At 36.7% G+C, this 57,671-nt stretch carries 32 protein-coding genes and 1 pseudogene (1 of these 33 running past the window's edge); 24 read left to right on the top strand and 9 right to left on the bottom strand.

The window, feature by feature from the left end; all coding sequences use genetic code 11:
- The 7 genes from WNY98_RS17285 to WNY98_RS17255 form a co-directional block, all read left to right on the top strand.
- On the top strand, window positions 1-490 hold the 3' portion of the coding sequence (locus WNY98_RS17285; protein ID WP_342878511.1) for a sulfatase. Its footprint begins 1,130 nt before the window's first position; only the last 490 of its 1,620 coding nucleotides appear in the window; its start codon lies beyond the left edge, outside the window; its stop codon occupies window positions 488-490.
- 85 nt (window positions 491-575) lie between these two features.
- Window positions 576-2,381: a right-handed parallel beta-helix repeat-containing protein gene (locus tag WNY98_RS17280; protein ID WP_342878510.1), complete on the top strand. Its 1,806-nt coding sequence runs from the start codon at window positions 576-578 to the stop codon at window positions 2,379-2,381.
- Between the two features lie 32 nt (window positions 2,382-2,413).
- A complete protein-coding gene (locus WNY98_RS17275; RefSeq protein WP_342878509.1) occupies window positions 2,414-4,276 on the top strand; it encodes a right-handed parallel beta-helix repeat-containing protein in 1,863 nt (620 codons plus the stop codon).
- Window positions 4,277-4,527: 251 nt separating this feature from the next.
- A complete protein-coding gene (locus tag WNY98_RS17270; protein WP_342878508.1) occupies window positions 4,528-7,227 on the top strand; it encodes a hypothetical protein in 2,700 nt (899 codons plus the stop codon).
- Between the two features lie 59 nt (window positions 7,228-7,286).
- On the top strand, window positions 7,287-9,245 hold the full coding sequence (locus WNY98_RS17265; protein WP_342878507.1) for a sulfatase: 1,959 nt from the start codon (window positions 7,287-7,289) through the stop codon (window positions 9,243-9,245).
- Between the two features lie 381 nt (window positions 9,246-9,626).
- Window positions 9,627-10,565, top strand: coding sequence for a site-specific integrase (locus WNY98_RS17260; protein ID WP_055255542.1), 939 nt, complete (start codon window positions 9,627-9,629; stop codon window positions 10,563-10,565).
- A 132-nt stretch (window positions 10,566-10,697) separates the two neighbouring features.
- Entirely contained in the window at window positions 10,698-11,558 is an 861-nt protein-coding gene (locus WNY98_RS17255; RefSeq protein ID WP_342878506.1) for a DNA replication terminus site-binding protein, read from the top strand.
- A 107-nt stretch (window positions 11,559-11,665) separates the two neighbouring features.
- On the opposite strand, the gene WNY98_RS17250 is transcribed toward WNY98_RS17255, so the two are convergent.
- Both WNY98_RS17250 and WNY98_RS17245 read right to left on the bottom strand, forming a co-directional pair.
- Window positions 11,666-12,733, bottom strand: coding sequence for a PDDEXK nuclease domain-containing protein (locus tag WNY98_RS17250; protein WP_342878505.1), 1,068 nt, complete (start codon window positions 12,731-12,733; stop codon window positions 11,666-11,668).
- Between the two features lie 1,417 nt (window positions 12,734-14,150).
- Complete coding sequence (locus WNY98_RS17245; RefSeq protein ID WP_342878504.1) at window positions 14,151-14,351, bottom strand: hypothetical protein; 201 nt, start codon at window positions 14,349-14,351, stop codon at window positions 14,151-14,153.
- 813 nt (window positions 14,352-15,164) lie between these two features.
- Between WNY98_RS17245 and WNY98_RS17240 the strand changes: the two genes are divergently transcribed.
- On the top strand, window positions 15,165-16,043 hold the full coding sequence (locus tag WNY98_RS17240; RefSeq protein ID WP_342878503.1) for a hypothetical protein: 879 nt from the start codon (window positions 15,165-15,167) through the stop codon (window positions 16,041-16,043).
- A 24-nt stretch (window positions 16,044-16,067) separates the two neighbouring features.
- On the opposite strand, the gene WNY98_RS17235 is transcribed toward WNY98_RS17240, so the two are convergent.
- The 3 genes from WNY98_RS17235 to WNY98_RS17225 all read right to left on the bottom strand — a co-directional run bounded on the left by WNY98_RS17235 (window position 16,068) and on the right by WNY98_RS17225 (window position 18,545).
- Entirely contained in the window at window positions 16,068-17,030 is a 963-nt protein-coding gene (locus WNY98_RS17235) for a replication initiation protein (RefSeq protein ID WP_165743609.1), read from the bottom strand.
- 707 nt (window positions 17,031-17,737) lie between these two features.
- On the bottom strand, window positions 17,738-18,022 hold the full coding sequence (locus WNY98_RS17230) for a hypothetical protein (RefSeq protein ID WP_342878502.1): 285 nt from the start codon (window positions 18,020-18,022) through the stop codon (window positions 17,738-17,740).
- 130 nt (window positions 18,023-18,152) lie between these two features.
- Window positions 18,153-18,545 (bottom strand): hypothetical protein, encoded by a 393-nt coding sequence (locus tag WNY98_RS17225; RefSeq protein ID WP_342878501.1) that lies wholly within the window; start codon window positions 18,543-18,545, stop codon window positions 18,153-18,155.
- A 710-nt stretch (window positions 18,546-19,255) separates the two neighbouring features.
- Between WNY98_RS17225 and WNY98_RS17220 the strand changes: the two are divergent.
- A pseudogene (locus WNY98_RS17220) lies at window positions 19,256-20,414 on the top strand (IS30 family transposase).
- Window positions 20,415-20,463: 49 nt separating this feature from the next.
- Here the strand turns inward: WNY98_RS17220 and WNY98_RS17215 are convergent.
- The 3 genes from WNY98_RS17215 to WNY98_RS17205 all read right to left on the bottom strand — a co-directional run bounded on the left by WNY98_RS17215 (window position 20,464) and on the right by WNY98_RS17205 (window position 23,031).
- Window positions 20,464-20,823, bottom strand: a complete 360-nt coding sequence (locus tag WNY98_RS17215; RefSeq protein WP_342878500.1) for an aldehyde-activating protein — start codon at window positions 20,821-20,823, stop codon at window positions 20,464-20,466.
- Window positions 20,824-20,909: 86 nt separating this feature from the next.
- On the bottom strand, window positions 20,910-21,965 hold the full coding sequence (locus WNY98_RS17210) for a PIN domain-containing protein (RefSeq protein WP_342878499.1): 1,056 nt from the start codon (window positions 21,963-21,965) through the stop codon (window positions 20,910-20,912).
- Between the two features lie 289 nt (window positions 21,966-22,254).
- On the bottom strand, window positions 22,255-23,031 hold the full coding sequence (locus WNY98_RS17205) for a hypothetical protein (protein ID WP_342878498.1): 777 nt from the start codon (window positions 23,029-23,031) through the stop codon (window positions 22,255-22,257).
- A 1,165-nt stretch (window positions 23,032-24,196) separates the two neighbouring features.
- Between WNY98_RS17205 and WNY98_RS17200 the strand changes: the two genes are divergently transcribed.
- The 15 genes from WNY98_RS17200 (at window position 24,197) to WNY98_RS17130 (ending at window position 54,605) form a co-directional block, all read left to right on the top strand.
- Window positions 24,197-25,261 carry a replication initiation protein gene (locus WNY98_RS17200; RefSeq protein WP_342878497.1) on the top strand — a complete coding sequence of 355 codons (1,065 nt, stop codon included), beginning with the start codon at window positions 24,197-24,199 and terminating at the stop codon, window positions 25,259-25,261.
- Between the two features lie 359 nt (window positions 25,262-25,620).
- Entirely contained in the window at window positions 25,621-26,817 is a 1,197-nt protein-coding gene (locus tag WNY98_RS17195; RefSeq protein WP_342878496.1) for an AAA family ATPase, read from the top strand.
- A 6-nt stretch (window positions 26,818-26,823) separates the two neighbouring features.
- Entirely contained in the window at window positions 26,824-27,819 is a 996-nt protein-coding gene (locus tag WNY98_RS17190; protein WP_342878495.1) for a hypothetical protein, read from the top strand.
- A gap of 3,578 nt (window positions 27,820-31,397) precedes the next feature.
- Complete coding sequence (locus tag WNY98_RS17185; protein ID WP_342878494.1) at window positions 31,398-32,540, top strand: replication protein A; 1,143 nt, start codon at window positions 31,398-31,400, stop codon at window positions 32,538-32,540.
- Window positions 32,541-34,082: 1,542 nt separating this feature from the next.
- The gene (locus tag WNY98_RS17180; protein WP_342878493.1) at window positions 34,083-36,518 is read left to right on the top strand and encodes a glycoside hydrolase family 42; all 2,436 of its coding nucleotides are present in this window, start codon (window positions 34,083-34,085) and stop codon (window positions 36,516-36,518) included.
- 215 nt (window positions 36,519-36,733) lie between these two features.
- Window positions 36,734-37,288, top strand: coding sequence for a hypothetical protein (locus WNY98_RS17175; protein ID WP_342878492.1), 555 nt, complete (start codon window positions 36,734-36,736; stop codon window positions 37,286-37,288).
- A gap of 250 nt (window positions 37,289-37,538) precedes the next feature.
- On the top strand, window positions 37,539-39,062 hold the full coding sequence (locus WNY98_RS17170; protein ID WP_342878491.1) for a sulfatase-like hydrolase/transferase: 1,524 nt from the start codon (window positions 37,539-37,541) through the stop codon (window positions 39,060-39,062).
- Between the two features lie 68 nt (window positions 39,063-39,130).
- Window positions 39,131-40,573: a sulfatase-like hydrolase/transferase gene (locus WNY98_RS17165; RefSeq protein ID WP_055255588.1), complete on the top strand. Its 1,443-nt coding sequence runs from the start codon at window positions 39,131-39,133 to the stop codon at window positions 40,571-40,573.
- Window positions 40,574-40,598: 25 nt separating this feature from the next.
- Window positions 40,599-42,470, top strand: a complete 1,872-nt coding sequence (locus tag WNY98_RS17160; protein WP_342878490.1) for a CRTAC1 family protein — start codon at window positions 40,599-40,601, stop codon at window positions 42,468-42,470.
- 93 nt (window positions 42,471-42,563) lie between these two features.
- Window positions 42,564-43,703: an SMP-30/gluconolactonase/LRE family protein gene (locus WNY98_RS17155; protein ID WP_342878489.1), complete on the top strand. Its 1,140-nt coding sequence runs from the start codon at window positions 42,564-42,566 to the stop codon at window positions 43,701-43,703.
- A gap of 549 nt (window positions 43,704-44,252) precedes the next feature.
- Window positions 44,253-47,963, top strand: a complete 3,711-nt coding sequence (locus WNY98_RS17150; protein ID WP_342878488.1) for a TonB-dependent receptor — start codon at window positions 44,253-44,255, stop codon at window positions 47,961-47,963.
- A 62-nt stretch (window positions 47,964-48,025) separates the two neighbouring features.
- Complete coding sequence (locus WNY98_RS17145) at window positions 48,026-49,813, top strand: Ig-like domain-containing protein (protein WP_055255569.1); 1,788 nt, start codon at window positions 48,026-48,028, stop codon at window positions 49,811-49,813.
- Between the two features lie 102 nt (window positions 49,814-49,915).
- Window positions 49,916-51,553 carry a hypothetical protein gene (locus tag WNY98_RS17140; protein WP_342878487.1) on the top strand — a complete coding sequence of 546 codons (1,638 nt, stop codon included), beginning with the start codon at window positions 49,916-49,918 and terminating at the stop codon, window positions 51,551-51,553.
- A gap of 109 nt (window positions 51,554-51,662) precedes the next feature.
- Window positions 51,663-52,664: a family 16 glycosylhydrolase gene (locus WNY98_RS17135; protein WP_055255567.1), complete on the top strand. Its 1,002-nt coding sequence runs from the start codon at window positions 51,663-51,665 to the stop codon at window positions 52,662-52,664.
- A 12-nt stretch (window positions 52,665-52,676) separates the two neighbouring features.
- Entirely contained in the window at window positions 52,677-54,605 is a 1,929-nt protein-coding gene (locus WNY98_RS17130) for a CRTAC1 family protein (RefSeq protein ID WP_342878486.1), read from the top strand.
- A 68-nt stretch (window positions 54,606-54,673) separates the two neighbouring features.
- Here the strand turns inward: WNY98_RS17130 and WNY98_RS17125 are convergent, their stop codons facing one another.
- Window positions 54,674-57,214, bottom strand: coding sequence for a TonB-dependent receptor (locus WNY98_RS17125; protein ID WP_342878485.1), 2,541 nt, complete (start codon window positions 57,212-57,214; stop codon window positions 54,674-54,676).
- Between the last annotated feature and the right edge of the window lie 457 nt (window positions 57,215-57,671).

Genomic DNA, 57,671 nt, shown 5'->3' with positions numbered 1-57,671 from the left:
ATATCATCCAGAACTTTCGAGTGCTCAACCGCAATACCGCGATAAAAAACAATACTCTATAGAGGCTCGTGCTTTATATGAAGAAGGTAAGCTAACCCCAGTGCAAGCAGCATACTATTCTCCGACAAAGCCGGTAGAAGAGTTATATGATCTGCAATCAGACCCTGACCAAATTAAAAATTTAGCTGCATTGCCTAAGTATAAAAAAGAGCTCTTACGTCATCGCCAAATTTTACTCGATTGGATTGCCAAAACAGACGACAAGGGTGCATATCCAGAGTCTGAGCGAGCAGTTAAAGAGGTGCTTGATATATGGGGTAAAAATTGTGTAAGTACTCAATGTGAAAGCTATCGGTTACACCATCCTGATTCAGTAAATATACCGGGTGATAAAGTGTATTCACCAATCCAATGGCCAGCCTACATGCCAAAGCCAAAAACGCCATACTATAGCGAAATAGAGCATATATACCGAAAGAAATTTCAGTAACTTAGGAGCTGAATGCTCAGAGATATTAATTCTGAGCGTTCAATTAAGGTCATAAACACAACCCATAAAAATTGAGATTGTAATAATGAATTATAAAACTAAAGTAATCCCCTTAATTTTAAGTGCTTTACCGCTGCTTTCTATGCAGTTGTACGCTAAAGAGGTTTTAACTTTTGAACCGGTAGCGCAGGATATGACCCCGATTATTCGCAGCGCTCTGAAAAATGTAAAAGATAAAGATTTAAAAATTGTATTTAAGAAAGGGACTTATAAGTTTTTACCTGAATATGCATCAAGTGAGTACCGACGAATTACCAATCATGGTAATGGATTAAAAAAAATAGCTTTTTCTTTAGATGGTTTTGACTCAGTTGAAATTGAAGGTGCTGGCTCTGAATTTGTTTTTCATGGGCAAATAGCGCCATTTGAATTTTATAATAATAAAAGCGTTAAAGTGAGTAACATTACTATTGATTGGGATATACCGTTTACGTTTGTAGCTGAAGTAATGGCAGTAAATGAGAAACTAGGATATCGAGACGTAAGTCCTGTTAAAGGCGATCATCAGTGGGATCTCAAAGGGGGAAAAATTCGGTTCCCAAATGTTGATGGATTTAGTTATAACTATTTAGGCTCTACACTTGCTTGGGATAAAAATGAAAAGCGAGTTGTTCATGGTGGTATAGACAGTAAAAGCAAGTCAGATAACGTAGAAGACTTAGGAAATGGGGTTTTAAGAATTCACGAAAAACTTAAAAATTACCCTCCTGTTGGTTCGTTAACAAGCTCAAAAGGCGATAGAGAAACACATCGGTACGCACCTGCTTTTCAAGTGAAAAATTCTAAAAATATAGTGTTTGATAATGTAGTTATACATCACGCTTTAGGAATGGGGTTTTTATTTGAAAAAAGTGAGGACATACAGATTTTAAACTCAGGCGTTTATTTACGTGATGGTTCAGAGCGCTTAATTTCTACAACGGCTGATGCAACTCACTTTGCTAATTGTAAGGGCGATATTTTAATAGAAAATAGTCGTTTTGAAAATATGCTAGATGACGGCGCAAACGTACATGGCACTTACACCATAGTTGATAAAATAATCGATAGTCACACCGTAATGGTCAAATTTGGTCACTTTGAGCAAACAGGGTTTGAGTTTACCGGCCAAGATGATGAAATTTGGTTCATACACCAGCCAAATACCAAAAGAGAAAGTGTAAATACAGTTGAATCTATAAACGTGATCAATGAAGCTTATACGCAAATTAAGTTTAAAAACAGTTTGCCAAAACAGCTCGCCAAAGGTGACTTGCTAGAAAACAAAACGTGGAACCCTACTTTCACAATGCGTAAAACCATCATTAAAAACCACCGCGCGCGTAATGTAGTTTTAAAAACACCTTTAAAAACGGTTATTGAAAATAATTTCTTTTCATCAATGATGTCATCAATTTTGTTTCGTGGAGAAACTTTCTTTTGGTACGAATCAGGTGCAGTAGAGGACGTACTAATAAGAAACAATACTTTTGACTATGTAGCTTATGCAGGGAAACCTCATGCGGTTTTAAACATAACACCAAGACTTAGCAAAAGTTTTAATCAAGATGAGATATACGATCGCAACATTCGATTTGAAAATAACACAATAAATAGCTTTGGTAATCGTATTGTTTGGGCTGATAGAGTTGGCGGTTTAAAGGTGTCGGGTAATACGATTAATCGTAATATTAACCAGCCTGTATTGCATCCAGATAGCCCACTTTTTGAGTTTGTTAACAGTGAAAATATTGAACTTAAAAACAACACTTATAATGGCAAAGTACAACGAGTACTTATCGTTGATGATAGTTCTAAAGGCACTTTAATAGACGACGGCTCTATTAAGTAACTTCAATCAAATTATATGGCAAAGGATCTTTTATGTTTATTTCTGTCGTTAAATTCACTTTGAGTTTATCTCTATTTTTATTTAGCTTGTGCACTATTGCAAATGATAAAGTGATAGATATAAGCGACTTTGGCGCGATTAAAGATACAGGATCCGACAGTACTCATAGCTTATATCAAGCTTTGCAAGAAGCTAAAAAAATCGGTGCAACAAAAATCACTTTTCCTAAAGGTCGGTACGACTTTTATGAAGAGCGAGCCGCCGATAGATTAATGTACATAAGCAATAATGACCCAGGTATTAAACGTATTACATTTCCTTTATCATCATTTAATAATCTTGAAATAGATGGAAATAACTCTACTTTTATTTTTCATGGTGGTTTAGTGCCATTTATTTTAGATGAAAGTAGTCATATTGTACTTCGTAATTTTTCTATCGACTTTTCTCGGGCTTTTCACTCCGAAGCATTAATTGTTGGTGCTGGAAAAGGGTATTTAGATTTAAAATTTACAGACCAATTCCCTTATAAGATTAATGAGGCCGGTATTTTAAAATTTCAGTCTCAGCTATTTCAAGCCTCAGGAATAAAAAGTAAAGACAGACTTAAACGTAAAAAAATTTCGCAAGATGAATATAAATATGAATATAAGCGTGTATTAGAGTTTAACTTTGCACTGCGTGAGCCTGAGTATATGGCGCAAGATATATTTACTGGAAATGCTTTACGTGCTGAAAAGCTAGATGGAGGCGACGTTGTAAGAATTTTTCATCCAAATTTGGAAGCAAAAGTTGGAAATATATTAGTTTTTCAGGCAAAGCATCGTGATTACCCTGGTGTGGTTATTTCAGACAGTAACAATGTCGAACTTCATAATATTACCATTCATCATGCAGGGGGGATGGGAGTAATTGCTCAACGATCTCATAATATTACAATCAAAGACTCTAAAGTATCTCCTAGCAAAGGGCGTATTGTAAGCACGACAGCGGATGCAACGCATTTTGTTAATTGCACTGGGAAAATTAAGTTGATTGATAACTTATTCGAAAGTCAAAAGGATGATGCTACTAACATACATGGAATTTATGCTGCAATTGATAAAATTATAGATGATAAAACGGTAGAAATTAAGCTACAACACCCACAGCAATTTGGCTTTGACTTTATAACACCAGAAGATGAACTAGAACTAGTTCATGGGCCTAGTTTGATAACTTATGGGTCAGCTTTGGTCGCAAAGAGTACTCGAGTTAGTAATGAAATAACGCGAATTGAGTTTGTTAAGCCATTTGATAGCCGGTTACAAAAAGGTGATTCTGTAGCTGAGGTTCGAGATTATGCACACGTTATTATTAAAGGAAATACAATTCGTAAAAACCGAGCTAGAGGTATGTTGTTAAATAGCCGAGGTAAAACGTTAGTTGAAAATAACTATTTTCATACATCTGGATCGGCCATTTTATTTGAAGGCGACGCAAACTTTTGGTTTGAGCAAGGTGGCGTCCGAGATGTAACGATTAAAAATAATATTTTTGAAAATAGTTTTTATAGTCAGTGGGGGCAGGGGGTTATAGCCGTAGACGCTGGAATTGATGAGCAGTTTAAAGAAACATCACGATATAACAAAAATATTGTAATAAAAGGCAACACATTCAAAGTGTTTGATAAAGCGCCTATTCTAAACTTATTTTCTGTTTCAAATTTAGTTTTTGAAAATAACATCATTGAAAAAACGACTGAATATCCTGAACGTAAAAAATATAACTCATTGTTTGTGATAAACAACAGCGACAATATTACCATTTCTATAAATAATATTTTACAAGGATTCTCTGAAAGTAAGTCGCAGCTACTTAGTCCAACAACAACTTATAAAAGAGCTAAAAACTAAAATGAGTATTTTAATAATAAGTACTTTTAGTCAGTTTTATATTGCTTATATAAGCTTTTATAACGCCTACTTTAAATAAACAACGGGTAACTTAAATAAACACGACACTTTAAAATTTATCTTTTAGGGCCGCATCTCTACAATTTTTTAGGGCCTGTTTATAAATTAAGTAGGTAAATATTTAACTATCGCATTAAAACACACACATTATATTAAAGTTTCTCAATTCACCTGAAGGTGAGGGTCTATCAATGAAAAAAATTTTTAATAACTTAAGCGCGGCATCAATAACGTTACTTTTCTGTGTTAGCAGCTTTGCAAGTGAAGTTTCACAAGATTATTTTACGACACAGGGTAATGGTCTTCGTCAAATTACAAGTGGAACAGTCAATGGTCGACCCGTTGTTTATACATCTGAATTAGATGGTGCTGTAGCAAGTTATAATTCAAATGGTGAAGAGCTGTGGCGAAGCGCAACTCAAGAGAAAGCGGTACTTTTTGAGATAAATAGTACGGATTTAAATAATGATAAATCTGATGAGCTAATAGCAGCAAGTGCTGATGGAAGTATTTATGCATGGGATACCACATCTAGAAATAAGGTATCTCCTCTTTGGAAATTTACTCCACCTAAAAAAGTTCGCTTTAGTGAAGTTGCAGTAGCGGTCGTTGACGGCGAGAAACGGATCTACGCAGGGGGAAATAACTTTATTTTGTATGAATTAAATAGCAATGGACAACTACTCAGCGAAACAAAATTAGAGGGCGTGGTTCGCAAAATAGAATCAGGTCGTTTTTTATCCAGCGACAAAGACAGCTTATTTGTTTTTACTTTAGAGCGTGATAAGTATCGTTGGGATTTTATGGGATTTATTGACCCTAAATCGAAGAATGTAATAAGCGAAATTAGCCCTGCAGATCGAAATGTTAAAGACATTTCTAAAAATATGATGATAACGGATATCGACATCGCAGACTTAGATCAGGATGGTTTAGACGATTTATTATTTTTCGGTGATTATAAAAGTGGTCAAAAGTCTGCTGCATCATTTGTTGGTTACAATAGCAAATTTAAACGTATTGCAGACTTTAAAATAGCATCTGCACACAGACAGCGTTATGCGCATGTGTACGGCACATCACTATTACCTAAGTATAACGAAATAGTACTTCAATTTGGGGGACTTACTTATTTAATTGATGCAAAAGGAAAGTTAATAAAACAAGTTGGCGAAAAGCACACAGGCCTTATTTTTAATGATATAGAGTTATCAGCCACTAGCGAAAAACTTTTTGCGGCAGGCCAAATTGGTGGAGGTAATACTATTTATAGTTTTGATTTAAATAATAAAGATTGGTTAGACACTCCTCATCAATTAACTGGTCGGTTAGCGCAAGTTGAAAAAAATATTAATGATTTGTATAAACAAACGTTAGCTTTTGAAATGCCAAGTTACCAAAAAAAATCTAATAAACCTTGGGTAATGCTAACTAAAGCAGAGCTAAATAGTGATGTGGCAAAACTCAATGGTGCCGATTTCCTTAGCGTAGCCCAAGAGCGATGGACTGAAAAATGGGATCGCAGCCAATTAGTTAAAAAAATAGGCAAAATTGCGCTTAAGCAAGATCGCCGAGGTAAATACAAAGATACGCGAGAGCAATTAATTAAAAAAGCGAAGGCATTTGAGGCCAAAGGAAAAAGTTTTGTTGTTTGGTCTGGTCACGGTATAGACCCATTTGGAGTTAGTATTGACACAATGGAGGCTATATTAGAGGCCGCTCCTAATACCGCTCTTGGCTTTTTATATGCTGAAATGCACGACCCGAAAGATCCAAGAGTACTTTATTTTATCTCGGAGTACATGCCACGCTTAGCCAAAGCGATGCGTAAGCAAGGTAAAGCAAAATTATATTTTAGATATAAAGATGTTTTTTGGGCTACGACTTCTCAACAGCAACCTTGGAAAGATATGTTTTTTTCTGGGCAGTACGCTGATATTTTAGTTCCTTCTGCAGAGGATACGACATCACGTACGCAAGATATAAATTTTACCGGTAGAGTTGGCATGTTTTTAGGTGGCTATGTTAACGATTATGCAATGAGACTTGTTGATGATAACCCAACCAGTTGGCGTCCTCTTAGCCCTGGTGGACAGCGCAGTGTATCTCCCTACCTTAGAACTGCCGTGTTAAGAGCTGCGTATGGTTCAAGAATGGGTATTATTTTTAATAGCCGTTACACCGAGCAGCCAGGATTAAATGTTCTATTTGCACTAATGAAGTCGGGTGTTTTACCAATTGTTGAAAAAGATGCAATGCAATCAATCGGTTCATGGATGCTAATAAAAGATGTAGACATAGAGTTAGCTCATTCAATAACTAATCATCACGAAATGAATCACTATAGTGAAAATGACTCCAATGCTTTGATGAGTTTAGGGCAAATTCAATGGGCGGGTACAAACTTGCCAGAGTATGATTATTCTAGAGCGGCCTTAGGTGTGCAATATAGATGGTTGAATTTCATTCCGCCAATGCCAAATGGTATGATCCCAATCGCCCCTATAGAATCTGCAGCGCAATTAAAAAAACAAAATACCCCTTATTTTGTATCAAATGGAAGAGTCGGTTTTAGTAATGATAAAGAGATAGGTGTAGAAGAATTTTATCCAGTGATGCAACACTCAATTGAGCTCGGAGAACAAAATTTACCTATACGTGTTGAAGGCTCTGCTTGGTCTGTAATTAAATTAGACGAGAAACATAGCCGTATTATTTTAGTCGATCAAGGCTATATTGACCCTCAAGATAGAGATGTAACTATACATTTTCATAAAAAAACGAAATGGGTAAAAGATATTTTATCTAAAGAAGAGTTTCATATAACTGATAATAAAATGAAAGTTACTGTTCTTGCTGGATCAGTTCGATTTTTTGATGTTGGTTACTAGTAACTAAATGAGCGTACTGAGTGCCGCTATTTTTGTATCTTGATAAGTGATGGAATATTATGACAATAAAAAAATTAGGAATGAGACATATACTAACGATATGCCTTGCTTCAGCTCTGCTATCCGGTTGTGAGTCTTCTGCTATATCGAATGATGGTTCGCCTATTTCCAAAAAGACTATTGGAAAAAGGCCAAACTTTGTTTGGTTGGTATCTGAAGATAACTCGAAAAGATATTTAAAATTATATAACGCTAAAGGCGCTGAAATGCCAAATATAGAGTCTTTGGCAAAGCAAGGCTTAGTGTTTAATAATGCATTTTCTAATTCGCCTGTATGCTCAACAGCAAGAACAACGCTCGCCTTGGGTGCCTACCCTGCTAAATTAGCAATGGAATATCACCGCCCATTTGAGCGTATAAACTTACCTAGAGAATTAAGTACAATAAGTGATTACCTGACTAAAGCAGGTTATTACACGTCAAATGATGCCAAAGAAGATTATAACTTTGTCTCACCAGAAAGTAATTGGAGCTCTTCAAAAAAGGGAGCTAGCTGGCATAATCGTAAAGCAGGCCAACCTTTCTTTCATATGCAAACGTGGAAAACTACGCATGAAGGAAAGCTACACTTTCCTGAAAGTGATATAGAAAATTTACCAACGATACATAATCCCAATTCAGTAGAATTAGATCCTATCCACCCCAATACTGAACTATTCAGATATACATACGCTCGTTATCTCGACTTACATAAAAAAGTGGATAAAGAGATGGGAGTGGTAATAAATCAGCTTAAAGAGGAAGGATTATTAGAAGATACGTTCATATTTTATTTTGGTGATCATGGTGGTGTTTTACCAGGTAGCAAAGGGTTTGTTTCAGAAAGAGGGCTTAATGTTCCTTTAGTCGTTCGTGTACCAAAGAATTTTCGACATTTATTACATAAAGATTTACAAGCTAAGCTATCAACTCGAGTAGATGGCGTTATTAGTTTTATAGATTTTGCCCCTACCTTGCTTGAACTGGCAGGTTTGCCTAAATCTAAGTTGCAGGATGGCGAAAGTTTTTTGTCAAAAAATTTAAGTTTAGATGATTTAAATAAGCGTGATGCAAACTTTTCATTTGCCGATAGATTTGATGAAAAATACGATATGGTAAGGGGCTTTCGAAAAGGTAAATATAAATATATTCGTAACTATTTACCCTTTAACCCTGATGGATTGTTTTCAAGTTATCGTTATAAACAAGCGGCTTACCGAGAGTGGAAACATTTATTTAAGGCTAATAAGTTAAACTCTGTACAAAGTGCTTTTTTTAAACATAAGCCATTAGAGGCATTATACGACCTTGAACAAGACCCTTTTGAAACTAAAAATTTAGCACTATTGCCGCAATATACTGAAAAAGTTATTAAAATGCGTGCCGGATTACAAAAAAAGCTGCAATCAATGCCCGATTTAGCCTTTTATCCTGAATCTTATTTAGTCGATATTGCAAAAGATGAGCCCAATACTTTTGGTTTAAAGCACAAAAGTAATATTGCCCGCTTTATCAATATAATAGATATGAGCCTACAACCGTTTGAACAAGTAAAAAATAAATTAAAGGCAGTATTGTTATCAAATGAACAATGGGAACGGTATTGGGCGATGAATGCTGTATTAGCATTTGGCGATAAAGCAAATGAATTCCTGCCTATTATTGAGAAAATTAGACAGTCTGACATTAACCTAATTAACCGAAGTCGTGCTATTCAGTATTTAGCTTTGAATAATGGGGTTTCACCGCAGTTAGAACTAGAAGATTTAGTAAAACAGGCTAAAGATCCTTTAACTGCTCTGGCTATATTAAATATTGCTACTCAATTACATGACACATTAGGTATTGCTTTTAATATTGAATTAAATAAATTATGGAAAAATAGTACAGAAACACGTGGTACTTCAATGGAAAGTTTTCATAAACGAACTGTCGATGGTTGGTTTAAAGCTCGGATGGACTATCTGAAAAATATATAATATCGCTAGATGTAACGACTGATGATTTCGGTCGTTACATTCAGATTTTAAATATTCATTAGGCTTATAAAAGATAGCTGCCTAACAACCTTCTCTTTAGTTCAATTAGCTTAATCACTTTAATAAATCACTTCTATAGGTGAATCGCTAAAGATGTAGCAAATGGATTTGTTTTCACTAACTAGCAGCATAAAAATTAACGGCAGCCAATTTAACATAACAATAACTAACGTAAATAAACATTTACGTTAGTTATTTATTTAAAAATGAATTACACTTAACTTATTCCAGTATATGTAGGCGTAAATAAGGAGGCTATTTATCAAAACACGTTTTGATCATTTATTAAAATCTCAAGTATTAGCACCCTTTAAGCAAAAAATGCCCTTAGTAATTAAAAATAACGAATGCCCTGTATATGCATATATAAACTCTCTTAGGGCTGTTTCATCAAAAAGTACTGCACTACGTGTACTTCATTCAATTGCACAAAAGTTAGGCCAGAGTAATTACTACAGTATTAACTGGGCTCGCTTTGATAGGAATACACTAAATAGTCTAGTCGCCCTGTTAAAAGATAAAGGTTTATCTTATGAAACAATAGGCCTTTACCTATCTATTACAAAAAGTGTTTTGAGGGAAGCTTTTCTGCTGGGTCAAATAAATTCACTACATTGGGAGCGAGTTAAATCAGTTAAGCCACCTATGCTCGGGAAAAAAAAGCTACACGCCACCTTATCGCAAAGTGATTTTGCACATTTGCTAAATACAATAGAGGCGCTCGCACTTACTAATACAAAAAAAATAAGAGATCAGGCTATATTCCATTTACTCATCGGTTGCGGTTTACGCCGGTTTGAATTAGCTAAATTAAAGTTAAGCGCAATTGATTTAACCGGTAATAAAATAACCTTTGATGGAAAAGGCGGAAAAGAACGTACTGTTGCTATTCATCCCATAACTATGAAAGCGCTAAAAGAATGGATGGTTATACGTGGTTATAAAGAAGGTGCTGTATTTACACGAGTCTATAAATCTGGCGAACTTCATAAAAGTGTAAGCACAAACAATATAGACGAGATCCCGCACTTTTCTTCAGAATCTATATACCTACTATGCAAAACATATGGTTTGGTATCAGCTGGAATAACTCCTCACTCTCTTAGGCGTTCGTATGCAACTTGGTTAAGTCGTAATGGCGCTAATATTCAGCATATTTCAAAGCTAATGGGGCATTCCAGTATAAAAACAACTGAGATCTACATTAAAACGGAGCAGCGAGAAATAGATAAAACGGTATTGGATAAATTATTTGTATAAAGCACTTTTTTATACCATCATACTTATTTGAAAACCGTAACAATCTTTAGCATGATAAGCTTTAGTTCTATATAAGCCATCATAAGTAAAGATATAGTTGCGTTATATTGATAAAAGTATGATGGTATAAAAATGGATTTATTTACTCAAGTTGATTTAAACTTTACAGCTCTTACAAATTTAACTGATAACCTTTATCAGGAGTTGCATAGCATTGAACCCCTCAGTGCTAATTGTACTATTATCCCACAAGTATATTCATCGCCTTCAACCGTCGCAGATAATCAACCAATAGAGCTATCACACATTAGCGGCTTTACCGCACAAAGCAAAATAATCAGCTCTTATAAACAATTTAATCCAGTAGCAAAAAGTAATGCTAAGTACCCTTTTAGATTACCGGGAGTATTAATGGTAGAAAAAAAGTACTCAGCTAAACTCTCTTCACTTATAAAAAGCTGTAATATCCATAAAGATAATATAAAAAAGGCCATCTCTTCTTCAAAAATCACAGCGGAAAAAAAACGAGAAATTATTCAATCTGTAGCCCCTAATGCTATTACTTTACAGGTTTACAGACATATATTGCCTCCACTAGTAAACACAAGAAGAATTAGCTTTAGTTGGTGTAATAAATTTAGCGTTAAATGTTTTACCTATGAAAAAATGTGTGATTATCTAAATAATAGTATGAAACACCCGCCCAAAGGGGTAACAAAGAGTGAGTGGTGTTACTTTGTTGGACAAGAACTTCACCTGGTACAACAACGTAAGAGAGATGAACCAATTAAAATAAAAAGGCCCCTAACACCAGCGCCTATGGCGAACATTTCCTTCATAGATAACAGTCCCAGTATTTTACGCCACGCGCATTTACCTTTTATAGTCGCTAGTGATCATCTAGTAAAAATTAAGAAGTTAAAAAACTTTACCGTAAAAAATACTCAACTTAACAAACTAGAATATATGATCAATCGTCTATACGCGTTGTAACTTTAGTTTTTCCACAATGTGGAAATTATGATTTTACTTATCGGGCTGCTCTAATAAATTAGCCTGGACTCTAAAAACATTAATTATCAGAATTATTATATTTAGTTTTATTCTTGCTGCTTACGTAGCTGTGCCTGAACGCGCTCTCGCTCTTTTTGAAGCTCTATGCGAAGCTCTTCTTCGGTGGGAAGGTGAGCTAAATATTTTGCTGCAAAAAGTTGTTTACGATCACTCAGTACCGAGTATTTTACTACTGCTTCACTTTTTTCACTGCATAACACAAGGCCGATAGTAGGGTTATCACCTTCGCTGGTGTAACGCTCATCGTACAAACGAATGTATGTATCCATTTGCCCTACATCTTGATGTTTAAGCTTGCCAATTTTTAGATCGAGTAATAAAAAACACTTAAGCTTAAAATTGTAAAAAACGAGGTCTATATAAAAGTCTTCATCGTCAAAGCGCAGGCGCTTTTGCCGCTCAACAAACGCAAAGCCTTTACCTAGTTCCAATAGAAATTGTTGCAAGTTATTTATTATGCCCTGCTCTAGTTCATTTTCTTGATAGCTTTTATCTTGTAGATTTAAAAAGTCCAAAATGTAAGGATCGCGCAGGTAGTCTTTTGCTGACTCAACCAATACTTGTGTTTTTTCTTGTGCCTCTTGCTCTACAGGTTGTTTATTTTTACTCGAAAGTAATCGCTCGTAATAAAGCGTACCAATCTGACGTTCTAGTGCCCTGACACTCCAATGCTGCTGTGCTGACTCTTCCATATACCATAAGCGTGCAGCTGGATTTTCTATACGTGCAAGCACATTATAATGCGACCAACTTAATTCGAGAGACAGTGTCTCTTGTTTTTCAAACGCGAGATAAAAGCGCCTCATATTACGCAAGTTAGTTACATCAAACCCTTTACCAAGCTCTGCTGTTAATTGAGTGGAAAGGCTTTTAAGTATTTTTTTACCGTATTGAGCACGAGTATTACCTAGCTGCTCATCTTCTACAATTAAACGTCCAATTTGCCAATACGCATGTACCATTGTGTTATTGACTGTTTGCCTAACAAGGGCGCGCGCTTCTACGATTACCGACTTGATATCGCTTAGTAATGCACTATTGGAAGTGCTAGGGCTGTTTTTTTGAGTAGTGTGCTTTTTAGGTGCTGAGTCCAAGGAACCTCTCCCAGGCAAAAATATCAATATAAATTATTGGCTTATCATACCGCAAAGGTCGTGGATTTTTGAGTGTTAATTAGTAATATATGGTATGAATCAGGCTCTCCATTCTATCACTCCATACATGTTAAACACATAGATCGCGGTATCTCATGTTAAGCCTAGAATTAGAAATGTAGCTATCGTAAATTTGCTGGCTTTACTTGCTCTATTGTTTAATAAAGTGAAGTTACATGAATCGTATTACTGATATCTGGGAGCGAAATGCTCCCTTTATATAAAAACGTTCGTCTCAATATTTAAAGCAACCTTTAACAAACAACTTTTAATACTTAACAAGCATCCCTCGCTTATCTTTATCTAAAAACAACTAAAAAACACAGTGTGATTTTGCTTTTAGGTTAATAAAACGTTTTAACTCAAATCATCATCTTGCAACAAAAAACACCTATCTTCTTCGAAAAACCATTAAAAACCTACAAATATTGCCGTTCGAGTTATTTTTAAATTAAAAACAATAAAAGGCTTGCATTATAAAACAGGAGCATTTAAAGTTCGAAACATAAGAGGTTAGCTATGTTATTCCTCTGCAGTCTCCGTGGTAAATGGAGAATACTAAAAATATACAATTAGTTCATAAAAATTAGTCAGCCTGTTGTGCTACTAAGTTGGGTTCCCCGCTTTGGCGGGGGTGAACGGCAAATGCCGTAGTAAAAAATTTAGTTAGACAGTCGTGCTACTAAATTGGTTTCCCCGCTTTAGCGGGGGTGAGCGACAAAACACTGTAGTAAAAAGTTTAGTCAGACTGTCGTGCTGCTAAATTGGTTTCCCCGCTTTAGCGGGGGTGAGCGACAAAACACTGTAGTAAAGAAAATTTAGTTAGCAATTGTAACTACTAATTTTTACCCTTTGCGTAAGCAGAGGTATATGAAAACTAATTTGTATATTCCTTGTGGTTGGTAGGTATGTATTTTTGCATGTCTATCAACTCATTGAACCAACTCCCCTCTAAGTTACCCTCTCCTATTCAGTCGTATTTAATAGTTTTAAAAACTCATTTTTATATAAACCTTTATCTTTTTTATATGGTGACAGTCTAATTAATGCTTTCAACAAAAAAGCGCCCTGATTAACTCGGAGCGCTTTACTTTAAGGACAAATAAACAGGTTTATACAAATTTAAATAACAAATATTTTAGCATGACTCTCATGCTTGGATTATTTCTCTGACAATATTGCTCATAGTTAATTATGCCAATACCCATTTTAGTGCAAAACAAACTCAGGACGATAAACCAAGCGAAATTTTTAGTTGATTGGTACTGTAAAAACAGTAACCCTGAGCCACTAAATGCTATAACCGAATAGGCAACTTCTATTCGGTATTGGCTAAAAGCTTTTAAAATTTTGGGCATTAAAAGCCGTCATTAAATGCATCAAAACAATCATCTCCTATAGAATCCGCTATCGAATCTTCAATTTCATAAACAGTCATTACTCGATTAGATTGGCCCACCACATTGCCCCCAACGTCTAAGATGTTAGCGCTCGCATTTGTGATAGGTAATCCTGTTGTTGGGTTAATAGCGATATCAGTAACGTCATTGTTTTTCATTTTTCAAACCTTATTAATTGTTAATTTATGCTTTCAAATTTAATGATTTCGTGATAAAAAACAAACTTGTTTGACTGCGCAGCTCAGCAACAAACAGTTTGAATTAAGCAATTAGCCCTTCCCTTACTCCACCTAATTTTATTAGGTAAAAACCTTTTATTCTTTTCTAAAAAATTCATTAATAAGTTTAATTTGGAGGCGGCTTTTGTCTGCAAGACAGATTTTTTAAAACGCATTTTTCGGCACGACAAACTGCAAAAATAGCGTCTCAGAATGAGACCAATAGCTCGCGTAATACGTTGGAGGCGAAGCCGGAAATGTATGGAGTCGCGCGAATGTACAGCTGGTCTGTACCAACCGCGATAGTGTTTCGCATCAGCGAAATTCGATATCATTTTGGCACAAATTGATATCGAACCATCTATTTTCGCAGAAAATTACAGCAGATGAAAAATGCAAATTATGGGGCACCCATTGCATTGTCAGGCGCGGCAGTATGGCGGTTGGTACAGAGCGTAGCTCGGTGCATTCGCGCAGGGTCTAAAACGCTAGCGCGATAGCGCGTCGAGTCAGCTCGTTGCGGAGCAACACCAGAGCTGGCGGGCGTTTTAGACCCTATGGTTGAGTAGCACAGCGACGAGGCCATCCGCTGACAGCGGCTTTTGTTGCGATTATTATCGCAGCAATCATTACGTGCATGCTGTTAAAGCTTCTCGGAATGAAAAACGGCAATTTAATTTTAAAATGATGATAATTTTTGTGTTGCGGTACTAGTTAATTTTACTAATTAACTAGCCAGAAAGATTTTAGAAAATGACACAACAACCATCAATAAATTTGGAAACGAACAACACTCTTCATACTCACTACCCTCGCTATTTTGATATTGATATGCGGTATTATCCAGGCGCAAATAACTATCAAAAAGGCGTTAACCGAACTAGATTAACCGTTTTAATTGCTATTCGATTTTCTATTGTTACACCAGGGATTATTCGTTGGTTATATTGCATCAACCATCGGTTAGCACTAGAGCATTTAAACCGGCTAGAAAACGATGGGCTATTGCGTGTGGTAAAAACACACCGAAGCCCAGACGGTCGCGTTTATGTGCCTACCTACACTGCTGCCAAATTCGCAGAGGAATTAATGGGCATCGACATACATTTTAGAGCAAATAGAAACCCCGCTTTGCAATTCAATCAAAATAATATAATGCATAATCTAATTAACGCATTTGTCATGCTGCGCGGTATACACAATTATCACAGTGATGAAACATATGCGCCAATGTGGAGTGGATTCATTACCGAGCCTGAATTTAAACGTATTAATAACCTATCTGATATACGAACGGTAGATGGTGCTGTGCGACTCATAGATGGCTCAATAGTCGCTATTGAGGTTGAGCACTCTTTTAAAAATAAAACGGCACGGCAGGTCATTTTGTTAAAATATTTGGCCTCGTTAAAAAAACGCGATTACAGTAAGATTTTTTTATTCTCTCAGTCGGTCAAAATTTTTGATGATATAAAACGACTCCACGAACAGTTATTTGAGGAAATGCCGCAACGTTTTGACAAGAAGTCGCGCGCACCACTTCTCAGTGAAAGCGATGCTGAACTGCTGCGTGCCTCAATAATATACCGAACTAAATTGTGCTCTGAAATTGAAAAAATGTTTTACTCGTAATGCAGTAGTATAAACATTAAGGCGTTATGGTTGTTTTTTATTCAATTGTTTAGAGTAAAAAATCTTAGATTCATCGTCACCAAGGATTTTTGCATATTCCACGCAACGCCTTACATCTGCTTTTTTCAGCTTAAAAGTAGGATTTTGATTCTGTTTTAACAACTCATAAGTTCTTAATAACGTGAGGTTTGCACGAGCCCACTCGCCCTCTTTAGCTGACCCTTTTTTAACTCTAGGGCGGCGAAATAGATTTGGCCTAGCTATATGTTCACTTTTACTAGGGCATTGAGTGCTGTACGCAAACTCAATCGCAGTAATACAATTGCCCATTTTTTTTGGCTTAAACTTTACGCATATATCTGTGTGGGCATTGATTTTTTCAATAGCAGGTAGCAGTACGCGATTTTTAAAATCCCGCCATGCTCCATATGATTCGGATAAAAATAATTTCTGTTTCATCTCTGGCAACTGAAAATTCACAACTACCTCGCCCTTCCGTTTGTAATTTTTATAATTTCGCACCCTATTTAGAAGTGCGTAGAGCCGAAATGATGCTAGGTTGTTTAATTTTACTGTGTTATGAAAAAATAACTCTGTGAAATCACCCTTTATATTAAAAATATACGGCTCGATGGCTTCTGAAAACTCCAGTGTAATAAACGACCCTTGGTTTTTCAGCTTTTCGTATGTGGTATTGCTCACCCAAGGGATTGAAAACGCTTCATCTTTATCATCTAAAATAGTGACAAATTTATCTCTTAGTGACTCTGCAGCTGCGCTCAGCTGCTCATAGACACTGCTTTTATTGAGGCCGAAACACTTGGCATATTCCGTTGGATAAATCACAATTTTTCCTGGGTTAGGCTTTTTTGAATTAACCTTAGACAGCGCGAGATTTATTAATCGCTGCTCATTAATCTCTAGCGAATATCCCGCATGTAATAGCTTATTGGCGAAAACAATTTTTGGAGAATTTTTACTGCTCATGTCACTACCTTATTTCTAGTTGATGCAGTTATGCTAACCGCGGCTCAACCAATAAAAGAAATTTCGGTAAGTTTTTTGGTAAATAAAATTTTTATTTATTCACGGTAAAGTGTCCTCCTAAACCGTATAAATTGCCCACTCATTTCGTATAAAGCGCCACAACAAACATATAAATTGCCCACAAACACAGTAAATATTTCATTTAATTTCAATAAGATAACACCCTCTAAAAGTATTAAAATAGAAAAAATAAAAATAAAGGCACATTTGCCACTTTCTATTTTTTATTAGTTTATTTCTGACGGTTAAAAAATAAATTAATTATTTTTTATTTTTTATTTTTTTACCCCGCCACTATCATTTGTAATAAAACTACTGAGTGAACTGACTTACTGAAATACGCAAAAGGGAGATAGACATAAATCTACCTCCCTTGTGCATTTGACCTATCCACCTTGCCAAACATGATTACAATGACCTCGCTTTTGAGGCATCGTAACGAAACCCTGTATTTGCGCAGGACCCCCTCCCAGGTTTGATACTCAGTAACTGAGTAAAATGCCCTATTAAACGCTATTGCAGTTAGGGCAACGAATCAGCAAATAATGATTCAGGCATATTTTGGGAGATATGATTAGGCTGTTATTTTGATTTTGAAAATAACCATTATGACCTCAGTTTCAATCGTTAATTTTTTCAATTAGACCCTAGGGATAAACATCATCCTCGAAGTCACACGGCAGCTCCACACGCTCTACTGGGTCGCTAATCAGAGCATGCATAAGTTCGTAGGTGAGTTTTCGCATGGCAAACTCATTTAGTGTTTTATTCGCTGTAATTTCAGAGCCAATAACCTCCCAAAGCTCATCTAAATTCGCATTATCACTGCGTAATTCTAATAAGTTTATCTGATGGTCATTCGTGGTAATTACTCGGCTAAATGTGTGTAATAAATTTAAAAAATCCAATGTTGATACATATGTGCTTTCCATACTTAACTTTCCTTGTATGATTTGTTATCAAAATCGATAACTCATTATTAGGTAATAATCATGCATGGGAATTTAAATCTATTTACGAAAAAAATTATAAAAAAAAGCGAACAAATGTTCGCTTAGGGGGTTATGCATTGTCGATAATATCGACCCAATCACTCTCTGCTGCTGCAAAAAATGTAGTTGGCGTTTGCATAAATATTTGCTGAAACTCCTCAGAGAAAAACTCACAAAACTGCGTTATTTGCTCTATGTAGATAAGTAAAAAAAGCGTCATATCTACTCCCTCTAAATATCGATTCTCGAAACTCGGATTTTTTTCTAACATACTATTTGAAATGCTAATCCCAAGTATTTTTCCAACGCTATCTCTATGTAAATAGATGTAATTATTGAAATTTAACTCCATCGCTTGCTCGTTAACTACATCTGCTAGCAATAAAATTGTAGAGCAGTCATCCCAAGGCGATTTGCTGGCTCGAACGTATTGCCGAATGAATTGAGATTTAGTATTTTTCATTATTTGTCCTCGTTAATTGTCCTGAAATTAACTAGGGCCAAGCGGTGGGTAAAAATAGAAAATCACGTTTATGTAGGCTAAATTTGCAAAAATAATAAAAATCATTAATGTTGGGAAGTGACTGAACAACCTCGAGAATGAACAATATGACTGATTTTATTTGGATAATACCAGCGATAGTACTGACACTAATTTTGATAAAACTTGTTCTCACACACAATAAAGAAAGTTAAATTTATGGTCTTTCTAGCCTTTACTTGAACAGTGCCATTTACTCAAATTGAGAATTCCCAAAATATTTATAAGCTACTGGTTTATCATTAAATACAGCGCCCTATTGAAATTTATTATCGTAATTACGATCTAAAAATAATTATGTTTTTTAGTAGGTAAATTTCAAACACAACGAGAAATTGTTTTAGGCGTCTATTAAAGTAAGTGCTTTGAAGTGAGAATTAGATTAATTATTCTGCAAAAAATTATCAAACTAACTTACTAAGTAGAGAGTAAGAGTATATAGGCTGATGGTTTCCAGAGTGACTATAACGACAGCGCGTCGACTTCTAAAACACACTAAGAGCTTTTACCGATGGGTAATTATTACCGAGGATTGCTGCCTTTCAAGTTTTACTAGCGAACGGCTCTTGTGTGCTGTGAGTTCAACTGGTGAATGCAACGCTATCCTTATTATTAATTAAAGGAGCGTTTACATGAAACAGAGAAAACGTATTTATTATAATGCAGAACAAAGAAGGTTAATTTGGGATCGATATCAGCGCGGTGATAGTGCGCATGATATAGCAAGATTATTTGATCGATACCATTCATCTATATTAGGCATTATCCATAAAACAGGTGGTGTTCGGCCGCTTGAGCCCAAACGCTCACCAACAACACTAACTCTTGCAGAACGAGAAGACATTTCACGAGGGTTAGCAATAGGTAAGTCACTTCGAGAAATAGCGAGATATCTTAATCGCTCTCCTTCCACTATTTGCCGTGAAGTAAACCGCCACGGCGGGATTAAAAAATATCGAGCGAGTAAAGCTGACAAAGTTGCCTGGGAAAATGCCAAACGCCCTAAGCCTTGTAAGCTGTATGGCAACAAAGAATTATGTTTAATCATTTCTCAAAAGATGGAATCTGCATGGTCACCTCAGCAAATATCTGGTTGGCTTAGGCGGAGATATCCCAATGATGAGGATTTGAATGTGTCGCACGAAACAATATATAAAACCCTATATACAAACCCGCGGTGCTTTAAAAAAAGAGCTACAAAAGCATTTACGAACGCAGCGGGTAGTCAGGAAATCAAAGCATGCCACTCTTAAAGGTAAAGGGTTAGGAAGGATAGTCGACGCTGTACCAATTAGTGAAAGGCCATCAAATGTTGAAGGCAGAGCTGTTCCAGGCCACTGGGAGGGAGACTTGATCCAAGGCTCAGGAAACAGTTTTATCGCGACTCTAGTTGAGCGACACTCTAGGTATGTAATGTTAGTGAAAGTACCTAGTAATAAAACAAAGCCAGTAATCGAAGCGTTGATTAAACAAGCTAATAAGTTGCCAGCAGAGCTTTATAAATCATTAACTTGGGACAGAGGATGTGAGCTTACTAATCATAAAGACTTTACTCTAGCTACAGATATTCAAGTATATTTCTGCGATCCACAATCACCTTGGCAACGCGGTTCCAATGAAAATACAAATAGGCTATTAAGACAATACTTTCCAAAAGGAACTCACTTAAATGAGCATTCTCAGATAAGATTAAACCAAGTTGCCAGACAACTTAATGAGAGACCGCGGAAAACACTGGAATACGAAACACCTGCGGAGCGATTTAATCAGTGTGTTGCATCGAGTGGTTGAACTCACAACCAATTGCGGACGTTCGTAACCTTAGACTCTTGTAAGTGCTCTATTGCTCAACATATTTAAAGGTACCAGCACCATCGAAAAACCTAACATGAACGGACTTAAATAGCTCAGGAGTAGCCATTCTGGTGTTGATTGCGACCCTATTTGTACCGTCATCTCTTTTTTGTGTGTAGTGAGTCGTACAACCACAAAAAGTGCAAGAATGATATGAGCGAACTTTGCTACCCCACAAATAAACAGTAGCCTCTGATTTTACTTTAATATCAACTTGATCGACTGTGTAATAAGCCCAAAGAGCACCCAGCCGGTAACACATTGAACAATTACAACTGGTAATGGATTCTAGTAGCATGTCTGCTGTTATAACGATATTGCCGCAATGACAAGTAGCTTTGACCATGTTTCCTCCTTGAACACTTAACGCCGCGCTCTGCGGAAATTTTGGAGCGCTAGCGACTAAATTTTCCGTAGCAGCGCTTTGTTAAATCACTTATATGGGTATTCATCATCAAACTGAAGAGTTATTGAGCTACCTCCATCTATCAAGATGTCATAAATTTCGGTCAGTTCTTCATCTTCTTCGCTAAACTCAATTTTCATTGAAACATCGTAATATTCATCAAAATCCATATTTTGACTAAATTTTTCGACATATATGTACTCTTTATCTTCACCATCCCAAATAGAATTATCATAATCAGGACCACTGACATCTGCCGTACACTCTATTCTCACCTTAAGGCTCAATGTCGCTGATTCTTCATCAATTGCAACGACATCAACTTCAACAATTTGATCGTGCGTTACTTTTACATTCTCGACTTCTGCTTCCCAATTATCAGAATAGTCAAAATCGCATTCAACATAGGCATCTCTAATAGATTCTCTGATCCAGTCCGCTTCTTTATCTACATAGGAGTGAACGATAGTTGTCAGTCGTTCTTCAGCCCTGTTATATATGTCTAGAAACTCAGTGAGTTTATTCACACTAATAAATGGAGAAAAACTGGCACAAAACCCTTTCAAGTCCTTGTCGTCACTTATAACATAGACTGACTCTACTTCATCCTCAGCCCAAGCTTTTAAGCTAAGTAAAGAAATTGCATCAGGGAATTCATCTTTTTTCTTTCCTTCGCTAAATGGAAATGCGCCATCAAAATAAAGTGACAATAATTCACTATTGCAAATATCATTAGGGTCAATGACTGAAATATTAGAATCCGATATGTACTTTTCCCATCCAGATATAGCTAACTCAGTTAAACTTTGAGTATCTAGTTTGGCTATTGCTTCATCAATTTCGGTAGGAATGCTCCCCTCAATTATTGATACAGCCTTTTCAATCTCAGATTTGGATTTTTCTACTACAGCTAGTTTTTCTGTAATTTTGCTCGCAACTTCATTCTTTACTACTTCAGAAATTAGAATGTTTAGTTTTCCTGATTCTCCAAGCTGACTTAACTTAGACAACACTCTATTTTCGAACTTAAACCCTTGACGCATTATTGCTTGCGTATCGATAAATACATTTCTAGTTTCCAACAGAGTCTCCTTGCAATGATACTGATACTGAAGATTTAACACTTTATCAGAGGACACTTTCCCTTTTTAGCGCGAAAACGTCCTTACTTTGTGAACTTACATTAATAGTAAATAGTGTAAGCTATTACCAGCTACCAATATTATGCTTTCTGTAGCGTATATAACATGTAAAAAAGAGGAAAGTTTCTCCTTATTCTTACCAAGCTAATGACGACTCACCTGAATGACCGCTGATCGCTCTTAGCCGAACTTCGTAAAAGTGCCAATTGCAGACAGTGGTAACGCCACATTATATGTATAATTCACGCTTAACGCAGCTACGAAACAGTTTATACTTTTCTAACAACTCATCAGTTAAATTGACAATTTCAAGTGCATGCTTATTGTATTTACCAAGACGATCATCTTCGCCACCGCGGTCAGGATTTAGCTCAGGATAGAGGCAATACGTTTGATTTTCCATAACGATATGTGATGGATGATGGAAAAAATGAAGTGCAGTCCAGTTCATGACTTTTGATAAAGCTTGACCAAATTCAGTAAATTTTTCATTTAATTCTGTATTAAGAAAGTCATACTCAGTTTCTTGTGAATAATAAACAAAGTCGTGTAATCTAGCTTTATCATTTCTGCTATATGAATGGTCGTCCGTTAGCGAAGATATATATTCTGTTAGAAAATATTCCTCGAAGCCTTTCGTCACTTTTTGGTAAAGCTTTAAATCATGCTCTCGTGATAGTGCTTCCTTCTTTGCTTCACTATCAAACCTTCCATTAACTTCTATTTTTGTTTTTTCTCTTTGTAAAAGTATGTTGTGAGTTAAGCCCAAAGTAATAAGAACTATACCCACGAGAGAATCGTAGCTACCAAGAATTTTAATATTAAATTCTGTCGCTAAAATTTCATTTAAGATGTTTTGAAGAATTGAAGATGACGTTAAGCCGAGTCCCGCAATAATAACAGTCCAAGTAACCTTATTAGAAAATTCGGGAAAAAATAACCGAAATACTTTTTCTATTTTCCAGTTGATAGATAGTACTCCATGTTGATATACATATAACGCCAATATTGTGGGACGCTTAAAGAGTCAGAGTGCCGCAGGCAGGATCAGCAATGCCTTGTTATGTTTGGTGCCAAGGGGCATTTGCAATACCCCTTGGACTTTTTTAGAAGTATTGAGCGATATGAGCTATTGCTAATACAAGGCCGCTAAGCGCTGTAATAACCTTCGCCACATCAAACTTAACTTCAATGCTGAGTTTGGTTTTCATGGTTAAATTCCACTATACCGACTCAACCGGTTGAGTCATGAAAGACTCGTTTTATATCCCGCCTTGCGAGCGGCCTGAGGTGCTATGACTAGTATAAGCAACCTCAAATCGGACGATTTCTGCTGGCACAACCAGCCCAAACTTCGAGCTCCTGCTCTAAATAAGGTATCGCCCTTTAGCCGCCTACCAAGCGACATACGGAGCTGGTGACTCCGAAACTTTAAAACATAACGTACTCAGTATTTATTATGTGCTTATTAAACCTAATGTTTAACAGTTAAGCAATGATCTTTTCCTCACGCACAGTCGCGACTAGTCTGAGAAGTTATGCAGATTAACTCATTGACTTGATGCAGCAAGCAAGATGATAATTAACAGTGAGGGCTATCAATAAATCAAAGGTGATGTCATGCGCCACCGTTTTTGACTGGCCGGTAATCGCTCTAAGCCGCCTCCCATATAAATAAATAGTAGGTATGGAAATACGTTCCACAATGTGGAAACAAGTTATCAATACATAATTCTTGTTAAATACACCAGAATTATGTATTCACTGTCGAATACCTCCTTAAATACACCATAAATATGTAACCTTTGGCGATTAACTTTACATAATTATGGTAATTACACTAAAAACACCATTATTTTGTACTCTATATTCGAGTAAGACTTAGTTTAAAGGCTTAATAAACAAATTGAGATAACACAATTATGGTTTTTTATAATTTTAGATAACATAATACTGGTATAGAAACACCATTATCTTGTTATTTTTATAACCCCCCTAATAGCAAGTCATTGAAATATAGTGTTTTTCAATAATAATAAATTTATCGATTACATAAAACCGGTAAAAAACACCAGTTTTATGTAAAACAACCGTTTCAAATACACAAAACTGGTGTTGTTGACCAGTATTGTGTATTTTAAGCTTATTGATTACAGATACCTGGTGTGAAAATGGAAAAAAAACTAAACCCAAACCCAATTTCTCGTTCAAATTTACCTAAACATATAAAACAAGGGCACAAACTTGTATTCAGCCGCAAAGACCTGTCGCAAAGAGAGGCGGATTTGTTTGCACTGATGATGGCCCAGATGAAAGATTCAGATTGGGAAAAAAGCACACCACAGTACACATATACAGCAAGCCAGCTATCAGAATGGCTGAATATCAGCTCTAAGCATGTTGGCAGTATTTTATCTCCTGCTGCTGAACGACTTGCAAGCTACAAAATAGGTATAAAAGTAGAAGGAACCTCTGGCGAAATTGAATTTGATTACAAACCTCTTTTTAAAAATATTAAGTATAAAAGAGGCCTATTAACAATGGTGCCTAACGACATGCTTGAAAGTGAATATATTGAATATAAACAAGGGTTTGCATTAATAACAACAAGAACATATTTAGATATAAAACAAGAATACGCAAAAAGATTGTACGAAATTTTAAGCCGATTTAAGAAAGACGGTTATGAAATGCATTACATTGCAATTGAAGAGCTTAAGGGACTTTTTGGTTTACTCGATGAAAGTGGGCGACTGAAAAAAAATAAAAGTTCATTTAAAAACAACGGTGTATTCATGAAACGCTGCGTTAGAGATAGCATCGAAATTTTACGAGAACACCCAATTGCTCGTAAAGAGTTTTTATTTTTAGAAAACGAAAGTAGCGACATTGGTTATGAATTAAAAACACAGGGTAATAAAATTTCTGAAATAAAATTTCTGATTAGATGGCTAAATAAAGGCACTACTGAAGAATTGAACACTCATGATGCACTAAATACAGTGAAAGAACTAATTTCTAAGCAATTAATTCAAAAGGAAAAGCTATCTCCTGCAGAACTAACACAACTGATGTTTGCTTATCGTTACCTCGGCCAGGATGATGAGGCGGATAAAGTTGAAAAGGCTCTAAATAGAAGTATGGTTCTAAGTAAGAATACAGTAAATGAAAAAGAGAAACAGCTAAGAGATGAAGTTAATTCTTTAATAGAGTTAACCAAGGATATCGACTACTAAGTACACCATAAATGTGTAATCACAACACCAGTAATATGATCAGTAATACCATTTTTGTGATCACTAATACCAACAATATGATCATCAATACCATTAAAGTGATCTAAAACACCATTAAACTGATCTAAAACAGGATAAAAACCATTATTTTTCAATGAGATAAGAAGTCTATATATTAATAGTCTCTATATTCTTTAATAGTAATAATATAATTTATAGTATCTGTGTATAAGTGCATAACATTGAAATACATAGCAATTAAAAAAGAAACCAATTATTCCATTTAGTGTTTACAAACTCATTGATATGCAGCATTATATGTTAACTTTATAAAATGCTGCATATTTCAAGGTAAGCTGATGGATGACAGAATACTAAAAATAGCCACTAGGGCGAAACTAACCCTGGAGGCATTGTCAGAGAAAATTACTAATTCTCAGATAGAATTTAATGCTGAAAAGTATGAACCTACATACTCAAAATCCGCAGTCGCAAATTTACCAGAACTAGCTAAGGCAAAAGTTGATAAGGCTGTAGCTGAGATGGAGCAAAAAGGATATCAATTCCAAAAAAAGCAGGCCGGATTAAATAATGTTTATAGTATGGGCCATAAAGATATTACCGCTCTTTATGAACACAGAGGTGTTCCTAAATACCGTGATAAATTTAAAGAAGCCCATACAATTTTCCTTACAAACCTCAAAGGTGGCGTTGCGAAGACGGTCTCCAGCGTAACTCTCGCTCACGGCTTAAGGTGCACCCCTGCCCTACTTCACCATGATTTGAGAATATTAGTGCTCGACCTAGATCCACAGGCCAGTGCAACAATGTTTATGAAACACGACCTTTCTATTGGCGTTGTAGACGAAACTGTTGCCCAAGCAATGCTACAGAATGTAAGCCGTGAAGAGTTATTGGAAGAGTTTGTTAAACCATCGAACGTATCTGGCGTAGATATTATACCTGCCTCTATTGAGGACGCATTTATAGCCTCTCAATTCGAAAAGTTAGCAAATGAGCATTTACCTGGACAAAATATATATGACGTTCTTCAAGAAAATATAATTAACAAACTAAAACACGATTATGATTTTATTTTTATTGATTCAGGACCTCACTTAGATGCATTTTTATTAAACTCATTTGTTGCAGCTGATACATTTTTAATACCAGTCCCCCCTGCTCAGGTTGATTTTCACTCGACATTGAAATTTATGCAAAGACTCCCTGAGCTTTTCGACATGACCGAAACTGCAGGCAGCGAAATTAAACTTAGTTCAATATTCGGATATATGGCTAAGATTGCGAGGAAGTCAGATCACGCTGATGCTCAAAGTTTGCTTCGTGAGGTTTGCGGTGCAGATATGCTAGATACGTCTTTGCCGTTATCAACAGCATTTGAACGTTGTGGTGAGAGTTTTGGTACTGTTTTTTCAACTAATCCAAAATTTTATCCTGGTGATAGAGATGCGTTGAAAAAAGCGCGTTTAAAGGCTGAAGAATTCACTCGTTCAGTATTTGACACAATTACGTTTAATAGAAAAAACAAAGGCTAGACCACTATGAACACAAAAAAAAGAGCCGTGATCGGGCGTAAGGTTACAACTACTAATCTAGATGAGCTTATTACAAAAAATAGTGGAAATAATATAGTTGAACGTTCACCTATTTCTGAACGAGACATTGAATGGGAACGCGTTGAAATTGAAAGCCAAGATGTTTTAAATAAATGTACAAAGTCGATTTATAATAAGCGATCTTTTAAAGATTTGTCTTTAGCATCTGTGCTCGATATTTATCATTCGATAAAATCTACAGGTGGTAATACCGAAGCCGTTAGAGCTGAACTTGTTGATGGAAAGTATGAAATCCTAGGCGGTCTTCGCCGTGCTTACACTGTTTCTCTTTTACCAGATACAAAATTAACCCTAGTTGTTGCCAAAAATTTAACGGAAGAAGAACGGGCTCATTTCGCCTTAGTAATGGATGAATACTCAGAACCTAGCTATATGGATAAAGCACGCTCCATTAGCGAATTAAAGGATAAACTGGAAAAAAGAAATGGTATAGAACTGACAGGAACAAAACTTTGCGAAATTTTAGGGATAAAAAAAAGCAACGTGTATTACGCGTTAAGCTTTTCAAATATACCTAACGATATTATTAAATTGTTTCCTGCCCTAAAGTTTATATCTACTCCATTTCTACGAGAATTAGTAAAATACAATAAAGATAATTACCTAGATAATTTAGCTATACATTTTAAAGCGATTAAAACATCACCGCTTACTGGTAAAGAATCTAAAGAAGAATTATCAGAAATAAACGAGTTTTTAGAAAAGGAATCTAAAAAGTTACAGCGCGATATTTTAAATAGAATTAAAAGTGACAAAGCGCAAGGTGAGACGGCTTATAACGGTAAATTTAAAGAGCTTATTAAAAGTAACGTAAGTGGTGTAAAATTTACGACGACAAAGAATGGTGTAAATATTTCAATAGACGAGTCCAAAGTGAGTCCCGATATATTAGAAATGCTTTTAACGAGTTTTAATTCTTAGTTTTACCAACATAAACTTTATTTAAAATGCCTTTTCCACATTGTGGAAAAGGTATTTTTATTACAAACAAACTACTTATTATCTATAATTTTTTTTAAACGCATAGCTATCACAACCTTCCTACTCATAATTTTCTTTAGTTCAAATACTCCTAGCTTATAATTGTAGAGTCATATATTTAATTTACACTAGTTTTCAGACCAGATAGAACTTCCCAGAATATGCTTGATGCCAATAAATTTAAGCTGTTAACAAATTACCGAGTGTAGGTACCAAGTTACAGAAGTCGCTGAATGATTTAATATTTGCATTAAAACTTTATATTGCCGGCGAAGCCAATTATCAGATAAACTTAAAATTTTTACATCATCCGATGAAAAACTGTATATCACGACGATGTGACGCCTTTTTTAGCTGCGTCATAGTGGTTCTTATGCCTGATTAAAAAGCCTTTAAACAATGAGTGCTTAGAGATAAACGCTTGTTGAAACTCATTAAAGAATTTTATGTAACCAGTGGCGGCACTTATGGTAACCCTTGGATATATGCAGACTTGCGTTAAGTCGGTAAGCAATGCACCGTAAATCGTGTTTCTAAGATTATGCAACGACATAAGCTTAAAGCGCAAATTGGGTATAAGCTTCGCCATATTAAAGGCGATAAAGCATCACGGGTTGCAGATAACTTATGAGCGCGTCAATTTAACCCGCCAGCGCCAAACCAATCATAGCTGTGCGATATTACCTAAGCACCTACGACATTTTTTATATGTGGTAACAGAGATGAATTACTCTCAGGCGGATTCTAAGTTAGTCGCTGGATAAAAATATGGATAACCATTTTTATAAATCTACTCTTAATGACTGTATAAAACATTAATTTAAAGCTGAGGTATTGGTAGGTGATCATGGTAGTTAATGTGGTAATCCTAGTTAGCTTGCATTAACGAAGGTGTATAAAATTGTGTTATCGGTTAGCCGAGTTGGGGATTGGTATTATAATGCAGCTTCTGAAAGTTTTTACTAAGCTTAAAAAGTGAATAGTTAGAAGTAAGATATACTCGATACGAGAAGATGCGAAAGCTGAGATATTTAATTTTAGATAAATTTTTTAAAATCAAAAAATGCTATTCACACATGTAGTGTATCACCTGTTAAGTTCAAAGAAGCGTACTATTTTGAGTTAAAAACTAACTAGTGAAAGCAGGGAAGTCCAAATTGGTAAAGTTGACAAGGTCAGACACCAAAAAATATTTACTTTTACTATGATTTTCCTACTCATAGTTGTTTATAGTCATTCACATTTAATAATAGTATTTAAAAAGCGGTTTAGGGTATGTGTTTATTGGCTATGGATAATAAACGAAATCATTTGATGACCAACCCCTTTATATCGATCACTGTAAGTGCTCCACAACTCTCTAACGACACCTAGAGTAAACACACCCATCGAGGTCGATTTTCTTTCGGAGAATCTTAAATACGTATCAATATTTTGAAACAGTACATAACTTAAATTAGTTCATGTTTATCTTTGCACATTAAATAGCCTGTATAAAAATCGACAAGATGAACTATTCGCAGCTATGTAAACTATAGGAAGTCTAAGTCGAGTAAACATATTTATTAATATATGTATAAGACTTAAAATTTGATAGCGTTACTTTCCACAATGTGGAAATTGTTTAACCGAGCTTTTCTAATACTTCATTGCTGAGTTTTTAAAGTTGCCTAAATAAATAATAGTCTTTAGATGATTGAAAGAATTTGTTTATTTAGCTAACTATTCATCAATGCTTAAGCGCCTCTATTTGGGCCTAGGAGCTTCCCTTAGATATTGTATTACCTAGCCTTACATAGGTGTCTTTAATACGTTCTAAGCGTTCAGGGGTACTTATATTAGTATCTTATTATAAGAGAGATACTTCTCTTCTTAACAATGTGCAACTTGATGGTTTTATATATTGTATATGTACTATAGATGACTAATATGAATACGTTTTTAGAAATATAAATTAAGTAATTTATCTGAATCAGATAGTAAATTGCATTATATGAAAAACTTTTATTAGTGTGGGCTAATTTAAGTTAGTAGGTTAGGGTGTTATCGAGATATTTTTCATTTTGTAAGTATATACTTATTGCTAAGGTATTTACAGAATGCTTTCTCTAGATAAAGTTTGTCATCATATATACTTGTTAGCTCTCTCATTATTAATAGATCTGTTTGAAAATAGCGCTTGATTATAATTTTCTTACTGTTAAGGATAATAATAAGGTTAATATGGTTAAATTATAGGTATAAGGTTAAAGCGTAAGTTATTCCTATAAGTTATTGAATATAAATTAGTTTGTTTAAATTTGCAGATCAACAAACCTCTATGTATGGATCATGTTTACACTATGTTATAGATCATATTTCCTCTATGTGCTCTTTAAAATCATATAGTTATACATAGGTTATAAACATACTTACCCCCAGAATGTGTGTTTTAGATCCGATTTCCATCATGTTTGTATACGATGTTATCCCCATAAGCAAACTTCCTTTGACCTAAAAACATGGTGTAGATCTGATCTCCATTATGCTGAGATCATTATTTAACTAGGTAAAATAACGCTTATCCACAAGAATTTTTAATTTACCCGTTATCAATGTTTTTTATTGAGTTTTTTCCATGACCACATAAATTTATTTCCAAGGTAGGCTTTCATCGACTATTTGTAGCTACTCTATTACCGTAGATATTCAATACAGCATTATGGTGTGAAGCTATTTTGCCTAAATAAATTAGCCTCAGATCACTTTACCTCTATGTAATTTGTTATCAGCCAAATTATCACAGATCAATTTTCCTCTATGCTTAAATTACAGTCTGTTTAGCAAAAATCATCGATTTATATTTTAATGGTTAAGTTAGGTGATAAATTTGAGGGTTACAAAATCAGCTCAGATCACTTTTCCTCTATGCTGGGTGTTCGATGATAATTAATCCAGATCGCTTTTCCTCTATGTTTGAGGCTCACATAGAAGTAGTCGTAGGGCATTATGGATATTATTTTATTAGCTTAAGTTTCCTAATATTATTTTTTAAAAGAGTTACAGATCAATATTCCTCTATCTTTGAAAACTGATTGCGAAAGAGGGAAGGCTAAGCAAGTTAATTATGAACGCTTGATATAGCGGTGTGCTTGAGTAAAAAGAGGTTCAGATTTCCTCTATGTTCTTTAATTACATATAAAGTAGATGTCTTAAATTAAATACATCATTGTTTATTATGTAAAAATCAGTAACAGATGAAGCTTCAAGTTTCTATTATTCAGTATAGATCAGTTTTCCTCTATGTTAGTGCTATAGATGCTTACTGAAATTAACAAGTGGACCTCTGAAACTAGGGTAATAAAAAGTAGCTTAAAAATATAAAAATCTATATTGATAACTCATAAACTCATTTTGTTAAATTGTATTTAGATTTTTATTACACTCAGATCAATTTTCCTCTATGTTTCATAGTTGCCGTAACCTATGGGTTATGAGAACCTAGGGGATAAATATAATAATGAGCAGGGTTTTGCTTAATGGCCACAAAGTACATTTCGTTGAGTAATCTTCCTGATACTATTAAAAACGAAATTAAGACAATCCAAAATGCAAATCAAGTTGAGCAATTGTCACTTTTCATTGATAATCAAAGTACGTTGTCGGGCTTTGAAAACTCTATTTCAAACACTTTTAATGCTTATGACTTGTGGTCTCGTTTTATACGTAATCAACGTAAACTGGTAAAAATTAGTGAAGCGCCTAACCGGGTTGTCGTATCTCGAAGTATTTCTGATAAGTTAGAAGGCGTTATGTATGAGGGTAAACTGGAAATAGCCCCTGCGCTGATTGTGGGAAAAGATGAAGATTATTTTGCTTGGCCTTCAGATAGAGAAGAAAAAGTAGAAAGGGCACTTATTCGTTTAGCTAGCCAAGGAAAAATAGCAAAAATTTCCGGAAAAATGGGCGACAGATATGCGGTATATTTTTCTATTAAAGAAATAGCTAACGAGCTGAAGTCTGTTAATCAAACCCTATCATTTGCAGAAATAAAACAGGCCCTTCAAATACTCAAAGGCAGTGAACTCAACTTTAAATACCAAGTGACCAATCAAGCGGGAGAGCAACATTATAGTGAGTCTAAAATGAATTATTTAAGCTCTATTCATTTTAGTGGTCAGCAAGGTAAATCAACGGTTAAATGTCTTGCTGTATTAAATGAGTTTATGTCGCAGCAAATAGAGTCCATTGGTTACAGAGGATATTATTTTAATCGTGCTCAATCGTTTAAAAGAACTTTATCCAGATGGCTAACCTTGAGGCTTTATCATATGTTTCGCTATGCAAGTGTAGGCAAAACGCATCACTTTTTACTAAAAAAAACCATGATAAAGTTTGGCTCCATCGACAGTGAAGATATAAAAAAATCTCGACTTACAGCTATTCGTCGAGATATGGCTAATACGATGAAGGACCTGATTGAGGCCGATATTTTAGATAGCTATGAAATCGATAATATAAAGGATGATGAAGGTAATATTGTTGACTATAAATACGAGCTTTGCCCCTCAGATTCATTCTGTGCTGAAATTTTATCCTTGAATAAGCACAATAAAAAAATAACGGAAAAAGCCAAGGTACTAGATGAGCAAGAGCTCCAAGCAAATTTTACTGAGTCTTAATAAATAAGCTTCTTAGGTTAGTTAATTACCTAATACTGCTTTTGTTCTAAGGTTAAGTAAAAAACCTCTGTAGCTTTAAAAATACTATTTTGGTTGAAATATTTTTACAGCTTTAGAATAGATTGATTTCAAACAATTGCAGCTGTGAAAGTTGATAAGTTCATTAAGTCTTATAATATTGTTGAGCAAATCGCGCTTTTTTCTGCATTGTCATATAGTAATAGGATTAAACTAATAAGAAGAGTTTCTTTTTTTGGTTATAGCCATAAAAATAAGCGGCTAAGGTTTTATCGTATGCTTACCACACAAGCTGTAAGTTGAGTTGCTCGCATATTTTCGTGGACATGGAAATATTTTTATCCAGTTTTCAATATTTATGAGTCTTTCTCAGATGTGAAATAACTCATTTAATAATAGTTCATAATGTTAATTTAAATTAACAGCGGCTAGTGTAATAAAAGAAAATGTGGATGTAATATTAAGATTTCCACAATGTGGAATGGTTATTAAAAAGCATTATGGCATAGCACTTAGTAAAAATTTGATCTGCAATTTTTACTAAAAATAATACTGTAAATTATGAATATTAAAGCGCTTTTAGATTTATTTCTTTCCAGTAATATCACCGCATTGGTCTATTTAGATGACTTCTCATATCGTGATGGAAATTTTCTTCATTCAATCCCTATTTCTTCTTTTTTATACAGAGCTGGTTATTTCTAATACCAAGTAAAAAAATAATATTGAGTATAATTAGTAACCAGTCACTATAAGCTCTGGATCAAAATTTTACTAAGGGTATTTATATTAACTGTTAAAGAAAATTATAAGGTTTTTATACCTTCTATACCTTCTATACCTTCTATACCTTTTATATGTGTTGATAGTTTTGAACTCATTCTTTATATTTCTATTCGTATAAACTTACATAGCAACTCAGGTTATCTTAAGTACATATTGAGGCGTGTAGGCAAGGGTGCGTCTATCGTATTTCAGTTATTCCACCATGTGGAAAAACATCAAACCGTTTACGCTTTAGCCTGATACTTAGTGAAATATTGATCTAAAGTCTTTTAGTACAAAGCAATATACATCAAAAAATCTAAAAGCGTCGCTTCCATTGGAGGCTTTTAACGGCTTACTTCTAGATTTATTACAAATATTCTAATTAGGATCTTATATATTTTAAGTTTGTAATTTAGCTTCGTCATAGTCGAATCATTTAAAGCTGACCTCTCTATTTTTTAAATTAATCTTATGACTTCCTCATTGTATGTTTCCAGATTTGACGGTGAGGTTCAATTATTTGATTACAATTGTAAAGTGCAACGACAATCGTGTTGATTATCTAGTTCAAAGAATGTCATATTAAAATTTTAAGAGCGCTGCATATTTATTAAATTAAAATACTTTTGTTAAAAATTCATGTTGGATGTTAAAAAACAAATTACAAATACAAACATATGATGTATGTTGTCTTTAATAAATCTAAAAAACAGAATGTATACTTTTAATAAATAACCTTTCTAGACGAGAGATAACATGAGACAACATCTATTAGGCTTTACACTAGCCCCCTTATTTTTACTTACATCAGCGTGTTCACAACAAGAAAGTCCCATAGAGTTAAAAGACACAGAAACTCTTAGTTCATCTATTGCTTCACTGAATAGCTACGAGAAAACAGCTCGACTAAAAATTAACAAACTTAAGAAGTTGATGGCAAAAGCTGAACATAAGCAAATTGATGTTACACGTGAAGAAAGCGTTGTGTGGTTTGCAGAACAGTTTTTAAAGTTTGCTAACTGGGATGAAAACAATTACGACGCTGTTGTTAAGTTATTTAGCTATGAACGTTACTACGCAGACACAAAAGAGCAGTTAGCAAAAGAGCTTCCTGATTTTGAACGTAAAAAAGTAATTCAAATTTTAGATAAAGGTATAAACGATTTATCTAAAGAGCTTGCAGGCGAAATTAAACGCCGCCCTGTAAATAAAGTTGATTGGCAAAATACTAAAGCAAAAGACAATATGTTTGTAAGCAATGGTAAACCAATATTTTTATATGACTATTTTTCAAAAACGGTAGGGCAGCCGCTTACAAATAAAGATATTTATAACGACCATTTAGGTGCGCTTTATCATGGTGGTGAAGATTTATACCCTGTCGATCATGATCGCGCCATTAATTCATTTTTAGTTCGAGAGGATGGCACTTTTGACGAGGAGTTAATGAAAGAGCTAACGCGTATCCCTGATACTAACATTGGTTTTTTAGTTTATTGGCTAATGGGTATTCCACAGTGGGTTGAAGAACGAGAGCCAGAGGTTAGAAAAGGGCGGTCGTTATTTACAGGTTTTGATATTGATAACCCTTTAGCCCGTGAAGTATGGGGTAAGATAATTCGTAAAACGGGTGAACTCACCAAAGGTAAAAAAGTAACTGAGGTGGGTTTCGTACTTGCTAACGAACCACATTGGTACGCAGAAAAAGGTCATTGGACTCAAAAGTTCCAAGAAATGACAAGTATTTCTTCATACACATTAGACAAATTTAGAAATTGGTTGAGTACTAAATATCAGGACGATATAAATAAGCTTAATGAAAATTGGGATACTAATTTTAAAAACTTTAAAAGCGTTGCAATAGAAATCCCAATCGATCCGGCATTAAAAGGTTTACCGATTTGGTACGACTGGACGCGTTATAATATGGATAGAAGTACGGATTGGTTTACGTATGTTCAAAACGAACTGCATTCTGTAAATGAAGATGCCGATACTCATATTAAAATTATGCCTCGTATGTTCATGGAAGATTCTCGTTCTGGAGGTATAGATACCGAAGCTCTAGCTGAATTGACAACTATGGTTGGGCACGATGCAAAATCATTCGGTAGCGAAAACATTCGCCCTGGTAAATCGTCCAAGTGGATTGAAAAATACGCTTATAATTGGGGCATAGTCACTATGTTTCATGATTTTATGGAATCAGTTGCGCCTAATAAGATTAATGTGAATTCAGAATCTCATTTTTTATCATCGGGTCAGTGGCGAGATTTAGACACACGTACAAGTTATGTTCGTAGTGTTTATTGGCTTGCAACTTTACTTGGTATGGATGCCAATATGGGCTGGTTTTGGGCACGTGATCCAGATGGTTCACCAGAGGATCGTTTAGAAGGCGACCTAGACTTTTTTGACCCAGGTCTTGGCGGTGCATTTGCGGGTTCTAACAATATGCAGCCGCATGTAACTAACGAAGTTACCCAAGTAATGTTTGATCTTAATAGTTTTTCTGAAGAAATTGTTAAGCTTAGAGAGCAGCGTCGTCCACTTCGTTTGTTTTACTCTGAAACAACAGCAATTAACACAAACGACTATATGACCAAGGGCTACGAGCTTTATGAAAATTTATTTTTTGAAGGTTTTCCACTTGGCTTTGCCACAAAGAATGTAATTGAAAAGCAAGACAATAACAACTGGGATGCAATACTGGTTTATCGCAATAATTTTGTTACAAATGAAGAGTTTAAATCGCTTCAAGGGTATTTAAATAAAGGCGGTACCGTTATTTTAGACTCAGCGCAAAGCCTGTCTTTAGATGAGTACGGGCACCCGCGTAAGGCTAAGTTAGTTGCCAGTAAAGGTAAGCTTATTGTTATGCCAAAAGACGCAGACGTTGAAGCCATTAAACAAACTGCACTTGCAGAGGTTTCGGGTAGTACGCCTGATGTTGTTGTAAAAGTAGATAATGGTGAGTCATTTAAAACCACAACATGGCGCACTGTTAAGCAAGACAATGGTAGTTACTTGGTTAATATTTTAAATTTAGGCCACACAACAGCAACCGTTGATCTGTCGCTTAAAAATGGTAAACCTATTCATGTTAATAACTTAATGACGAGTAATAAAATGAAGAATAGCTTTGACATTCCTTCTGAGGGGGTCTCACTCGTTGAAGTTACAGCTCAATAAATAGTTTTTTAGCGAGTACATGCCTATGTGCTCGCTTTTCAATTAACACGATACATTAAGTTGCGAATACTTAAACTAATAGCAATATCGTTGAGCTTAATCCCGTACAGTTCAGGGGTTAATGCACTGCCTATGCCTCATATTGCGTAACCAAGCGAAAGTTGGGTCTTACAAGCTGAACGCTCAGATGAGTTTGATATTAAAGATACTGAAAATTGAACTTTCAAACAAAGAACGATGGTGGTTGGTACCGTAAAGGTGAAAAATCCAGTGTTTCTGAAGGCATATTAAAACTAACCACTAAACGAGAAACGCATTTAAGAACGTTTTGTGATGGCTGTAATAAAACAAAAGTGCCTAAGTATAGGTTGTTTTACACTTCGGGAGTTGCTAAATCTAGGGCAACAGGGAGTTACGGATATTATGAGGCACGTATAAAGGGTGCGGATAAATTTCCGAGAGTATCACCTGCATTTTGGATGTACAGCAAAATAGATCGTACTTTAACGAATGAAGGCGATGTGCAATATAGTAAAATAGGTGTAGTTGAGTTAACTCAAAAACAGACGATTCAGGAGTTGGACCGCGACCTACATAATATTGTTATAAAAGATGGCGTACTCAAAGAGTTGAACTTAACAATATATAAGGGCCTAAGAACACCGCATACAAAAGGGAAATGTAATCAATTTTATCCTTCAGATAATCAATCTGCACAAGGTTTCCCAACATTAGTGAAAATTGATTATGTGAGAGCGTGGTTAAAGTAATAGAAAGCCTTAAAACCCATTCAAATAAAGTATTTAATGCCTTTTGTGTAGATGATGAAATGCGTGTTTATTATCTACATTCATACCAACTTTGAAGTATGAATATTAGCCAAGTTTTAATTTATTTGTTGCGAATATAAACATCATATGTTTATATTGTTGAAATCAATCTTATGCCTTTATAATAAAGTACAGGCTGATTGCTAAAACACTGACGTAGCAATTTTTAGTTGTTAAAAAGGACACACACATGAACTTATTTAAAATAAAAATGGTGATGCTGTTAGGGTGCTGCACATTATTTGCTCCCAATTTATATGCAAAAGATGCAGAATTCAAAAACTCTGAAGCCAAAAAGCCTAATGTGCTTATTTTAATGTTTGATGATATGCGCTTTGATACGTTTTCTTATCGTAATGGGCCAGTTTCAACGCCAAACATTGATGCATTAGCAAACGAAGGAACACGCTTTGATCAAGCGATGACATCTACTGGCTTATGTTCTCCTTCGCGCGCGGCTATGTTTACTGGGCGCTGGGGACATAAAACGGGGCTTGACGATAACGTGGGGCTTTATCATTCTCGCCTTTCGGAGTTATCACTTAGTGAAGGCAGCGTAATTAAACGTGCAACAAGCGTAGGTTACGACGTAAGTTATGTAGGTAAATGGCACTTAGGCGCACAAGGCCCAGCACTGCGCGGTGCTAACTTTATGTGGGGGCACGATAAAAATGAAGAACGTAATGGCCGTCCTTTTACACCTTATGGTACACAAAAAAATGTAGCTCGAATGAATGCGGGAGAACGCGATAAAAACGGTGAAAAACACGATTATTACAAAACGCTTGCGGGTACATATGCCGATACAGTAACGGCTAAAGAAGTAAACGAAGGCAAGTTAATGCTGCAAAATGCGGCTAAATCAGACAAACCATTTTTTGGTATTGTAAGCTTTGAGCAGCCTCATCCACCGTACCGAGTACCAGAGCCTTACGCCAGCATGTACGACTACAAAGATATAAAACTTCCTAAAAACTTTGGCATAGAACGCAAAAACAAACCAATGGCGCAAGATGATATTTGGTGGCCTTGGCACGATGTGAGCCACATGACTGAAACCGATTGGCGCAAAGCACATAGTTTCTACTATGGCGCTATTGCTATGATAGATCACGCAGTTGGCGAGCTTATTAATACGGCTAAAGAAGAAGGTTTATATGACGACCTACACATTATTTTAGTAGGCGACCAAGGTAGTATGCTTGGTGAGCATAACTTGTATGACAAAGGCCCCTACGCGTATGACGAATTAATGCGTATGCCACTTATTATTCGTGATCCTAGCCTTGAGCCTAAAATAATTAACCGCCAAGTATCTATGCTCGACATAGCCCCAACACTTCGCCAGTGGATGACACTACCACTTGATGGCGACGAAGACGGACGTTCACTTTTACCATTGATGAAACAAGGCGATAGTGCCGATGCTGGTAAAGATGATATTTCGTTATATGCCTACGAATGGTACAACGGAGGATGGTTTGGTATTAGAGCTATACGTACCCCTGAAATGAAGTTTGTATGGAACCCTGGCGACAGCCGCGATGAATTATACGACTTAAAAAATGATCCGTACGAAATCACAAACCAAATAGACAATCCTAAATACAAAAAACAGCTTACTGATTTAGTGCATAAAATGGCGGGAGAGCTTAAGCGTATTGAAGACCCATCATTAACTAAATTTAATCACCACATGAAAGATTTTTTATAGCCGAGTAATGCCCTTTGGTGGGCCTTGATTGGCCTACTATTTTTATTATCAAAATTGAGATTGGCACTATGAAAACACACACAAAATTATTGAGCGCTTTATCATCGCTTGCCTTATTAATTGGCTCTGCGGGTATACAGGCAAGCGAACAAAAACCCAATATTATTCTTATTGTTGCAGACGATTTAGGTTATGCAGATGTTGGTTTTAATGGCTCTAAGGATATTATTACCCCAAATATAGATGATCTTGCTAAATCGGGTACTTCCTTTTCAGACGCTTACGTAGCGCACCCGTTCTGCGGTCCAAGCAGAGCTGCGTTAATGACTGGTCGTTACCCACATAAGATTGGCTCACAATTTAATTTACCGACACGCGGCTCAAACGTAGGCGTGCCTACTGATGCTAAGTTTATTAGTAAATTACTAAACGAAAATAATTACTTCACAGGAGCTCTTGGTAAATGGCACTTAGGTGATGCGCCGCAGTATCATCCTAACCAACGTGGCTTTGATGAATACTATGGTTTTTTAGGTGGTGGTCATAATTATTTTCCTGACCAATATCAAGCTCAGTATAAAAAGCAAAAGGCACAAGGCTTAAAAAATATTTTTGAATACCTAACACCGCTTGAGCATAACGGTAAAAAGGTTAAAGAGACTGAATACATTACAGACGCACTATCGCGCGAAGCCGTTAATTTTGTAGACAAAGCAGCGGACAAAAAAAATCCATTCTTTTTATATTTAGCTTACAACGCACCGCATGTGCCATTGCAAGCTAAAGATGAAGATATGGCGATGTTTCCTAATATAAAAAATAAAGATCGTAAAACATACGCGGGCATGGTTTACGCAGTTGACCGAGGCGTGGGTAAGCTAGTAGAAACCCTGAAAAAAAATAATCAGTATGATAATACGCTTATCGTATTTATGAGCGATAACGGTGGAAAATTAAGTAAAGGCGCTAATAACTTCCCACTTAAAGCAGGTAAGGGAAGTACACAAGAAGGCGGTTTTAGAGTACCTATGTTGTTTCATTGGCCTAAACATGTACCTGCGGGCAAGCGTTTCTCGCACCCTGTATCGGCACTTGATTTATACCCTACATTTGCAGCTTTAGCGGGCGTTAAAGTTGAAGAAAATCAACAATTAGATGGCACTAATATGTGGCCTGCATTTATTAAAAATGAAAACCCGCATCAAGATGAACCTATTTATGCACTTCGTCATCGAAAAGGCTACAGTGACGCAGCTATTCGCTTAAATCAATGGAAAGCGCTAAAGGTTAACCAGCAACCGTGGCAATTATTTAATATTGAAAAGGATATTTCTGAAAAACATGATGTTAGTAAATCTAACAAGGCACTGTTGACCGACATGGTTCGCGAAATGGAAAAATGGAGCTGGGATAACCAACAGCCTCGCTGGTTCCACGAAACAAACGAAAGCGTGAATTGGCGGTTAGATTCTATGCCACGATTCGATAAAACGTTTAAAACAACTAAGTAAGTTTTATCAAATTCACGGAGGTTTTATGAAAGTAAAAGTAGTTGTGTGGCATGTTTCTTTGTTATGCATGGGCGTAAGCTTACTAGGTTGTCAGCAAGCGAGTGCCCTAGCGGGCGCTCAGTTTACACCTGGCGGTACATTATTTAGTGAGCAGCACCAAGCAATTAAATTAGAAAACAAAAACCGGCGTAAATGGGATAACGCATTAATAAGCGATTTAGATCAAGACGGTTACCCAGATTTATTGCTTACTGATCATGGTTATACCATCCGTTTGTATTGGAACAATAAAGGCGTTTACGACAAAGGCCGCGACCTAATTGTGGGTGATATGCACGGTATTGGCGTAGGCGATTACGATAAAGATGGCAAAATGGATATCTTGCTATCGCGTGGTGGTGGCTCGGGTAGTAACGCACGCAATGCCAAATTGTTTCATTTTAACAAAAGAGAAATTATTGAAGGCGGGGAGTTTTCCCCCAAATTGCCAACGTTACGGGGGCGTACTAGTAAGTTTTTTGATGCCAATAACGACGGCCATTTAGATTTGTTACTAATGGGATTTCCGCAGGCTAATAGCGGTAAACAAACTAGTAATTTTATTTATAAAAATGATGGTACTGGCAATATAACCCACGCAACTGATTTACCAAAAACTAATCGAGACGGTCAAAAAGTCCTTATTACCGACTTTAATAACGATAAAATTGACGATTTAGTAATTTACGGTGACGGCGCTTTACGTGTTTTAAAAGGCAATGGCGACTTTACCTTTAGTGACGTGACCGCCAACGTTTTACCTAATAAAATAATGGATGCGACGGGTGTTAGCGAAATCGATTTTGATAACGATGGTGACTTTGATTTATACATAAGTCGTGCTAACCCATTACAAGCAGGGGATACGTTTTTTGATGCTAAAAGCCACACATTTGGTTTTTACACCAAGCGTGGGCCATTTAAATATGATGACTTACTTATTGGCGATACGCTCAATATAGTTAACTACCAATCACCTTATCCAGACCAAGATGTGTTTGTAGGTGAAGGCACTTATAAATATAAATTTGAAGGTGAAATACACAGCGGTCAAAACGTCAATATTGTTAGCAGTAATGGCCTAGGATGGGCCGACACTCAGCCTAACAAAGGCTTGTATGTTGGTTATATGGGTAATAATAAATGGCGCATGGCGGGTAATACCTTTTCACCAACAACTGGTGTTGTAACCGGTGTTAAGCTCTATACGGTTAATAAAAAACCAGTGGCACCATCGGATTTACTGCTCAAAAATGAAAGTGGAAAATTTGTTGATGTGAGTGGTAAAGCTGGCGTAAAAACAAATTTAAATACGACCGGCGTAAGCGTGGGAGATTTTAATAATAACGGCTATCAGGATTTGTTTGTTGTTAAACAAGGCAATTTGGTAACGCCTACATCGCAAATACTGTATTTAAATAATGGCGATAACACATTTAGCCAAGCTCCTCACTCGGGATTAATAACAAACACCTTAGGTACTATTGGCTCAGGCGCAAATGTATTTGATTACAACCTAGATGGCCAGATCGATATTATTATGAATAACGACAGAGGTCAGTGGCACTTATTTAGTAACCAAGCCAATCACAATAATCACTATGCATTACTGCGTATAAGTAATTCACTTAAGCATAATGCAAACCCAATTGGTGCTATAGCGACACTTAAAGGCTGTGGTAAAACCCTAACAAGACGAGTATCGGCTGATGCCGCACCTTATACACAATCATTTGATAACGTGGTTCATTTTGGTTTAGGTCAGTGCAACGAAATAGATAACGTGAGTGTGCGTTACAGCAATGGCGAAGTAATCAGTAAATCTAAGATTGAGATAGATAAAGTAACCAATCTTTAATGCAAAAGAGTTAACTATGAGAGGTAAAAAGCAAGGTTTGGTAACAAGCCTTGCTTTTTTTTCGCAAAAAATTAAGAGCAAAAGAGAGCAATAATGAATAAAAACAACATCACTCATCTTAAAAATAAATTAGCGTGTTTAGTGTGTGTATTTACTGTGTTTGGTTGTAGTACTCAAATAAGTCAAACAACGCAAAACAATAATAAAAATATAAATAAAGAGGCAGCTAGTACATCTTTAGAGTTTGTAAAAACGCCTAATACAATGCTTGATAGTGCGAATTTATTTGCATTACTTCCTGATTATTGCCCAACCCCAGACGCTTTTGCTGTCTCTCCTACAGGTGAGCTTACTTTGTCATGCGTTAACTATGCTAATAAAGGACTACAAGCAGGTGTATTAGTTAATATTAATGATGATAAAACGTTTACTAAAATAGCCCAGTTATCGGGGCCAAACAATAAAGGGAAGGGCCGTCCTATGGGGCTTGCCTATGCCCCCGATGGCTCGTTATTTGTAGCCGATAACCAAGGTGCTGGCAAAGCTCGATTACTTAAACTCACCTTAAAAGATAACAAAGTCATTAATACTCAAATAGTAGCAAAAGGCATGAGTTCGCCAAACGGTGTGCGCTATCAAAATGGCTATATTTACGTGACTCAATTGCGTGTGCCAAGTAAAAACAAGGCTGAGACTCTCAGCGGAATATATCGCTTTAAAGCAACCGATACTAATGTATTAGTAACTAACAGCACAGATGATTCGCATTTATTGTTTTTGGCTAAAACAATTAATAAGCAACGCAAATTTGGACTTGATGGCTTAGTGTTTGACGCACAGGGTAACTTGTTTGTAACGAACTTAGGTGACGATTTAATTTATAAATTAACGTTTGATGCAAATAACAACCTGCTTAGCCAAAGTACCTACGCAACACTTCCAAAAGGAAGCGGACCTGATGGCTTAGCTATAGACCCTCAAGGTAATTTATACGCTGCAGGTTTTTTAACTAATCAAGTTATAAAAATTGATACACACCAGAATGTAACTGTTATTGCATCGTACCCAGATAACAACTCAGTTAATGGTGAATTAGACCAACCTGCCGATATTATTTATTATAAAGGTTCCTTGCTTATGTCGAATTTTGACTTGCTTACAGGCCCAGGCATTACCAATACTGGGCATGGCAAACCTTATACAGTAAGTGAAATTAAGTTACATGATAACTAGGCGCTTAAATTAAAACCGTGTGTATTGCCCTATATGTTTGAGCTTTAGGTTTATGGGTAATACATTTGGTTTACCGCTTTCAAAACTGCTGATTGTCAGCTTTTGATAGCTGTAAATACTCTAATGAGCATAAATTAATATTGTAAACCCTCGTAAATTTCTTTATGAACAACTCAATTTTGATCATTTTCAACAACATTTTTATTTATTAATAGGGCTTTTGGGTCTCTTTATTTGTTTTGTATAAAAAATAAAAATATCTGCGTTACTTTCACTTAAATATTGATGCATTTAAATACTTTAAAAACATAGGGTTAGTTTTTTCCGTTTAAAAAAGGAACAAAAGTGTGAAAATTAAAGTAAACAACTTGTAAATGCAAACATCATATGTTTAACTTGATCGTAAGTTGAGTATCACTCTGAGATAAAACTAGAGTTCTAGAGCGTTCATTTATTTTATCTGCATTGCTTAACTAATAATAAAAAACTGACCACATCATCACACTCAGGCATTAAGACACACGATGCCGATAAACAGGAGAGCACACAATGCAGCATAACTTTAGGTTATCAGCAGTCTCTGCAGCTATTATTGCTTCGCTTATTTCATCATCTGCTTTCGCACAAGAAGATGAAGAAAAAGAGAAAATAAAACTACAAAAAGATATCGAAATAATTGAAGTCCAAGGAATCAAAAGTAGCTTACGAAAAGCGGTAAACGCAAAGCGCTTTTCCGAGAACGTAAGTGACTCAATTCATGCTGAAGACGTAGGTAAATCAACAGATCAAAACATTGCCGATGCACTTTCAAGAGTAACTGGCGTTTCCATTCAAGAAGAAGGTGGAGAAGGGACTCGCATATCAGTACGCGGTGCCGGACCATCTTTAAACCAAATATCAATGAATGGCGTTGCACTTACTGGCGGGCTAAGTACCGATGGCTCTAGTGCGGGCGCTACTAACGATAACAGTGTTGATTTAAGCTCATTTTCGTCAGATATATTGTCATCTATTGATGTAATTAAAACATCCTCTGCTGATAACGATGAAGGTTCGCTTGGTGCAAGTGTTGTTTTACGTACTGTAAAGCCTCTAGATTTAAATAAACCACGACGCTCTTTTACGGTCGAGGGGCGATATAACGAATTTTCTGATGAAAATGACTCACGCATTAACTTTAGCTTTTCTGATAAATATTTCGATGACACCTTTGGCTTTATTATAACCGCCTCTAAAGATACACAAAAAACGCGACAAGATCGTATTAATACTGACTGGGCTAACGGCGCAATTCCTATTGTTGATTTAGATGATGTAACGGGCCGTACAGCACATGACACCGTTACAGGCAAAGCAATCAGGGTACTTGGCAATCAACGTGATGCTGATGGAAATAAGCTTTTTGGTGAAAATGGAGAAGCACTATTAAACCCACTAAGCTCACTAAATAATTACGATCCAGAAACGCAAATATTACATGAAGGCGATTTATTTGTTTTAGCGCGTGAGGTCATTGATTTTACATTAAATAATGATCAACGAGATCGTCTATCGGTATCGACTGGGTTTCAATACCGCCCAACAGACTCACTCGATATTCAGCTAGATGTAACTCATACAGAGCAGGATGTGTTAGCCGACAGTCAACGACTGCGTTTAAACATGGGGCCTGTAACACCTCTAATTTATGCCGGTGATGACAATACAGCATTAAACGGGGTTGATTTATCGACCAATACCTTGCAGCAATCAAGTAGCCGCTCTACTGGTGGTAACTTTGTTCGCTCTTACGGACTTAGAGAAATCGATACTAATGTAGCGTCACTTGATATTGATTACCAGGTAACTGACTCACTAAATATGAATGTGCGTGCTGGTTTTTCTAAAACAACAGATGAAACACCAGATGATGATGAGAAAGATCGTTTTATCTCTATTAGTACAGCTACATGGGGCACGGCAGGTCGTCAAATAGTTGAATCAATGCCCGATGGCAGCCACGAAATGGTTGGCTACGACTGTGGCGCTAATGGAGAATGTAGTTACTCAACGGGTGTTACACCGGGCGATTTTGATGCCTTTGATGGTACGTCTAATGCGGTATACAGCCGTTTTAATCCGTATGATATGCAGCACAATCACTTAGGAAGTTTAGTGCTTCGTAAAAATAAATTAGCGGATACAAACAAGTCGCTTTTTGTTGATTTTGACTATGCGCTTGATGGCGACTTTATTAGGTCGCTCGAGTTTGGAGTTAAGTGGTCAAATCGTAAAAAAAATGTCTCTATTCAAAATAGAGCAACCACAAATGGCAGTGACTTAATAGATTTAGAGGACCCCGATCAAGCGTTTGAAGTACGTGGGCTTGGTACAATTCGCTTAGCCGATATAGTGGCTGATAGTGCCTACCCTTACGATAATTTTGGTGAAGATATTCAATCAGATCGCTCTGCTCAGTTTTTTAATGGCTGGCCGTTACTTGATGCCGAAAAAGCGCTTGAAATTGTATCAGGTAAAGATGCGGGCGAAGTAGGTATACGCGAAACCATTACAGGTAGTCGTAATATTGAAACCGAAACAAAAGCCGCTTATTTTAAAGCAAACTTTGAGCTGATGGATGGCAAGCTAACAGGTAACTTAGGCCTTAGGTATGTAAAAGATGACACAACAGCAACTGGTGTAGGCGGTATTAACTATACGCGTTTTCCACAAATGGTTGATGCGTACAATTTGTTAGTTGAACGTGGTTTAGCAAATACAAATTTAGATGCCTGCCCTGCTGCTGTTATGGGGGTATCTGACACGGGGCAGCCTGATCATCGTTACACACCAGCAAACGATGCTGAGCTACAAAATTGTTGGGCATGGCAAATCACCCATGCGTATAACCGCTCAAACCCTGCTACTTTCCCTGTTGATCCGCAAACGGGTCAGTTTGTAATTCCTGGGGCTGATGGCAACACCGGGCTGGGTGTAAATCAGCAAGTGTTTGTAGATGAAAATGGCAACATTATAGCTAACAATGCACTACCTTCTCTAATCTACGACAGTAACGGAAATTTAGTTCCAACGTCAGCTAATGCGTGGGCACACTTTGCAAGTAACGGACAAATTTGGCCATTTTTAGACAGAACAACCTCATTTACAGGAACACAAGGTAGCGGACGTGAAGTACAAGACCGCATTGCATGGGTAACTAAAAAAGGCGGACACGATGCTTATTTACCTAGCTTAAACTTAAATTATGCAGTTAACGAAGAGATGATTGCACGTTTTGCCGTTAGTAGAACAATGACGCGTCCTCGTTTTGATTCATTAAACCCACGTACACAAATATTTGAGCAACAATGGGACTCTGCTAATGCCTCTGCAGGTAATGCAAATTTAAAACCGCTTAAATCAACCAATCTCGACTTGTCTTATGAGTGGTACTTTAGCGATTCTGGCTTGCTGTCGGCAGCGTTCTTTTACAAAGATATGAAAGACTTTGAAGAAACTGTTGTTGTTCCGTATCACTACAAAGACGTAAGAACTGAATACGATTTGCAAACAGCCGATTTATTACTTGATTACGATGAGAATAGAGCACCAGGTGGCGAAGAAGATTGTATGCCACTTAGGCAAGTTGCGGGCTTTTTTGACCAATGGCGCATTGAATGTGACGTTGTAAACGTAACCACAGTAACCAATGGTAAAGGCGCAGATATTAAAGGCGTTGAACTAGGTTACAACCAAAACTATGACTTTTTACCAAGTTATTGGGGTGGCTTAGGTTTAAACATGAACTATACCTACCAAGATTCAGAATCGGATCGTCAGCAGGTAGGTAATACCGATATATTTTTAAAACCACTACCACAACCTTACACTCCAAAACACTCCCTAAATACAACACTGTACTGGGAACAAAAAGGGATTCAATTACGTTTAGCGAGTCGCTACACCGGGGAGCAGTTAGTGAACCGAGGTTTAGTTGGCGGTGCTACATGGCAAGAGGCAACCCATCGTTTGGACTTTAGCTCAAGTTATAAAATTAATAAAAACTTTAGCTTAACTTTTCAGGCACTTAACTTAACTGATGAAACTAACCGAATTTATTACACCAGTTCATTTACGCGTAATGCGTTTGAAGCTAACTCGCAAGAAGTTGTGCTTGATGAAGGTAATGCAATTGAAGATGGCAGTGTAACTACTTCGCGTACAGCATCAGTTTGGAAAACAGGTCGTCAATTCCGTGTTGGTCTTCGCGGTACCTTTTGATTGAGAAACTATTAGCAGCGGGCCACGTTAGGCGCGCTGTTTTACAAATTTTGGAGAGTAAGATGAAACATAACTTACTAATAAAAACAGCAATTAGCAGTGTTATATTTTCAGTATTAACTGGGTGCGGCGGAACGGATGAAGGTTACGATCCTCAGTTTAAATCTGATTCAGCACTTGTAATCGATACCGCAGTGATCACGAGCACATTAGAAGAAGAGTCCGCAGTTCAAGAAATTGATTTACTGCAAGGCGTAACAATCGACGGTAAACCAGCCTCTGAGTCAGGTGCAACCATAAACGTAAGTGAGTTAGAGTTTGTGGCTAATAATAATTTCATTACCCCACAAACAAGCGCTAATACTATTGCATCACACCGAATTTCACCTTTCACGCAATCGAGTGATAGCACTAAATTAGTTATAAATACCGATGCGTTTTCGGCGGCATTAAGACAATGCGACCAAACCGATATAAGAGGCGCATTAGATGGCGATGGTAATCCCATTGCGGATGGGAATTTAGATTTTCCAAGCCAAGTTATTTATAACATTACCTATTCTATTGATAATGGCGCGAATCGCATACCAGGGGAGGCACTGCCTAGCCGTACATTGCAATTAACCATCAATGCAATTGATGACCCTGTTTCTGAAGTCACTATTTCACCCATAGAAGTACCTGTAGGTGGGCAGGCAAGTGTGTTTGCATCAGCAATACCTAGTTACGCGTGCAATCCCGCACTTGTTTACTCAATTGCAGATGAAGATATTGCAACCATTGATGAAAATGGCCTTATCAGTGCTAAAAATACTGGTGAAACCACTATTACAGCCACAAGTGTTGATAACCCAGAAGTAACAGCTAACGCCACGCTTACAGTAACGGGAGCTTTTAGTATTGCAATAACAAATGATGATAAAAACGAGTTAGGCGCATCTTCCGGAAACAAGGACGTTCCAATCTGCGTAGCAAGCGGTATAGAAGTGCAACCGGCTTTATTAAACGCAGAGTTAAGCGGCGAATATACTTTTGATTGGACACTTAACGATGAAGTTTCATTTACGAAAAGCTTAACCGCAAAAAGTGGCTTTGGAGAAGTACTTGCCGTTAAAGCACCTACAACAATAGACAGCTCAAATACGGTCACGGTTAAACTCATTGATGGCGATACAGCGAGTACACCTTTATCACTCATTTCACAAAAAAGTATTACGGTAAATACCGTTAACAACCAAATGTGTGAGCCGGGCGTGTCTGAACACCCCGCAGGTTTTAATACTGACTTTAATTTAGATGGAGAAGGCGCACCCTATAAAGGTAATGCCACTTATAGTGTATCTGCAACCTCTGTATCGGGTAATGGTCGTTCGCTTGAAATTACAGCGGGTACTGCTACTCAAGGTGAAGCGAATACACCGTACTCTTTTGCAACTCAGCAAGTTTGGAATAAACAACGTAACTGGTATAGCGCCAACTATGGACGTGGTGCCGAGTCTGTTGGTAAAACGTATCGTTTCTCAGCATGGGTTAAATTAAATCAAATACCTGAACAGCCTATAACGCTTCGCCATGTTGTAGTGCCTTGGGTCTATGAGGGAATTCCTGATGATGCACAAGGCTTTACAGGGCGTTATTCACAAGCTGGGTTATTCAGCGCTGAACTGGATGCCACCACCCAGTGGCAATATATTGAATTTACTGAAGACACAACGAACACACGAGAGTGGGCAATCCCTACTTCTTGGAGCTCAATAACCGATGTGTTCACCTTGTGGGAAGTGCATGGTATGCCTACAGGAGACTCAATACTGATAGACGACTACGCAGTAGTTCGCACCGACCAATAAACACCCAAACTAAATGACCTACTGCCACTTTCAAGCTTAGGCAGTAGGTGATTGCAAACCCCAAACATATCTGACAATTCTATTTATATACTAGGAATACTAATGATGCTCACACACAGAAATAAAGCTTTGTTTTATACAATATTATTAAGCGGATCGGTCAGCTCAGCTTATGCTGCCTCAATTGGTAACAAATCAGGATACTTCACCAATACAATATCTAATACCGTCGAATCGACAATCACTAATACTGGGCAATGTAGTACTAGCAATAGTGCATCTACTCCAGGCCAATGTACTAATAAAATTATAAATGCACTCAATGCTGCATCTGCGGTTAGTGGTGTTGTTGTTATTAAAAAAGGTACGTATACATTAAATAAAATTTCAATGCCCTCTAATGTACGACTTGAAATAGAGCCCGATACTATTTTAAAAATGAATCAAAATATTCTATTTGATTTTGGTAAAAAAGGCGGTAATGCAGACAAAGCAGAAAATATTGAAATAACAACAACGGGTCCAAAAACTAATGCGACAAAGAATGATCGTTTTATTATTGATGTAAACACAAATACAGTTTTTCAAGATAAACGCATGGTACGAGTAGGATACGCTGAAAACTTTTCTATTTCACGTATGCACCAAAAGGATAATTTTTCACAAACACCCAATATATTTTTAGTTGCAGATGATAATGGCCAACCAGGTGTTCAATCTGACTCTGGTGGTACTAATTTAAATCGCAATGTAGTATTTAACTCAAGCTATTCTCGCATACCTAAAAAAGGTTATTTAGCCGACATCAGTGGAGAAAAAATAGCAACAGGGTATGCCGTTATTCAACCTTTTAGTGGTGAAGATTTATACTTTAAAAACATTACTGGTGAACGTGGTATTACTGTACGTATAGAGCCTGGTAGTGGGCTTGTAACAGATAGATTAAACCGCGCAGGCCCACGCCACGGCGCCTACAGAAATATAGTACTTGATAGTATTAGTAACACAGGTGGTTTTGCCGCAATATTTTTAAAACCGCATGCAAAAATAAACGAAAACATAAAAATTAAAGGCATCACAAAGGGTAAAAACAGTACTTTTGTAATCTGGGCTGACTCGGGTAGTGCGCCAGTGTGGGCTGATACAAATGATATAGGATATACAAGAGGCTATTTTACTGATACCACCATCAACGGTACGGTTAAGCACATTGTTACCGATGTGAACTTTAAGTCAGATATTACAATCGCAGGCAGTTATTTTTTACCAAGAAAAGGTATTCGCAATACGGCGTCAAATACATCTAATGGGAATTTTCAAATATTTAAGTTACCGCGAGATGGGTCAGGTGCACGTTGGTTAGGCCAACCTATAGCGCCTGTTGCCATTGTATCGTCATATTCTCAAGACAATGTTGGTAACGACTTAGTTAAGCGCCATGATCACCCGTCGCTAACTGTAAACGGTAATATAGAAGCACCTAGCCAAGCTTCTTCACAGGACTTAGATGAGGGAAGTAACAATATTCAAAGAAAACGATATAGAAAATTTGGAGGCCGATACAGCATTAAAATTAATGCTGTAATACAAGCGGATACGGATATTGACTACTCACTACTGGGACTGAATGTTGGGGATGTGACGCGCAACAATTCAATTATTTATCGAGAAAATGCCATTGACGGAACCAATCGTAATGGTGGCAGCATTATAAACGCTAGTGAATTTATCAGTAAATAACGACGTATCTAAATTTAGATCCCATTGTTAATTTAATAATGGGATTTTTTAGTTTTGAAGCAAAGTTCACCCGACATTATTAGATCTGTCTTTGTAGGAAACAAAAAGCATGAATATTTTACATATAAAAAAAACATCACTAAGTGTAATTGTCCTTGGTATGGTGGCGTTCGGCAGTAATGCTACTTTCGCTAATGAACTTCTATTTCCCTTAAGCGATCCGCAAAATACAGGTAAATGGATACTTAACACGCAAGTAAGTGATGAATTTGAAGGCAGTACCATCGATGAAGAGCGTTGGTACATTGTAGGCCAACTAGAAAACGGCAAACCCGTTTATAAACACCCAGATAGGCCAAATAAAAAAGTATGGAAAGGCCGCGCACCATCGCAGTTTTCGGGTAATAATTATCGCCTAGAAAATGGCAAACTAAAGCTAGAAACACGTTGGGAGCCCGATTTTCCTTTTGAAGAAAAAATTCACAAACCTGTTTTTGGTGATGCACTTAAATACGAAAATATAACAACAGCGTGTTTTATTGGCCGTAAATCGTTTCAATACGGATATATAGAAATTAAAAGTAAAGCCGCTGATGCGCAAGTAAGCAGTGCATTTTGGTCGATGGGTGAAAAGCTAGAAGTTGATTTTTTTGAATTGTTTGGTGACTCTCTTGACCCTAAAAAAGACCATATAGACAGTGAACTATGGTGGTCAATTCGCGATTGGAATAAAGAGGTAATGGGTAAGCCCACTTATACAGAGCGCAAAGACTTAGGATTTAGAGTCGCTGATGACTTTCATGTATATGGAATTGATTGGAGTGCTGATGGGATTAAGTATTATGTTGATGGCAAGTTATTTAGTGAAGTATCTGCAGAACAAGCAGATGCATGGGCTAAAGAACATCGTGGGGTTGATACAGGCTATGTAGCCACTAAGCCGTTATTTTTATGGCTCGATCAGGAGACTTTTCCTTGGCATGGTATACCGACCAGCAAAGAGGAGCTTGAGCGTAATAGCCCTGAAGGGAAAAAAGAGGATGGCGTGGTTGATTTTGAAATTGAGTATGTCCGTGTTTGGCAGCAAAAACCATTACAACCGGTTAAGTAAGGAGTGGGTTAAATGAAAAAAATTATCAAGCCAGCAAACAGGTTATTTTGTTTATCAGTGATTGCTACAAGTATTTTACTTTATGGATGCAACACCACTCAGAGGGTAAGTAGTGAAACGCTAAGCGACAGCAACAGTAATAAATTAATGTTTAGCGAATCGCACAATATTATACCTTTTGAGCCGTTATCACGTCGTAAATGGGACAGCGCATTGATTGCAGACTTTGATAAAGATGGCTATCAAGATGTATTAATTACTGAGCACACCCACGCAGTAAAAATTTTTTGGAATAACAAAGACAATACCTTTTCAGCACCACAGATAATTATTAAAGGCGACACACACGGCGTTGCTGTTGCTGACTATGACCTTGATGGAAGAATGGATTTAATAATAGCCCAAGGCGGTGGCGGCGGCTTGAAACCGCGTTTACCTGTATCGTTTCAAATAAATCACGACCGGACTGTTGAAGGTGGAGAAACGTTTAATGATTTTGAACGTACACGCGGACGTGCGGTTAAATTAATAGATGGCAATAACAGTGGCACCTTAGATTTAATGCTCTCAGCTTTTCCGCTTAAGAAGCAAAAAAAGGGAGCCAACCACATATATAAAAACGAAGGACATAATCAGTTTAAGTTTGTCGATTACTTACCTACTGCAAAATGGCTTGGATATAAGGCCTTAGTTAGTGATTTTGATAATGACGGGCACGATGATTTATTCTTTTACGGCGGAGATGACATTGTTGTAGCGCAGAGTAAATCTGATTTAGGTTATAAAAATAAAAGTAAGGCTGTATTAGGGAATAATCGTAATACTAGCCATGTAAGCAGCATGACCGAAATCGACTTTGATAATGACGGTGACTTCGATTTATTTTTAACCCGCGCTAAACATCAATTTGAACAACACACCTTTTATGATGCTCAATCTCAAAATTTTGCTTTCTTTACTCGTAACGAAGCATTTAAATTTGAAGATTTTAAAATCGAAGGTAATTTTGAAATAGAAAACCTGCAAATGGCATATCCTCATTTTAATGTGTTTATTGGTAAAAATGGTGAGCCGTTAAAACTTAAAGGTCATGGCGGTAGTGAACGTACGGTACAGGTAACAAAAGAACAAGCTGCTGGCTGGCCTAAAAAGCTAAGTAACAAAGGTTTATATATAGGTTACTTAGGTAACGATACTTGGCGAGTAGCTGGCGATACTAAATCGCCGACCGCTGGTGTTATTAAAAGAGTGACTAATTCACCCAAAGTAAAAGGGCTTGAAGCATTACCAGCGGTGTTATTAGAAAACCGTCAAGGTAAGTTTGTTGATGCAACAGCCAAGCTCAATGTTAATTTAAGCGAACCTACAACCAGTGCTGTGGCCGGGGATTTTAATAATGATGGCTGGAGCGACTTATTTGTATTACGTTATGGTAACCCGGCAAAAGCTAACAAGCAGGTACTGTATTTAAATCAGCAAGGTAAAGGCTTTGAGGCTATACAAAATCATGGTGTTATTTCAACTGAACTTGGAGCAACAGGGGGCAGTGCACAGGCCTTTGATTACGATAATGACGGCGACCTTGACTTAATTTACTCAAACGAGCGCGGCCGTTGGCATTTATTCACCAACAACACAGCTTTAGACGCGAAGCATAACTTTTTAGTCACTAATATTGGTTACTCGCCTAAAGCAGGTGTGTCGTCATTGGGAGCTACTGCGACTATAAAAGCATGTGGGCAAATTTATAAACGAGTTGTAGGTGCAACAGGTGCCGGCTTTTCACAAAGCGAAAACAGCAAGCTACACGTTGGTTTAGGTACGTGTACACAGATAAATAATGTATCGATTCGTTGGAGTAATAATGAACATGTAGATATTAGCAATGCGGTTATAAATGATGCTAACGGGGAGTTAGTTGGAAGAGAAGAGCCGCTGTAAGTAATAAAGTTAAGAAAAAAATAGCGCTTATTAAGCGCTATTTTTTTGTATTTAGTTTTCGTTATTTACTAAAAGCTATATTGCACACTTGCACCCACATAACGACTCCAGTCACGAGGATAGAATGCTTCCCCAAAACCTTCAGAGTTTATGCGTTGGCGAGTAGTGTACGACTTATCAAATAAGTTCTTAATGAATACACTAAACTGCAGGTTATCTTTGCTTACGCTTAAGTAACCATCCCAAATGCTTGACGATGGGTTAGCTGATTCGCCAAAGGCAAGTTCGTTAATTGATTGCGTGTGGCTACCATTATAACGCCAAACCGCACGTGTATTAGCATTCCAGCCTGTATCAGCAATTTGTGTATTATATGAAATAGTACTTAAAAATTGTTGCTCAGCATTATTAGGGAAAGATAAACCCGTTTGATCAAAGCTCTGACGGCCTGTTGAATCAGTTGTACAGCGAGAAGCAAGTAACCCACCATCATCTGCAGGACAATTAATAGGTGTATTAGCAAAGTCCTCGTAGCGTGCATCAAAATAAGCGTAGTTAAAAGACCACTTTAATTTATCTGATATTTTAACCACCACATCGGCTTCAATACCGGTTGAGCGGGCTTGTGCTGCGTTTACGTAGCCAGCAAAAATAATGTTATTTTCTTCATCTATTACACGGCTGGCACGCACTTGATAATCGTCAACTTTCATATCAAAGTACGTAAAGTTAAACAGCAAATCATTATCAAAATACGCTGAACGCAGACCTACTTCAAAGTTTGAAGAGTTTTCAGGATCGGTAGGGAAGTTGTCTGCATCGGCAGGGTCTGTATTTGTTGTTACAAAGTAAGATGCGCCTTTATAACCGGTAGAATAATTGACATAACCACGAATATCATCAGTAAAGTCATACCCTACTACTGCTTTGTATATAAAGGCAGTGTCTGAGTTATCAAATTTAGTTGGCGCGTCTTGGCGTTTAATGAGTGATGGATCTGTTTGAGCAAGTTCTAATACTTCATTGAATGTTTCCATTCCAACACCCGTAGAAGGTGTTGCTAAATCTGTACGAGCAAAGGTTGCATCACTTTTTTCGTGTAATAATCTAAAACCAAAAGTAGCATCTAATTGCTCAGTTATTTGGTATTCAAGTTGTCCAAAAATAGCGACGTTTTCAAAACCGGTTGTAAAATCACCACTATTTAGTAAGCGAGAAGGCGTTAGTAATGAGCGGTCGTCATCGCCAGTAGTTGCATAGTTAGCTAAAAAAGCATCGGTAGATTGCTTTGAATAACACCCTGTTAATTCGCCGCCTTCAATAAAGCCACGGTTACCTGCAATACAGCCGTCACGTATTTCAGAGCGCTGACCGTCGGTATCATGGTAAAAAAGACCTAATACCCAATCAAATTTTTCATTATTAAATGACGAAATACGAAACTCTTGTTGAAGAACATCAACCGATTCGTTACCACCAAAAGCGGTTCGCTCTACAGGAAAGTTAATAGTGAAAAATGCTGAACTGTTATATAAATCAAAATCTCTGTAGCTACCATTATAGCTAAGCGTAATCTCATCATTTAGGTAGTAATCAGCCGATATTGAAAAGCCAAAATTTTCTGTTCTACCAAAGTTACCTTCTGCATTACGTGATGTAACTGGGCCGCCGGCTTCTTCAAAAGTAGACTCAGGATTAACACGATTATAAGTGGTGCCTTCAATAGTGCCATCATCTTTTACATTAACAATTGGACGAGGGCCAAAATCTGGGTTTATTCCTCCTAAACGAGTAAGAGAACAACAATTTGTGTCGGTTTCCGAGTATTCTAAACGAAATAGTACGTTTAGCTCTTCACCGTTGTCGTACAAAAGTTGGCCGCGACCAGCTTTCGTTGTTTTTGCGCCAATAGTGTAATCTTCTTCACCAGGCATGGTGTTTTTTATCCAACCATCAATATCACTGTATTGTGCGTTAAATCGAGCTGCCCAGTTTTCGTTAAGTGGTACATTTACGGTGCCGCTAAAATCAGTGCCATCAAACTCAGTAACTTGTGCTCTAACCGTGCCTGAAACTCGGTCATCTAGTTGCGGCTTTTTAGTTACATAATGCAATAGGCCTGTTGATGTGTTTTGGCCAAATAAAGTGCCTTGTGGGCCGCGCATTGCTTCTACACGCTGTACATCTGAAATAGGTAAGTTAAGCATTGATTGGCGAGGTAATACTTCACCATCTATAACGACTAGGTTTGAAGACTGTAAGCCAATTGAATTTGTAAAAGTGCCTATACCACGTGTTTTTAATGTTGTAGTTCGTATTTCACTGCTGTCATCAATGCCAAAACCAGGTAAGTAGGTGACTAAATCAAACCCATTATCTATACCAATTTCTTCAATTAAATCACCGCTTAGCACTTCGATTGAAGAGGGAACTTCTTTTAATGCTTGATCGCGTTTTTGTGCGCTCACTAAAATAACTTCAAAATCGTCTGAATTGCTTTTAGCTTGTTTTGCGGTTGTTTCTTCTTGTGCATATGCAGTGTGTGTGAAAGCTGATAAAGAACAACATGCAAGTAATATTGCTGTATGCAATTTACTGTGTTTAAGCATTTTAATCACTCCGTTTCTTCATAATTACTGTGTGTGCAGATAATGCAACGGCAGTATCTGTTATTTAGAATCAGGCTAATTAAACAGCGACTCTTAATTGCGATAAAGCTATAAGCAATCAAGAAGTGTAAATAACCACGAATGATTCATTCTAACAATTTAAACATATGATGTTTGCAAGTGCAATGTGTTGATTACTTGTTTATTAAATGTTGCTTGTAATATTGAGGTTGTAACCTTGTATTGCCGTTTAAGTAACACAAGATTATTAAGTTAAGTGGTTGAATTTTAATCTCTAATCTAAATTAAAATTTAGGTTGAAAAAATAATTCAATTTTTAAAAATTATTTTAAACGAGCAAAAAAGTGGTAATCCTCAGAATTTTTAAGCTTTTGAGCAAAGCTCATTCCTAAGGTTTTAAGCTGCTGCGCATTATTATAAGCACCGATTTTAAGTT

It is taken from the genome of Pseudoalteromonas sp. AS71 (assembly GCF_038900275.1).
Classification (GTDB): Bacteria; Pseudomonadota; Gammaproteobacteria; order Enterobacterales; family Alteromonadaceae; genus Pseudoalteromonas.
Note: the sequence above shows the minus strand (reverse complement) of the source record. Positions and strands in the feature narration are given on the sequence as shown.

What these genes read in the sequence shown, in the direction of transcription:
- WNY98_RS17160 (WP_342878490.1), top strand. Translation starts at nt 40,599, where the DNA reads ATGAAAGTAAAAGTAGTTGTGTGGCATGTTTCTTTGTTATGCATGGGC.
- WNY98_RS17170 (WP_342878491.1), top strand. Translation starts at nt 37,539, where the DNA reads ATGAACTTATTTAAAATAAAAATGGTGATGCTGTTAGGGTGCTGCACA.
- WNY98_RS17185 (WP_342878494.1), top strand. Translation starts at nt 31,398, where the DNA reads ATGGCCACAAAGTACATTTCGTTGAGTAATCTTCCTGATACTATTAAA.
- WNY98_RS17140 (WP_342878487.1), top strand. Translation starts at nt 49,916, where the DNA reads ATGATGCTCACACACAGAAATAAAGCTTTGTTTTATACAATATTATTA.
- WNY98_RS17235 (WP_165743609.1), bottom strand. Translation starts at nt 17,030, where the DNA reads ATGAGCAGTAAAAATTCTCCAAAAATTGTTTTCGCCAATAAGCTATTA.
- WNY98_RS17240 (WP_342878503.1), top strand. Translation starts at nt 15,165, where the DNA reads ATGACACAACAACCATCAATAAATTTGGAAACGAACAACACTCTTCAT.
- WNY98_RS17155 (WP_342878489.1), top strand. Translation starts at nt 42,564, where the DNA reads ATGAATAAAAACAACATCACTCATCTTAAAAATAAATTAGCGTGTTTA.
- WNY98_RS17255 (WP_342878506.1), top strand. Translation starts at nt 10,698, where the DNA reads ATGGATTTATTTACTCAAGTTGATTTAAACTTTACAGCTCTTACAAAT.
- WNY98_RS17245 (WP_342878504.1), bottom strand. Translation starts at nt 14,351, where the DNA reads ATGAAAAACAATGACGTTACTGATATCGCTATTAACCCAACAACAGGA.
- WNY98_RS17225 (WP_342878501.1), bottom strand. Translation starts at nt 18,545, where the DNA reads ATGAAAAATACTAAATCTCAATTCATTCGGCAATACGTTCGAGCCAGC.
- WNY98_RS17130 (WP_342878486.1), top strand. Translation starts at nt 52,677, where the DNA reads ATGAAAAAAATTATCAAGCCAGCAAACAGGTTATTTTGTTTATCAGTG.
- WNY98_RS17135 (WP_055255567.1), top strand. Translation starts at nt 51,663, where the DNA reads ATGAATATTTTACATATAAAAAAAACATCACTAAGTGTAATTGTCCTT.
- WNY98_RS17280 (WP_342878510.1), top strand. Translation starts at nt 576, where the DNA reads ATGAATTATAAAACTAAAGTAATCCCCTTAATTTTAAGTGCTTTACCG.
- WNY98_RS17230 (WP_342878502.1), bottom strand. Translation starts at nt 18,022, where the DNA reads ATGGAAAGCACATATGTATCAACATTGGATTTTTTAAATTTATTACAC.
- WNY98_RS17180 (WP_342878493.1), top strand. Translation starts at nt 34,083, where the DNA reads ATGAGACAACATCTATTAGGCTTTACACTAGCCCCCTTATTTTTACTT.
- WNY98_RS17190 (WP_342878495.1), top strand. Translation starts at nt 26,824, where the DNA reads ATGAACACAAAAAAAAGAGCCGTGATCGGGCGTAAGGTTACAACTACT.
- WNY98_RS17215 (WP_342878500.1), bottom strand. Translation starts at nt 20,823, where the DNA reads ATGGTCAAAGCTACTTGTCATTGCGGCAATATCGTTATAACAGCAGAC.
- WNY98_RS17195 (WP_342878496.1), top strand. Translation starts at nt 25,621, where the DNA reads ATGGATGACAGAATACTAAAAATAGCCACTAGGGCGAAACTAACCCTG.
- WNY98_RS17200 (WP_342878497.1), top strand. Translation starts at nt 24,197, where the DNA reads ATGGAAAAAAAACTAAACCCAAACCCAATTTCTCGTTCAAATTTACCT.
- WNY98_RS17145 (WP_055255569.1), top strand. Translation starts at nt 48,026, where the DNA reads ATGAAACATAACTTACTAATAAAAACAGCAATTAGCAGTGTTATATTT.
- WNY98_RS17265 (WP_342878507.1), top strand. Translation starts at nt 7,287, where the DNA reads ATGACAATAAAAAAATTAGGAATGAGACATATACTAACGATATGCCTT.
- WNY98_RS17270 (WP_342878508.1), top strand. Translation starts at nt 4,528, where the DNA reads ATGAAAAAAATTTTTAATAACTTAAGCGCGGCATCAATAACGTTACTT.
- WNY98_RS17165 (WP_055255588.1), top strand. Translation starts at nt 39,131, where the DNA reads ATGAAAACACACACAAAATTATTGAGCGCTTTATCATCGCTTGCCTTA.
- WNY98_RS17150 (WP_342878488.1), top strand. Translation starts at nt 44,253, where the DNA reads ATGCAGCATAACTTTAGGTTATCAGCAGTCTCTGCAGCTATTATTGCT.
- WNY98_RS17125 (WP_342878485.1), bottom strand. Translation starts at nt 57,214, where the DNA reads ATGCTTAAACACAGTAAATTGCATACAGCAATATTACTTGCATGTTGT.
- WNY98_RS17275 (WP_342878509.1), top strand. Translation starts at nt 2,414, where the DNA reads ATGTTTATTTCTGTCGTTAAATTCACTTTGAGTTTATCTCTATTTTTA.
- WNY98_RS17260 (WP_055255542.1), top strand. Translation starts at nt 9,627, where the DNA reads ATGCCCTTAGTAATTAAAAATAACGAATGCCCTGTATATGCATATATA.